This is a genomic window from uncultured Thalassolituus sp. (genome assembly GCF_950066645.1).
In the GTDB taxonomy this organism is placed as follows: domain Bacteria; phylum Pseudomonadota; class Gammaproteobacteria; order Pseudomonadales; family Oceanobacteraceae; genus Thalassolituus.
In genome coordinates this window covers 1-57671 of record NZ_CATMFB010000010.1, presented here as the reverse complement: position 1 = coordinate 57671, position 57671 = coordinate 1, and the positions used below count along the sequence as shown (strand labels likewise).

53 protein-coding genes, 1 tRNA gene and 1 other RNA gene (1 of these 55 running past the window's edge) are annotated in these 57671 nt (G+C 53.7%); 29 read left to right on the top strand and 26 right to left on the bottom strand.

What is annotated here, in order from left to right; translation table 11 throughout:
* Both Q1L85_RS10390 and Q1L85_RS10385 read right to left on the bottom strand, forming a co-directional pair.
* Positions 1–538 carry the 5' portion of a sigma-54 dependent transcriptional regulator gene (locus Q1L85_RS10390; protein WP_300427231.1) on the bottom strand. The gene continues 776 nt to the left of window position 1, outside the view, so 538 of the gene's 1314 nt are visible here — the first part of the coding sequence; it begins with the start codon at positions 536–538; its stop codon lies off the left edge, out of view.
* A gap of 94 nt (positions 539–632) precedes the next feature.
* On the bottom strand, positions 633–2150 hold the full coding sequence (locus tag Q1L85_RS10385) for a HAMP domain-containing sensor histidine kinase (RefSeq protein WP_300427232.1): 1518 nt from the start codon (positions 2148–2150) through the stop codon (positions 633–635).
* Positions 2151–2224: 74 nt separating this feature from the next.
* Here Q1L85_RS10385 and Q1L85_RS10380 point away from each other — a divergent pair, with 74 nt between their 5' ends.
* Positions 2225–3859 carry an NAD+ synthase gene (locus Q1L85_RS10380; protein WP_300427233.1) on the top strand — a complete coding sequence of 545 codons (1635 nt, stop codon included), beginning with the start codon at positions 2225–2227 and terminating at the stop codon, positions 3857–3859.
* A gap of 44 nt (positions 3860–3903) precedes the next feature.
* On the opposite strand, the gene Q1L85_RS10375 is transcribed toward Q1L85_RS10380, so the two are convergent.
* Positions 3904–5001, bottom strand: a complete 1098-nt coding sequence (locus Q1L85_RS10375; protein ID WP_300427234.1) for a fatty acid desaturase — start codon at positions 4999–5001, stop codon at positions 3904–3906.
* 122 nt (positions 5002–5123) lie between these two features.
* Between Q1L85_RS10375 and Q1L85_RS10370 the strand changes: the two genes are divergently transcribed.
* Entirely contained in the window at positions 5124–6137 is a 1014-nt protein-coding gene (locus tag Q1L85_RS10370; protein ID WP_300427235.1) for an AraC family transcriptional regulator, read from the top strand.
* Positions 6138–6161: 24 nt separating this feature from the next.
* On the opposite strand, the gene Q1L85_RS10365 is transcribed toward Q1L85_RS10370, so the two are convergent.
* From Q1L85_RS10365 to Q1L85_RS10340, 6 genes are read right to left on the bottom strand one after another with little or no spacing between them, the layout of a single operon-like run.
* Entirely contained in the window at positions 6162–7529 is a 1368-nt protein-coding gene (locus tag Q1L85_RS10365) for a tetratricopeptide repeat protein (RefSeq protein WP_300427237.1), read from the bottom strand.
* Between the two features lie 11 nt (positions 7530–7540).
* Positions 7541–8203: an energy transducer TonB gene (locus Q1L85_RS10360; RefSeq protein WP_300427239.1), complete on the bottom strand. Its 663-nt coding sequence runs from the start codon at positions 8201–8203 to the stop codon at positions 7541–7543.
* Positions 8204–8216: 13 nt separating this feature from the next.
* Positions 8217–8624 carry a biopolymer transporter ExbD gene (locus tag Q1L85_RS10355; protein ID WP_300427240.1) on the bottom strand — a complete coding sequence of 136 codons (408 nt, stop codon included), beginning with the start codon at positions 8622–8624 and terminating at the stop codon, positions 8217–8219.
* A gap of 5 nt (positions 8625–8629) precedes the next feature.
* Entirely contained in the window at positions 8630–8983 is a 354-nt protein-coding gene (locus tag Q1L85_RS10350) for a MotA/TolQ/ExbB proton channel family protein (protein WP_300427241.1), read from the bottom strand.
* Positions 8980–10311, bottom strand: coding sequence for a MotA/TolQ/ExbB proton channel family protein (locus Q1L85_RS10345; RefSeq protein WP_300427243.1), 1332 nt, complete (start codon positions 10309–10311; stop codon positions 8980–8982). The genes Q1L85_RS10350 and Q1L85_RS10345 overlap by 4 nt, the downstream gene beginning before the upstream one ends.
* Entirely contained in the window at positions 10308–11105 is a 798-nt protein-coding gene (locus Q1L85_RS10340; protein WP_300427244.1) for a DUF3450 family protein, read from the bottom strand. Before Q1L85_RS10340 ends, Q1L85_RS10345 begins: the two co-directional genes overlap by 4 nt.
* 201 nt (positions 11106–11306) lie before the next feature.
* Between Q1L85_RS10340 and Q1L85_RS10335 the strand changes: the two genes are divergently transcribed.
* On the top strand, positions 11307–13520 hold the full coding sequence (locus Q1L85_RS10335; protein ID WP_300427246.1) for a TonB-dependent siderophore receptor: 2214 nt from the start codon (positions 11307–11309) through the stop codon (positions 13518–13520).
* Between the two features lie 86 nt (positions 13521–13606).
* Positions 13607–14287: a Fe2+-dependent dioxygenase gene (locus Q1L85_RS10330; RefSeq protein WP_300427248.1), complete on the top strand. Its 681-nt coding sequence runs from the start codon at positions 13607–13609 to the stop codon at positions 14285–14287.
* A gap of 5 nt (positions 14288–14292) precedes the next feature.
* Here Q1L85_RS10330 and Q1L85_RS10325 read toward each other — a convergent pair whose 3' ends face one another.
* Positions 14293–15387 (bottom strand): alpha-hydroxy acid oxidase, encoded by a 1095-nt coding sequence (locus tag Q1L85_RS10325; RefSeq protein WP_300433083.1) that lies wholly within the window; start codon positions 15385–15387, stop codon positions 14293–14295.
* Positions 15388–15558: 171 nt separating this feature from the next.
* Between Q1L85_RS10325 and Q1L85_RS10320 the strand changes: the two genes are divergently transcribed.
* From Q1L85_RS10320 to Q1L85_RS10305, 4 genes are read left to right on the top strand one after another with little or no spacing between them, the layout of a single operon-like run.
* On the top strand, positions 15559–16155 hold the full coding sequence (locus Q1L85_RS10320) for a PepSY-associated TM helix domain-containing protein (RefSeq protein ID WP_300428391.1): 597 nt from the start codon (positions 15559–15561) through the stop codon (positions 16153–16155).
* Between the two features lie 10 nt (positions 16156–16165).
* Positions 16166–16684: a DUF2271 domain-containing protein gene (locus Q1L85_RS10315; protein ID WP_300428393.1), complete on the top strand. Its 519-nt coding sequence runs from the start codon at positions 16166–16168 to the stop codon at positions 16682–16684.
* 10 nt (positions 16685–16694) lie between these two features.
* A complete protein-coding gene (locus tag Q1L85_RS10310) occupies positions 16695–17519 on the top strand; it encodes a DUF4198 domain-containing protein (protein ID WP_300428395.1) in 825 nt (274 codons plus the stop codon).
* Positions 17520–17522: 3 nt separating this feature from the next.
* The gene (locus Q1L85_RS10305; protein WP_300428397.1) at positions 17523–18899 is read left to right on the top strand and encodes a sulfite reductase subunit alpha; all 1377 of its coding nucleotides are present in this window, start codon (positions 17523–17525) and stop codon (positions 18897–18899) included.
* 10 nt (positions 18900–18909) lie between these two features.
* Here the strand turns inward: Q1L85_RS10305 and Q1L85_RS10300 are convergent, their stop codons facing one another.
* From Q1L85_RS10300 to Q1L85_RS10275, 6 genes are all read right to left on the bottom strand, one after another.
* Positions 18910–20784: a diguanylate cyclase gene (locus Q1L85_RS10300; protein ID WP_300428399.1), complete on the bottom strand. Its 1875-nt coding sequence runs from the start codon at positions 20782–20784 to the stop codon at positions 18910–18912.
* Positions 20785–20852: 68 nt separating this feature from the next.
* A complete protein-coding gene (locus Q1L85_RS10295) occupies positions 20853–22697 on the bottom strand; it encodes a diguanylate cyclase (RefSeq protein WP_300433079.1) in 1845 nt (614 codons plus the stop codon).
* A 264-nt stretch (positions 22698–22961) separates the two neighbouring features.
* On the bottom strand, positions 22962–23786 hold the full coding sequence (locus tag Q1L85_RS10290) for a sulfite exporter TauE/SafE family protein (RefSeq protein ID WP_307726813.1): 825 nt from the start codon (positions 23784–23786) through the stop codon (positions 22962–22964).
* A 2-nt stretch (positions 23787–23788) separates the two neighbouring features.
* Positions 23789–24823 carry a methionine synthase gene (locus Q1L85_RS10285; protein ID WP_300426576.1) on the bottom strand — a complete coding sequence of 345 codons (1035 nt, stop codon included), beginning with the start codon at positions 24821–24823 and terminating at the stop codon, positions 23789–23791.
* A gap of 31 nt (positions 24824–24854) precedes the next feature.
* A complete protein-coding gene (locus tag Q1L85_RS10280; protein WP_300426577.1) occupies positions 24855–25829 on the bottom strand; it encodes a DUF1852 domain-containing protein in 975 nt (324 codons plus the stop codon).
* A gap of 158 nt (positions 25830–25987) precedes the next feature.
* A complete protein-coding gene (locus Q1L85_RS10275) occupies positions 25988–26881 on the bottom strand; it encodes a LysR family transcriptional regulator (RefSeq protein WP_300426578.1) in 894 nt (297 codons plus the stop codon).
* A 123-nt stretch (positions 26882–27004) separates the two neighbouring features.
* Between Q1L85_RS10275 and Q1L85_RS10270 the strand changes: the two genes are divergently transcribed.
* Positions 27005–27772, top strand: a complete 768-nt coding sequence (locus Q1L85_RS10270) for an NAD(P)H-flavin reductase (protein WP_300426580.1) — start codon at positions 27005–27007, stop codon at positions 27770–27772.
* 532 nt (positions 27773–28304) lie between these two features.
* Here Q1L85_RS10270 and ssrA read toward each other — a convergent pair.
* Together ssrA and smpB are read right to left on the bottom strand one after the other, a co-directional pair.
* Positions 28305–28662, bottom strand: a transfer-messenger RNA (tmRNA) gene (ssrA, locus tag Q1L85_RS10265).
* Positions 28663–28783: 121 nt separating this feature from the next.
* Entirely contained in the window at positions 28784–29266 is a 483-nt protein-coding gene (gene smpB, locus Q1L85_RS10260) for an SsrA-binding protein SmpB (protein ID WP_300426582.1), read from the bottom strand.
* 125 nt (positions 29267–29391) lie between these two features.
* On the opposite strand from smpB, the gene Q1L85_RS10255 reads away from it, so the two are divergent.
* From Q1L85_RS10255 to Q1L85_RS10245, 3 genes are read left to right on the top strand one after another with little or no spacing between them, the layout of a single operon-like run.
* Positions 29392–30867 carry a sodium-dependent transporter gene (locus Q1L85_RS10255; protein WP_300426583.1) on the top strand — a complete coding sequence of 492 codons (1476 nt, stop codon included), beginning with the start codon at positions 29392–29394 and terminating at the stop codon, positions 30865–30867.
* 21 nt (positions 30868–30888) lie between these two features.
* On the top strand, positions 30889–31320 hold the full coding sequence (locus Q1L85_RS10250) for a type II toxin-antitoxin system RatA family toxin (RefSeq protein ID WP_300426585.1): 432 nt from the start codon (positions 30889–30891) through the stop codon (positions 31318–31320).
* A complete protein-coding gene (locus tag Q1L85_RS10245; protein WP_300426586.1) occupies positions 31313–31618 on the top strand; it encodes an RnfH family protein in 306 nt (101 codons plus the stop codon). Before Q1L85_RS10250 ends, Q1L85_RS10245 begins: the two co-directional genes overlap by 8 nt.
* A 9-nt stretch (positions 31619–31627) precedes the next feature.
* Here the strand turns inward: Q1L85_RS10245 and Q1L85_RS10240 are convergent, their stop codons facing one another.
* Entirely contained in the window at positions 31628–32023 is a 396-nt protein-coding gene (locus tag Q1L85_RS10240) for an outer membrane protein assembly factor BamE (RefSeq protein ID WP_300426587.1), read from the bottom strand.
* Between the two features lie 89 nt (positions 32024–32112).
* On the opposite strand from Q1L85_RS10240, the gene fur reads away from it, so the two are divergent.
* Positions 32113–32520 carry a ferric iron uptake transcriptional regulator gene (gene fur, locus Q1L85_RS10235; protein ID WP_300426588.1) on the top strand — a complete coding sequence of 136 codons (408 nt, stop codon included), beginning with the start codon at positions 32113–32115 and terminating at the stop codon, positions 32518–32520.
* 41 nt (positions 32521–32561) lie between these two features.
* Here fur and recN read toward each other — a convergent pair whose 3' ends face one another.
* Positions 32562–34238, bottom strand: coding sequence for a DNA repair protein RecN (gene recN, locus Q1L85_RS10230; RefSeq protein WP_300426589.1), 1677 nt, complete (start codon positions 34236–34238; stop codon positions 32562–32564).
* A 148-nt stretch (positions 34239–34386) separates the two neighbouring features.
* On the opposite strand from recN, the gene grpE reads away from it, so the two are divergent.
* The 5 genes from grpE to Q1L85_RS10205 all read left to right on the top strand — a co-directional run bounded on the left by grpE (position 34387) and on the right by Q1L85_RS10205 (position 40325).
* Positions 34387–34941, top strand: coding sequence for a nucleotide exchange factor GrpE (grpE, locus tag Q1L85_RS10225; protein ID WP_300426591.1), 555 nt, complete (start codon positions 34387–34389; stop codon positions 34939–34941).
* Positions 34942–35084: 143 nt separating this feature from the next.
* The gene (gene dnaK, locus Q1L85_RS10220; protein ID WP_300426593.1) at positions 35085–37001 is read left to right on the top strand and encodes a molecular chaperone DnaK; all 1917 of its coding nucleotides are present in this window, start codon (positions 35085–35087) and stop codon (positions 36999–37001) included.
* Positions 37002–37250: 249 nt separating this feature from the next.
* Entirely contained in the window at positions 37251–38384 is a 1134-nt protein-coding gene (gene dnaJ, locus Q1L85_RS10215) for a molecular chaperone DnaJ (protein ID WP_300426594.1), read from the top strand.
* Between the two features lie 308 nt (positions 38385–38692).
* Complete coding sequence (gene dapB, locus Q1L85_RS10210) at positions 38693–39496, top strand: 4-hydroxy-tetrahydrodipicolinate reductase (RefSeq protein WP_300426595.1); 804 nt, start codon at positions 38693–38695, stop codon at positions 39494–39496.
* 187 nt (positions 39497–39683) lie between these two features.
* On the top strand, positions 39684–40325 hold the full coding sequence (locus Q1L85_RS10205) for a hypothetical protein (protein WP_300426597.1): 642 nt from the start codon (positions 39684–39686) through the stop codon (positions 40323–40325).
* Between the two features lie 57 nt (positions 40326–40382).
* Here Q1L85_RS10205 and Q1L85_RS10200 read toward each other — a convergent pair whose 3' ends face one another.
* Positions 40383–41153 (bottom strand): hypothetical protein, encoded by a 771-nt coding sequence (locus tag Q1L85_RS10200; protein ID WP_300426598.1) that lies wholly within the window; start codon positions 41151–41153, stop codon positions 40383–40385.
* 139 nt (positions 41154–41292) lie between these two features.
* Positions 41293–41907, bottom strand: a complete 615-nt coding sequence (locus Q1L85_RS10195; protein ID WP_300426599.1) for a TetR/AcrR family transcriptional regulator — start codon at positions 41905–41907, stop codon at positions 41293–41295.
* Positions 41908–42316: 409 nt separating this feature from the next.
* On the opposite strand from Q1L85_RS10195, the gene carA reads away from it, so the two are divergent.
* The 3 genes from carA (at position 42317) to greA (ending at position 47252) form a co-directional block, all read left to right on the top strand.
* The gene (gene carA / locus Q1L85_RS10190; protein ID WP_300426601.1) at positions 42317–43459 is read left to right on the top strand and encodes a glutamine-hydrolyzing carbamoyl-phosphate synthase small subunit; all 1143 of its coding nucleotides are present in this window, start codon (positions 42317–42319) and stop codon (positions 43457–43459) included.
* Positions 43460–43476: 17 nt separating this feature from the next.
* A complete protein-coding gene (carB, locus tag Q1L85_RS10185) occupies positions 43477–46692 on the top strand; it encodes a carbamoyl-phosphate synthase large subunit (protein WP_300433055.1) in 3216 nt (1071 codons plus the stop codon).
* A gap of 83 nt (positions 46693–46775) precedes the next feature.
* Positions 46776–47252: a transcription elongation factor GreA gene (gene greA / locus Q1L85_RS10180; RefSeq protein ID WP_300425978.1), complete on the top strand. Its 477-nt coding sequence runs from the start codon at positions 46776–46778 to the stop codon at positions 47250–47252.
* A 41-nt stretch (positions 47253–47293) separates the two neighbouring features.
* Here the strand turns inward: greA and Q1L85_RS10175 are convergent, their stop codons facing one another.
* The gene (locus tag Q1L85_RS10175) at positions 47294–48313 is read right to left on the bottom strand and encodes a fatty acid desaturase (RefSeq protein WP_300425977.1); all 1020 of its coding nucleotides are present in this window, start codon (positions 48311–48313) and stop codon (positions 47294–47296) included.
* 124 nt (positions 48314–48437) lie between these two features.
* Here Q1L85_RS10175 and Q1L85_RS10170 point away from each other — a divergent pair, with 124 nt between their 5' ends.
* A complete protein-coding gene (locus Q1L85_RS10170; RefSeq protein WP_300425976.1) occupies positions 48438–49235 on the top strand; it encodes a PaaX family transcriptional regulator C-terminal domain-containing protein in 798 nt (265 codons plus the stop codon).
* Here the strand turns inward: Q1L85_RS10170 and Q1L85_RS10165 are convergent.
* The 3 genes from Q1L85_RS10165 to yhbY all read right to left on the bottom strand — a co-directional run bounded on the left by Q1L85_RS10165 (position 49232) and on the right by yhbY (position 51426).
* Positions 49232–49729 carry an acyl-CoA thioesterase gene (locus Q1L85_RS10165; protein WP_300425982.1) on the bottom strand — a complete coding sequence of 166 codons (498 nt, stop codon included), beginning with the start codon at positions 49727–49729 and terminating at the stop codon, positions 49232–49234. The two genes, Q1L85_RS10170 and Q1L85_RS10165, sit on opposite strands and share 4 nt — an antisense overlap.
* A gap of 169 nt (positions 49730–49898) precedes the next feature.
* Entirely contained in the window at positions 49899–51023 is a 1125-nt protein-coding gene (locus Q1L85_RS10160) for a beta-ketoacyl-ACP synthase III (protein ID WP_300425974.1), read from the bottom strand.
* 100 nt (positions 51024–51123) lie between these two features.
* On the bottom strand, positions 51124–51426 hold the full coding sequence (yhbY, locus tag Q1L85_RS10155; protein ID WP_300425973.1) for a ribosome assembly RNA-binding protein YhbY: 303 nt from the start codon (positions 51424–51426) through the stop codon (positions 51124–51126).
* Between the two features lie 73 nt (positions 51427–51499).
* Here yhbY and rlmE point away from each other — a divergent pair, with 73 nt between their 5' ends.
* From rlmE to Q1L85_RS10120, 7 genes are all read left to right on the top strand, one after another.
* Positions 51500–52120: a 23S rRNA (uridine(2552)-2'-O)-methyltransferase RlmE gene (gene rlmE, locus Q1L85_RS10150; RefSeq protein WP_300425972.1), complete on the top strand. Its 621-nt coding sequence runs from the start codon at positions 51500–51502 to the stop codon at positions 52118–52120.
* Positions 52121–52191: 71 nt separating this feature from the next.
* Positions 52192–54108 (top strand): ATP-dependent zinc metalloprotease FtsH, encoded by a 1917-nt coding sequence (ftsH, locus tag Q1L85_RS10145; RefSeq protein WP_300425971.1) that lies wholly within the window; start codon positions 52192–52194, stop codon positions 54106–54108.
* Positions 54109–54168: 60 nt separating this feature from the next.
* Positions 54169–55011, top strand: coding sequence for a dihydropteroate synthase (folP, locus tag Q1L85_RS10140; RefSeq protein ID WP_300425970.1), 843 nt, complete (start codon positions 54169–54171; stop codon positions 55009–55011).
* Positions 55004–56338: a phosphoglucosamine mutase gene (glmM, locus tag Q1L85_RS10135; RefSeq protein WP_300425969.1), complete on the top strand. Its 1335-nt coding sequence runs from the start codon at positions 55004–55006 to the stop codon at positions 56336–56338. The genes folP and glmM overlap by 8 nt, the downstream gene beginning before the upstream one ends.
* A gap of 74 nt (positions 56339–56412) precedes the next feature.
* The gene (tpiA, locus tag Q1L85_RS10130; RefSeq protein WP_300425967.1) at positions 56413–57153 is read left to right on the top strand and encodes a triose-phosphate isomerase; all 741 of its coding nucleotides are present in this window, start codon (positions 56413–56415) and stop codon (positions 57151–57153) included.
* Positions 57154–57171: 18 nt separating this feature from the next.
* Positions 57172–57570 (top strand): preprotein translocase subunit SecG, encoded by a 399-nt coding sequence (gene secG, locus Q1L85_RS10125; RefSeq protein ID WP_370291724.1) that lies wholly within the window; start codon positions 57172–57174, stop codon positions 57568–57570.
* A gap of 14 nt (positions 57571–57584) precedes the next feature.
* Positions 57585–57670 (top strand) — tRNA-Leu (locus Q1L85_RS10120).
* Position 57671: the final 1 nt, after the last annotated feature.

Here is a 57671-nt window from a genome sequence, read left to right as displayed (position 1 = left end):
GATGAATGGCCTGTGCGAAGTCTTCTTTGCCAGAACCCGCCGGTCCTCTGATGACCACGGGTGCCTGTGTCCGTGCAATTTTGTGGAGGTCAGCGCGTAACCGGCTCATTGTGGCTGAACCTCCACTGAGGATATTCAGACACTGTGGCGGCAATACTCCCGGAACCCGGGATAGCCGCAGAGCTGCCGTTGCCAGGTCGCGCAGGCGGTTGGTGTCGATGGGCTTCGCGACCACATCGAAAGCGCCGGCTTTCAGTGCCGCGACACCGGTTTCCATATTCCCGAAGGCGGTAATCATCGCCAGGGGCATATCGGGATACTGCCGTGCACAATGATGTATCAGCTGTATTCCATCGCCGTCGGGCATTTTCATATCGGTGATGCAGAAATGGAAGGTGGTGTCTTCAAGTGCCTCCATGGCCTCCCGGACATTGGCAGCACCCGTACATTTAAGCCCCATGCGCTCCAGCGTCATTGTTACCAGCTCGCGGATGTCTGCTTCATCATCGACGATCAGGGCTGATAATTCCGGTGCCATATTTCCTGTTCCTTAAAATGTCATCACTGACTATAAGTCAGTATGTGTCTGCTGTCGGCTGTTTTGCCGTGCGGGTGTGAATCGTCGCACAGAATTATTCTGCATCTTTCATCCGTATACGAAAGAGAGCGCCTCCCGGATGTCCGGCGTAGCTGATGTCTGCTTCATTGGCCTGACACAGCTCCCGGCAGAGATACAGACCCAGACCAGTCCCTTCTGGTTCCGTTGTGTGGAATGGCTCGAACAGACGCTCCTGCTGTTCAGGGCAAACACCCCCGCCATTGTCGCTGACATCAAGGATAGTGTGGGAATGATCGCCACGCATCACCGTCAGGGTCAGTTGGGGTTTATCCGTATGAAGTCTGCGTGCGTATCGCAGGCCGTTGTTGCAAAGGTTGTTAAGTACCTGGACAAGATGGTCAGCATCAAACCTGACCTGGGGCGAATCCTCACTGTGGATGACAAGATCGAAATCGTTCTGCGGATGCAACTCCAGAAACTGACGCTTAAAACGATCAAGAAACGCCGCCAGCTCAAGCGGTTCACATCTCGCCTGTCGCCCCCGGGACAGTTGCAGAATATCGGCAATGGTACGGTTAATTCGCTGACTGTTGTCTTCAATCATTCGTGTGAGACGTTGGTTTTCCGGGCTCAGGCCGGGTGTTTCGCTCAGAAGTTGCGAAGCCTGTTGCAGTGCTGACAGCGGGTTACGGATCTCGTGAGCAATACTGGCGGTCAGGCGCCCGAGTGACGCCAGTTTGATCTGCTGGGCCTCAGCCGCTACCCGGGTGTCGTCTTCAATCACCAGAAGAAAATCGCCGTCGGTATCAGGAATGGAGATACGGGACACCGTCAGCGGCTGTGCGCCTGATAACTTTTCTGAACGGAAGATATGTTCAAGCGCAGGGGGAAGTTTTTCTCCCGCTCGCAGAGGAAACCAGTCTGCCGCCTGCTGGTTGAAAAACAGGATCTGCTGGTAGCGGGTACAGGCAATGATACCGTCGGGCAGTGTCATCAGCGCCTGTTGACTGAGTCGTTGCAGGCGACGCGCGTTATACGCCTGATCCTGCGCAAGGTCGATTGCGGTGCGGATACGACGTGACAATAGCTGGGTAATGGTCGCGATAGCGAAGGTGATCGCTCCATACACCCCGGTATTGGCGGTATCAGACAACCCGAATTCCCCATGCAGAATATGCTGCGTATAAAACACCGCCAGACTGAGCCAGGCGGCTACGCCGTAGCCCAATACTCCGGGCGCGAGCAGGTTCGCCATAATCACCGGGATCAGCAACAGGCTGGAGAAGCCTGCTGCCAGCCCTCCCGATGCGTACATCATGCCGGTCAGAAGCGCAGTTTCGATGAACATATAGCTGGTGGTGGCCTGAGAATCCGGCCGCCGGTTAGCGATAGCGACAAAGGTCGCAGCGCTGATAACGTACACAGACGACAGTATCAGGAAGAGCTGAGGTGCGCGTTCACCGAGTAGTCTGTCCTGCTTATCAATGCTGTCGACGACGATGATCAGCAGGGCGAGAAACAGAGAGTAGTATCCGTAGAGACGCAGAAGGCGGTTGCCACTGCCGGCTTTGGAAGTTGGAGAGAGTTGCATCCTGTGTTTCCGGTTTGCGTCCAGGAGCGTATTTCCAGACAATACGCGTGATTTTTAAAGAGTACCCGCAGTCCATGTCCAAGTCACTGATTCAGCCACTCAAGATTGCTCTTGCACAATGTAACTTTCATGTTGGAGATATCCCCGGAAATACCGAACGGATCGCCACGGCAGCACAGCGGGCGGCGGAGTCCGGCGCTTGGCTGATTGTCTTCAGTGAGCTGGCTATCACCGGTTACCCACCCGAAGATCTGTTGCTGCGTCCAAGTCTGGCGTTACGCGTGCAGGAAGCTCTGGAACAGGTTGCGCGTATCAGTGAGACGATTGCCGTCGCTGTTGGCTATCCGATGTGGATCGACGACCGTCTGTATAACTGCGCCGGTGTCTGGAACAGGGGAGAATGCATTGCCCAGTACTGCAAGCAGGAATTACCGAATTATCAGGTCTTTGATGAAAAGCGGTATTTCAGTGCGGGTGATCAGGCCTGCGTCTTTGAACTGGCGGGCGTTCGGATCGGCCTGACTGTCTGCGAGGACGTATGGTTTGATGCTCCGGTTGCTCAGGCCGCGGACACAGGGGCTGAGCTGATGCTTAATCTGAATGCCTCGCCGTTTCATATGGGCAAACAGGAAGAGCGTCTGCAGCTCATCAGTCGTCATGCCCGTCAGCATGCGATGTCATTCCTCTATGTGAATCAGGTCGGGGGGCAGGACGAACTGGTATTTGATGGCAGCTCATTTGCCACAGACCGCAAAGGTGACTGCGTTTTGCAGCTGCCGTCGTGGAACGAAGCCGTGGCGATGGTGGAGTATCACGCAGGGCGTCTGAGCGCGGTCTCAGCATCAGTGCCTGCGCGGGAAGACGATCTTGCGGCTCTCTATCAGGCGTTAGTTCTGGGAGTCCGGGATTATGTTAATAAAAACCGGTTTCCAGGTGTCGTGCTGGGGCTGTCTGGGGGGATTGACTCAGCACTGACCCTTGCTATTGCCGTTGATGCTCTTGGCCCGGAGCGGGTCAGGGCTGTGATGATGCCTTTCACATATACCTCAGGTATGAGTAAAGAGGATGCCGCCCTGCAGGCGGATGCCATGGGTGTTCGTTATCAGTCGATATCGATTGAACCAATGTACTCTGAATTTATGTCAGCCCTCGCCGCAGATTTTGATGGGCTCAGAGTCGATACCACAGAAGAAAACCTGCAGTCGCGTTGTCGTGGCGTTTTACTTATGGCGCTGTCTAACAAAACCGGATACATGGTGCTGACCACCGGAAACAAAAGCGAAATGGCGGTGGGATACGCCACCTTGTATGGCGATATGGCTGGTGGTTATGGCGCGTTGAAGGACGTGTATAAAACCCGGGTATTTGCACTGGCAGAGTATCGCAACACGTTATCGCCGGTGATTCCACAACGCGTTATCGACCGTCCGCCCTCTGCCGAACTGGCTCCGGATCAGGTCGATGAAGACAGTCTGCCACCTTACCCTGTGCTGGACGATATTCTCGAGCGCTACATTGAGCATGATGAAAGCGCCGAACAGATTATAGCCGCGGGGCATGTGCGGGAAGATGTGATGCGTGTTGTTCGCCTCGTTGACATCAACGAATACAAACGTCGTCAGGCACCGGTGGGAGTGAGAGTTACCCGCCGTGGCTTTGGACGTGACCGACGCTACCCGATAACCAACGGCTGGAAGGCCGGAATCTGAGCAATAAAAAACCCGGCGATGCCGGGTTTTTTATTGCCTGTTTATCAGGCAGCGGCTTTTTCTGCCCGCTCATTCATACGGTTTGCACGGCGGAAGGTGCCCATATCGTTAAAGCGGATACCGTGGCGACGCAGTACTTCATGGCTCTCTTTTTCACCGAGATGACGGATATAGAATGGGTCGCGGACGACAAAGTGATGAATGGCATGCGTGCTGCCGAACTTGAAGCAGAACAGGTGTAATGGCAGCAGATACCATTTATCCATGACCTGGCATTGCTCGTGAATAATGCCGGGAGTGTTATCGCCATAGTAGTGCATATTTGACGAAATAAAATGCAGGCAGAAGGTGCGTAACACATTGGGCGCAATCAGAATCACAACGGTCGCTGTTACCCAGGCTTCCTGAGCCAGAAGCCACTCAGGCCACGCAATGTGAGTACCCAACATCCATGCGACTCCATTTGCCAGGTGGAACAACACAAAACCGTGCCACAGGGTGTAGGCAATATAGCCGATGGGATTAAAGCTGAGGGCACCGATAATGCGCAGATTTTTCAGATCGTTGCGGTTAATTTTTCCCTGTTTCATCAGCTTTTTAGGAACGACGAAGTACTTTCCTGCGCGCAGGTAAAACGCAAGCATGTTATCGCCGACCATCAGAAACCGTTTCCAGTCCCATTTTTCGCCATTCGTGATTCCACGCTCTTCCAGATCTGTTTCGGTGCCGGACACTTTGTGGTGGTGCAGGTGAACATGGCGCCGCACCCATGGATTCTGCGTCAGAGGCCGGGCCAGGTAAACGCCCGCCATCATCAGGTGGTGCCAGAACGGCTGCTTGCGGAAATACATGTAGTGAATCAGGTCATGCTCAAGTTCATGCAGCAGAGACGTCCAGAAGGCACTCAGTACGATCACTACCCATGCAGGCATCAGGCCTTCCAGCCAGAGCCAGCCGTTAAGAGCCATACCGGCAAGGCTGACGAGGAAGATGGCCATGCCGATGCCATCCTGATGTTTCATCAGCCATGGATGTCGGGCACGCACCTGATCACTCACCGCCATCAGATCGCGCTGAATTTCACGGTCTTTTGCGCGCAGCGCCTGAAAGCGCTCATTGTTTTTATCGGTTGTCGCTGTCATACAATATACTCCAGTTAACATGGTCAGCACCGGAACACAGGCGCGACCAGACAATAATAAAGTACATAAAACAGTTGGAAGATGCCTTGCCGTCGCTGCCAACCTGTTGACCGGAGATGCCAATGACCCATGAAGCCCGTGCTGTGGCGATGTTCCTGCGCCCCCTGGCGACACTGCTGCGCCAGCACGGTATCGCACCTGAGCCTCTGTTCGCGCAGCATGGAATCTCCGTTGAGGATACCCGCCAGCCTGAAGCCAGGGTCAGTGTTGCTCACACTTCCGAGCTGCTGACAGAGGCAGAACACCTGCTGGATGATCCATCGCTTGGCATCAACATGGCCCGGCATAGCGAGTATTCGGCGTTTGGTGGGCTGGGGCTGGCATTGTCTGCAGGCGGGAGCTTACTCAGCGTACTGCAACGGATGGTGCGTTTTCATCGCCTGATTTCTAATGCAGTGCGCACAGAGCTGATCAGTGAAGAAGACAGAGTCATTGTCCGGTTTTACGCCGACGCCGGCCACACGCCACATCATCAGGGGATGCTGTATGTCATGGCCAGTCTGGTCAGACTGGTCCGAATCCGGATAGATCCGGCACTGAATCCGGCGGAGGTCTGGGTCGCGTATGGCGCGCCAGATTACCTGCAATGTATCGGTCGTTATTTCCGGGTGCCACCCCAGCAAGGCGATTTATATCAGATTGTCTTTTCCCGCAACGATGCGGAAGCCGAGCTGCACTCCAGTGAACCGCAACTGGCCGCGATGATGGAAGCCTCGCTGAATGAGCGTCTGGCTGAGCAGGAACGGGGGTCATTACTGATTCAGCTGTCGCTCTGGCTGGAAGGACGTTTACCTGAGGGAGAACCCTCACTGGGAGATGCGGCAGAGCGTTTTCATATGAGTGTGCGAAGCCTGCAGCGTCGTCTGAGCGATGAAGGCATGACATGGAAGCAATTACTGGAAAATACCCGGCGTACGCTGGTCGAAAGGCACCTTCATCAACCCGGAATGACAGTCACACAACTTGCGTTTCTGTTAGGGTTTTCAGACGTCAGCGCATTCAGCCGGGCCTTTAAAAAATGGTATGGAGTGGCACCCAGTCAGTTCCGTAGCGGGGTGCCGCGCGCGACGGAATAATCAGCCCCGGTCGGGGAAACCACCTCAGGGGCGGTTTCTGACCAGGTTACGAAGTGAATGCATACTCGCCCGCAGATCGGTGCGGTCCGGGTTGTTACGTACGACTTCGCCCAGAATTTTCAGAGCGCTGTCGTAGTTACTCTGTTCTATTTCAGCCTGAGCCTGACCAAGCAGGGCACGCTCTTCGAGCCCGGGCAGGGGTTCTGCGCGCTGATAGTACATAATGGCCTGCTGATATCGTTTCTGGCCGCGCAGTAAGTCGGCTAACGTCATGATCGCCTCGCCCTGGGTCGGGTCCTGGCCGATGGCATGTTTCAGCGACTTTTCCGCCCCTGCGAAATCATTTCTGAACATCGCCATTCTTGCCCGGCTGACGGCCAGCTGGGCCTTCGCAGGTGCCGAAAGTTTTGCTTTTTCGGTGCGGCTCAACAGCGTCTGCAGAGTCTTCCACTGCTGTTGTTGTGCGAGCCATGCCGCTGCCTGAACCAGGGTGTTTTCGTGGGCGTCTGTCACGCCTTTGCCGATGTTCTGGTCTGAAGTCATCAGCTCGACCGCGCGCTCTGGGCTGCCCGACGTCAGATGCAGTTGCGCTGCCGTAATCATATTTGCTGGCTTGTTGTTACCCAGTGACAACGCGCTTTCCAGGCTGCTCAGTGCGACCAGCGGATTGTCCTGCTGCAGGGCAATCTGACTGCGGAGCAACCAGAGTTCAGGGTCATCACTGCGCTTTTCGAGCATCTGCTCGACCATGGCCTGTGCCTGTGGCAACGCCTGGGCACGGGTCAGGGCGTAAAGCAGGCCCTTTGACCATTCTTCATTATCCGCATCAAGAAACAGGGCTTGCTGGTAACCCGCAACCGCACTTGCGGCATAGCCAGACTGCAGATTCAGATAGGCGAGCTGACCGTAGAGTTGAGCGCTCTGGTCGCCAAGCTCAATGGCACGTTGCAGATGCGGCCGGGCTTGATCGCCCTGGTCGCTACGCAGATATGCCAGGCCCAGGCTGCGTTGCGAGGGTGCAAAATCCGGACGCGATTTAACGGCCTTCGCCAGATACTCGATCGCTTTTTTATCTTTATTGTTGGCCAGATAGATCTGGCCGCGCATCAGCGCCATAGAAGCACTGATGGTCTCTTTTTCTGACTGTTCTGACTCCCAGTTGTCGAAGGCGCGTTCTGCTGCTTCGTAATCGGCGGCTTTCAGCAAGGGTTGAATTTCCCGAAGAAATGTCCGCTCTTCAGAGGTCAGTTCGATGGTTTGCAGTACCTGGTTATCTATCAGAAACGACCAGGAAGGTTCGGCCAGAGAAAGTTCCAGATTCGCCGCCTGAGTTGACAGGCTGACTATCAGGAGACAAGGCGCCGCGAGATATTTTTTTAAAGAATTAAACATAACAGTGAATCTCAGGATTTAATTTCTATTGGCCAGATAAACCGTGCCCGGACTGGCCGCCCCTCTTTCTCAGGGGGAGTGAACCGGCTGAGTTTAATCAGTCGATGAATTTCTTTATTTAATTCAGGGTAGGGGTTTTCAATGATGCGATTCAGGGTAAGTCTGCCTGTCTCATCGATGGTGACCTCCAGCCGCAGTGATACCTCTTTAATTCCACGTCTGAGCAGACTGTTGGGCATAGTAATGCTTGCCTGAGTCAGAAGTTTCGGCAACCCATCAAGCTGATCAAGATTGAACACATCCAGATCGGGTGCGAGGTTATCAAACACCGGTTGAATGGTAGTGATCTTAGGTGCCTCGGGCTGATTCAGAACGATTTCTTTGGGCACATCTATTTCAGGAACGATGGCTCCCTGACCCGGTGCCGAGACATCAATAGGCACGTCTACCTGAGGTTGTGTTACAGGCTGCGGTGGTGGTGGCGGAGGCGGAGGCAGTGCAACACTGATGGTCCGTACTTCCAGTACTGGCTCGGCCATTTCCGGAAGCCTCTGACCTACCAACAGTATAGCGAGGGTAAGCAGCAGCACACCTGCGGCCGCCGCCGAGGCAATACTCTGCTTACGCCAGTTTACTTTGCGCACAAGGTCATTGGCATTCGCTCGCAGACTCATAAACAGATCACCCTCATGGCTTGAGCGCAGCAATACTGACGTGTTCTGCGCCTGCCAGTTTGGCTTCGTCAATCACCGCCAGAAGGCGCTCGGCTTCAACAAGCCGGTCTGCCTGAATAACTACCGGGCGTCCGCCCTTATCCTGCCCCTGCGAGACAACACCGCGGACACCGGCGACACCGATATTACTGCCGTCATAGACGACATCACCGGTATCCGTGACAGCGATAAGAATAACGTTCTGATCCAGTGTGGTTGCAGACACCGCCTGAGGCTTATCTACTTCAACACCGGTTTCGCGAACGAACACTGTGGTTACGATAAAAAAGATCAGCAGAATAAATACCACGTCGATCAGGGGCGACATGTCGATCCCCTGAGTTTCCTGCTGCTCCAGACGTTGCTGAAGACGACTTTGCACGGTGCTCAGGCCTCCCGACGCTGGCGGCTTTGCAGCGCGCTGTATACCAGCCAGGCAGGCACAGCACAGAGCAGGCCGAGCTGGGTGGTCAGGAGAGCATCGCCGATACCGGAACTGAACAGTTCCATGCCCGATAATCCGTATTGCATTGCCGTGAAGCTGTCGAGTAATCCAATGATGGTCCCGAGCAGACCGAGCAGCGGCAGAATACTGATCAGTACCGGGCTGACAGAGTCTTCGCAATCTTTCTCGGGGGAAAGCCAGTGCGTCGCCAGGCGCTGATAGCACACGAGTGCAACCAGCAGAATAATCCAGCTCACTGAGCTACTGGTAATGTCCGAAATAAATTCTGTAATCATGCTGGTACAGCCTCCTGAGTATTCTGAGAATGCTCTTTCTGTGGTTCGGAATCCTGGCTGAGGAGAACCGCAAAGTTCTCCAGGGACAGATAGTAAGCACGGGCGCGACGTGACAGTAACGAGTGCACAACGAGCGCCGGAATCGCGACGACAAGCCCCAGCTCTGTGGTGATCAGGGCCTGAGAAATACCGCCGGAAACGACTTCAGGGTTCCCGGAGCCGAACAGTGTCATCATCCGGAATGTTTCAATCATGCCGCTGACCGTACCGAGGAGACCCAGCAGAGGCGCCACTGAGGCTGTGATAGCGATAGCGGTCAGACGCTGTTCCAGTTTCACACGGTACTCCTGAAGCTGCAGGAACAACTGGTCATCGCGTTCGCGCGGCTGACGGATTTCACGGGCGATATCAAACAGTCCCTGTTGCATGCTGCCCGCAGAGAACACACTTTTGCCGGTTTCAACCGCGTTGCGCAGAGCAGCAGGGGTGAAGCTTACGACCTGAGGCAGACGCAGTAACTGGAAGGCCTTGAGTACGCCGATTACCAGTGCAATGAGTGCAAACAACAGAATTGGCAGTGCCCAGACGCCCCCTTTCTCGAGGTGATCAAGGATGCTTTCGTCAGGAATCTGATCAAACTGGCTCAGGCTCGGATCGAAATACAGGACCGCTTCCTGTCCCTCTTGCAGAGCTGTTAATGCGGATGCGGCGTCTGATGGCAGGTGTTTTATCGACTGCCATTCACCCTCTTTACTCGTGACTGAGTAGGCCTGACCATCGGCGATTGCCCAGTGAACTGGTCCGAGACTGAGCAGCTCAGAGCTCACGATATCACCATTGTCGAGGGCAAGTTCTACTGGTCTGAAGGTTGGCTCTAACCAACCCTCACTTGCTGACGCAATGTCAGCAATCTGTCGTAAACGCTGCTCGGTCGAAACGGTTTCACCGGCAATGGCGGTCGCAGAACCGCTTTGCTGGCGCAGGAACTGCTGAATCAGATTGTTCTGATAATTCCGTTGGCTGATCCAGCCGTTGAGACGCTCCTGTAATTTCGTCAGACTGAGATTTTTCTCGTCTTCAAGCCGACGTGCTGCCGCAGTCTGCTTCTCCAGGCCACGCACATCACGTTCCAGGGCGTTAATCTCACGCGCGAAGCTGGCACGTTCGCGACTGATCTTCTGCTCGGTCGTGTTGAGCGAACTCTGCGCACTTGAGATGCGCTTCTGTAAGTCGGCGTCTACCTGAGCGAACGCTGGGGCGGCTACTGAAAGTATCAGCGTGCTGAACGCTGCTCCCCGAAGGAAGCCAGATGGAGAAAAGCGTTTCATGGTTGTACCGCTCCTTTAGCACTGACGGAGGTAAAAGGTAATGGAACGATGGTGGCGGGAACCTGCTTCTCCGCGACGGCAATGGCGCGCAGGACAGCATCACTGTCGATATCATCGCGGAATCTCCATACCCACTGGCCATCTTCAACAGAACCCGTACCCGTGTAAGTACCATCAGCACTACTGAACCAGGCTTGTGACGCGCCCAGATACACCTGCCGGACCAGGACACTGTCAGTGGCTTCGTCGGGAGTCAGGCGCATGCTGTGAAGCGTTACCCGTTCATTAAATTCCTTCAGGCTGCTTAGACGCGCCAGTTGAAGGCGAAGTTGATTGCTGCTGTCTTCGCCGGCTGCGCTGTCCCAGGTGGATTGTAGCGGCGGTGGCAGCATGGGTTTGAATGCATCGAGGCGGGCAGCTAATGCTGAAATTAACGCTTCAGTTCCAGCCTGTTCGGCTTCCAGTTCAGACTGCTGTTGCAGCAACTCTTCGCGTTTCTGATCAACTTCATCGCCTTTCTGATCCCGTCTTTCGAGCATGTTTGTCAGCTGCTCTTTTTCAGCTCTGAGCAATTCAAGGCGTTGCTCGGCCAGGGGTTTTTCTTCCTGCCAACGAGTGATCAGGCGTGTCGTCTGTTGCTCGGTCTGTAACCACTGTCGCGTCAGATCGTCTATCTGATGCGCGGTGGTATCCGCTGCCAGAGACACTGACGGCGTGAGGCAGATGGCAGATGCTAACAAGACCCGGCAAGGGAAGGAGAACTGCTTTAGAGCGTGAAGAACAGGTCGGTTCACAAAAGCTCCTCAAGTGAGAATGTTTATCAGCTACGAATGTAGATGCGGCGTATTCTGCACCAAAACAAAAACTAATGACAGAGAAAATACAAATGAGAAAGATTTGCAATTACGAATATTTACACTTAGGATGCCGCCCCACTGTCCATGAGACAGCACAGGTTTACACCACTTGACTCAACGTTTTGGGGAAACGAGATCATGAAAAACAACACATTCAAACGAAGTGCACTGGCACTGGCTGTCACTGCAGCCCTGCCAATGGTAGCGAATGCTGCAGAAGAGCCACGCGAACTGCCTGTTACTGAAGCCGCCGCCGCAGAAGAGCAAGGCTATAAGGTCGACAAGGCCTCTTCTCCAAAACTGACTCAGTCAGTGGCTGATACACCTAAAACAATTAACATTATCTCCGGCGACGTGCTGGAAGATCAGGGTGTCACCAGCCTGAACGATGCTTTGCGCAACGTTGCTGGTGTATCTACGTTCGGTGGTGGTGAAGGCGGTGGCGGTGTTATTTCCGCTAACGATAAAGTCACCATCCGCGGTTTCGATGCGCGCTCAAGCATTTATGTTGACGGCATCCGCGATGTCGCTGGCTACAGCCGCGATATGTTCAACTATGAACAGGTTGAAGTGGTAAAAGGTGCGAGTGGCAGCCTTGATGGCCGCTCTACTGGTGGCGGTAGCGTTAACCTCTCAACCAAGCGTGCTCAGCAGGATTCATTTGGTTCTGTGTCTGCGGGTTACAACACATTCGATACCAAGCGTATTTCAGCTGACGTGAACGAACAGTTCTCTGACACCGTTTCCGGCCGCGCTAACCTGCTTTATACCGATGGTGGTGACATCTTCGATAATGGCGAAGAAAACTACCAGACCAAGGCTGCTGCAGGTTCCATTCTGTTCAAGCCAACGGACGCGACAGGTATTACCTTCGACGTGCTGATGATGGAACAGGACAACGTTCCTGTTCTGGGTCTGCCTTTTGTGACCGAAGCCGCTGCTGAAGCAACTGGCCTGGCAGAAGGCCCGATTGATTCTGATGGTTGGGACAAAGTGTATACCGTTAAAGGGCGTGATTACGAAGAAATCAGCACCCGTATGTACACGCTGGTTGTAGACCACCAGGTGGCTGACGGTTTTGCACTGCGCAGCCAGACGCGCATCGGCTCCAATGAAAAAGAATCGGTACTGGGGCGCCCATGGTGGGGTTCTGATGGCGACAACAGCCTGCTGAATGCTACCCGCACCCAGAATATCGATGAGAAAAACGAGCTGTTTGTTACTCAGCTGGACGCGATTTTCAATATCGGTGGTGATGATCTGTCCCAGGACATCGTTGTGGGTGTTGAATACGCCAAAGAGAAAAAAACCTCATACGGCGTTTCAGCAGACTTCACCTACTACGATGCGGCTGGAAACGAACTGGAAAACCCAGCAATTGACCCTGTGAATTACAGTAATGACCTTACCTCCACCGGTGGTCTGACCCGTACAGGTGATGATGCAACAGGTGAAGGCAAAACTCTCGCATTCTATGTTCTGGATACCATCAAAATTGCAGATACTTTCCAGATCGACCTTAACGCGCGTTACGACGATTACGAGCTGACTGGTGATGCATGTAGCCGTCGTAGTGGTTGTACTGAAGGCCTGGATGCTCAGGAAAGCTACTTCAGCTACGGTGCTGCTGTGAGCTACTTCGTTACTCAGAACGGTAACGTTTATCTGGGTTACAGCAATGCGCAGCAGCCTCCGGGTACCGACCTGGCACTGAGCACCAGCGAAGATGCAAACGGAATGGAGCCAGAGTCAGCCAAAACTATCGAACTGGGTACAAAATGGGAACTGTTTGATCAGAACCTGTTGCTGAGCGCAGCGATTTTCCAGACGACAAAAGATGTCGTTGATTCCGAACGTGTCACTGACAGCGAAGGTAATAATGTTACCAACTATTACCTGACCGGTGAGCAGAAAGCGAAAGGCTTTGAACTGGGCGCGGTAGGTCAGATCACTGACAACCTGTCACTGTCCGCCAACTTCGTTAAGCTGGATACTGAAGTTACTCAGGACATCGATGAAGAGTCAGAAGGTAACGGCCTGCAGGGCTCTCCTGATAAAACAGCTAACCTGTGGGTGAGCTACGCCGCACTGGAAGACAAACTGAATGTCGGTGGTGGCCTTAACTACAACTCTGGTGAAACCTTCTGGCGCCGTAACATGGCGTACTACGAAGTTGACGCCTACACCACTGCGTACCTGATGGCGTCTTATCAGGCAACGGAAGATCTGAAGGTGCAGCTGAACGTTGATAATGTCACTGACAAAGAATATGTCACTGACTACAGCGCTAAAGGTCACTTCCTGCCGGGTGCTCCTCGCAGCTTCGCACTGAACGTAAAATACGACTTCTGATTCCGAAAATGTCGTGACAAAAACCGGGCCTTTGTGCCCGGTTTTTTTTATACTTCCGTCCGAATTGTTAATCAGAGTAGCTTGTCATGCTGATCCGGGTTCCTGAATTTATCAGTAAAGAACAGGTCGCCGAGTGTCGTACACTGCTGGAAAATGCAGATTGGGTAAATGGCAGTGTGACTGCCGGTCCTCTGGCGGCCATGGCAAAGAATAACTTGCAGCTTCCGGAAGCCTCACCTGTCGCGCGAAAGCTCGGCGATTTTATTCTCTCTGTCATCGGGCAGTCTCAGGAAGTACTGGCCGCAGGCCTGCCGAACAAAATATACCCGCCCATGTTTAATTGCTATCAGGGTGGCGGCGAGTTTAATTATCACGTTGATAACACGATCCGTCGTGTCGCCGGAACGGCCGTTAAAATCCGCACCGATATCTCGATGACATTGTTCCTCTCGGAGCCTGAAGAATATGAAGGCGGTGAACTGATTATTCAGGATACTTACGGTGAGCAGCGGGTGAAATTTGCCGCCGGTGACATGGTTCTCTACCCCTCAACGAGCCTGCACAGGGTGACTCCTGTCACGGAAGGGCGGCGACTGGCCTCATTCTTCTGGATGCAGAGTCTCGTTCGCAGCGCTGAACAGCGCCGAATGTTATACGACCTTGATAAAAGTATTCAGGCCCTCACCCGGGAAAACCCGAACAATCCTGAGTTGGTTCGTCTCGCCGGGGTTTACCATAATCTGCTCAGGCAGTGGTCTGACACCTGAGCCCTTCATACCTGCCTCGCTGGCTGCCATAAGCAGGCGGGGCTGATATCTCCCAGTGTTTCACACCCACAGAGCGCCATCGTCAGCTCAAGCTCGTCGCGTAACAGGCGAAGGGTGTGGGCAACGCCCATTGCTCCAGCGGTGGCCAGCCCGTACATCACGGGTCGCCCGATCATCACGGCATCAGCACCCAGTGCGATGGCTTTGAATATATCGGTTCCGCGGCGGATACCGCTGTCCACAATCAGTGGGATTTTTTTATCGACCAGCGCAGCGATCGTGGGCAGAACTTCGACAGGAGAGGGCAGCGTATCTAATGTTCTGCCGCCGTGGTTAGAAATAATCAGACCATCAACGCCTTCATCTAATGCGATGCCGACATCAGCAGGATTTATCACGCCCTTAATAATCACCGGCAGGCGTGTCTGTGCCTTCAGCCAACGGACATCTTTCCAGGTCGGAGCCCGACTCATCAGACCCTGAAAAATCATGCTTTCCCCCGCCTGTACCTTACCATTCTGTTCAGGTTGACAGTTCACGGCTCTGACGTTGTCCGGTAACCGGAAGCCGCTGCGCTGTTCACGATTTCTCAGGCCGTTTACCGGAGCATCGACGGTCACGACGATGGCACTATAACCGTGAGCTTCGGCGCGTCTGATTAATGCCAGAGTCTGCTCGTGATCCGCCTGAAAATACAGTTGGAACCATTTGGGGCCTTTCGATATCGAGGCCACGTCTTCGATAGTGCTACTTGCGAGAGTGCTCAACACAAACAGCGCATCCTGAGCCGCCGCTGCGGCAGCACTGGCTAATTCACCATCCGGATGAGCCAGTTTCTGATACGCGACTGGTGCTAACAGAATCGGGTGAGCCAGTGTTTCATTCAGAAGGGTCAGTGACGTTGTGCCGCGGCTGACATCAACCAATGTCCGGTTGAGCAGACAAATGTCCCCGTAAGTCCTCTCATTTCTACGTGCGCTGTATTCGTCCGCGGACGCCCCGGAGATATATGCCCAGGCCTGATCGTTCAGCGCCTCCTGGGCATAGCGTTCGTAGTCACTCAGGCTGGCGATGTCGCCGGGAATAGTCGTTGCCTGCATCTGTCTGCTCTGGTTGTGGTCTTCAGCAGGGATTGTACGTTCGTATCCGGTTAATGCATAGAATTGTAATAGTGCAAATAATAATTAGTCGCATTAATGTTAGTCTGTTAGTATCTGGACCGCATTTTCAGGCGCACGGGGCGCCATAAGTTATTCAGTGACAGGGCTCTCATGAAGTTGACTTCCATGCTGGGAACGGTGCGTCAGTGGCACTGGATCAGCTCGGCGGTGTGCCTCGTAGGCATGATCTTATTTGCGTTTACCGGCATTACATTGAACCACGCGGCGGACATACCGGCAGAGCCAGTACGTAACACGATCGAAGACGATGTCTCTCCCGGAATACTCAGCGTGTTAGAAGGGCGAAGCGAGGGGGCGCTGCCACTTGCGGTCAGGCGTTGGCTGGCAGATCAGCACGGTATTCTGGCCCCCGACAGCGAGGCCGAGTGGGACGGCGCAGAAATCTATCTGGGAATGCCAAAACCCGGAGGCGATGCCTGGCTCAGCATCGATCTTGAAAGTGGCAGCTTTATTTATGAAAACACCGATCGCGGGATAATTTCTTATCTGAACGACCTGCATAAGGGGCGCAATACAAACGCTGCATGGTCGTGGTTTATCGATATTTTTTCGGTGTTGTGTCTGGTTTTTTCGTTGAGTGGTCTCTGGCTGCTTGCACGTTATGCGAAGCAGCGTCCGGGTACCTGGCCTCTGGTCACCCTGGGCGTTGTCGCTCCTCTCATCTTACTTGTTCTGGCTGCGCATTAAGGAGACGCCAATGAAATTTTATAAAACCGGACTCATGATGGCTGTACTTGCCACATGTGCGCAGGTTAACGCTGCAGATCTGAAAGTATCTGTTGAAATTCCTGAGCTGGAGGTTGCCGAGTATCACAAGCCTTATGTTGCTGTCTGGATCGAAGACAGCAGCAATAAAGTCGTGAGTAACCTGGCCGTCTGGTACGACGTAGACATGCGTAATGGTGGCGGTGAAAAGTGGCTTAAAGACATGCGTCAGTGGTGGCGTCGAGCAGGGCGCGCCATGGAAATGCCAGTCGATGGTGTCAGTGGTGCTACTTACGGACCCGGTTCCTACGACATGGAATTTACTGCAGGTAAAGCGCCGCTCTCTGAACTTCAGCCCGGAAAATACCGCCTACGTGTAGAAGCCGCCCGCGAGGTAGGCGGACGTGAGTTGATTAATGTGCCTTTTAACTGGCCACAGAATAATCCAGTGACCTTTAAAAAGCAGGGTAGCTCTGAACTGGGCACCATTGAACTGACCATCAAACCATAAGGAAAACCAGATGAAAAAGAATCTATTCAAGCCCCTGGTAATGGGTGCATTACTCGTCGGAACTCTGTCGGTTGAAGCGCACCGTGCCTGGGTGGTTCCTCAGGAGACTCAGCTGGCCGGTGAAGGACGCTGGGTGGCTTTCGATGCGGCAGTATCAAACGATATTTTTGTCGCTAATCACGCTGCCGGTCGTTTTGATGATCTGGTTGTCCTTAAGCCTGACGGTAACACTGGAAAAATCGACAATCTGCATAAAGGTAAAAACCGGACTGTGTTTGACGTAGAGCTGGATAAAGAGGGGACATATAAGATTTTTGTCGCCAGCACCGGCCTGCGCGCAATGTGGGAAGAAGATGGTAAGCGTCGTATGTATCCAGGGCGTGGCGAACAGTACACGGCTGAGGGATTCGCTGAGAACGTTCCGGCAAAGGCAGACAAACTGAGTGTTATTCAGGCGTCCCGTCGTATGGAAACCTTCGTTACGCTGGGAGCAACAACTGACGGTACGCTCAAACCTACCGGCGAAGGTCTGGAAATGGTGCCGGTGACACACCCGAATGACTTGTATGCAGGCGAGAAAGCGACCTTCAGGTTCCTGATCGACGGTAAGCCCGCTAAGGGCGCCGAGTTGACCGCTATCCGTGAAGGTACCCGTTACCGTAACAGCCAGGATGAGATCACGGCCGTCGCCGATAAAAAAGGTGACGTCAGTATCAGCTGGAACGGTGCCGGTCGCTACTTCGTTGAAGTGGAATATCAGGACGATAAAGCCAGGAAACCGGCAACTGAGCGTCGTGGCACTTACATCACAGTGCTCGAGGTTCTTCCGGACTGAGTTATGCTGAGTGCTGTTCCATATTTCCAGACCGGGTTACTGATACTGGTCTGGATTCTCTTTTCGCTGTGGAGTTACCGCGGTGTCATAGCGCGCTTCAGCGAGGCCCGGAAGCACTCAGATTCTGATCTAATTGTGGCCTACGCCAGCGAGAGCGGTTCTGCAGAAGCGCTCTCGACCCAACTTGCTGATTGTCTGCGAGCCCAGGGCGCCAGCGTTCAGCACCTTTCTCTGAATCAGGTGACGCCTGACCGGCTCCGGAGCCTGAAAACACTACTGATTATTGCCAGTACCTATGGTGAAGGGGATGCTCCTGACAACGGGCGCTTTTTTATTCCCGCACTGAAAAAAGCCGCAGGCCAGTTTCCGAGACTGAAGTTTTCTGTACTGGGGCTCGGCGATACGAATTATGAGCATTTCTGCGGATTTGCTGATGCCATTAATTCCAGCCTGCTGGATGCTGCTGCCAGCACTCTGGCGCCGTTAGTGGCTGTAGACCGGAACGACCCGGAGGCCATCGCCTCATGGTTCTGGCAGTTGGATGAGCTGGGCATGATTGATTATGGCGGTCTTCATCAAACGGACAAGGTGTCGCCTGACGGGCAGAATCATCTGTACGAGCTGACCCTCAGTGAGCGTCGGTATTTAAATCGCGGCAGTCCGGGAGCACCGTTATACGAGATACAGTTTGCCGTGCAGGAGCCCCTCGACTGGAACGCCGGTGATATTGTCCAGCTGCACCTGAACGGACAGGTACGTGAATACAGTATTGCGAGTGTTCCGCAGGAAGGCGCGCTCAGATTACTGGTTCGTGAACAGAAGCATCCAGACGGCCGTCTGGGACTGGGGTCGGGCTGGTTATGCCGGCTGGCAGAGCTGGGCTCGGTGTCTTCATTATCGTTGCGCAGTAATCCTTCGTTTCATTGTCCTGCTTCGACCGGGAAGTTAATTCTGATTGGCAATGGCTCTGGTCTGGCGGGCCTGCGCGCGCATCTTAAAGCCCGTGAACTGACTGGTAAACACGACAACTGGCTGATTTTTGGAGAACGTTCTCCGGAGACCGACCGGCACTGGGACGACGAGCTGTTACGTTGGTACGAATCAGGTCATCTGGCTTATCTCGACAGAAGCTTCTCGCGCGCGGGCGACGACGACCTGAATGACCTCGGAGGCTCGGCCAGCTGCGGGTATGTTCAGGATGTTGTGATGGTCAGAAATGAGCGTCTTATGCGTTGGATCCGCGAAGGGGCAACAATTATGGTGTGCGGTAGCCGCAACGGCATGGCTCAGGATGTAGATCACCTGCTTTGCAGACTCTTCGGTGAAGAAGCGGTGACAGAACTGACGGCAGCAGGTCGCTACCGTCGGGATGTGTATTGAGTGAAGTCTGTTAAGCGGCGGGGCCCAGCGTTTCAGAACGCGTGACCTGGTTTCTGCCGTTTTCTTTCGATTGATAAAGGCAGGCATCCGCGACACCCAGCAGTTTTTCCTGCTGTCCGGGGTAAGTTGGAATCTCGGCGGCAACACCGATACTTACCGTCATGATCTTTTCGTGCTCCCCCTGAGTCACTTTTGACTGAGCAAAGGCCTTGCGCAGCACTTCGCCCACCTGAGCTGCACGCTCTTCTGTGGTCTTTGGTAAGACAACCACAAATTCTTCACCGCCGTACCGTGCGGCAAACGCGCCCGGCATGGTCACCACCTTGCGGATCAGCTGCGCTGCGCGGACGAGACAGAGGTCACCAAAGGCATGGCCATGCTCATCGTTGAGCTTCTTGAAGAAGTCGATATCGACCATCATGACACTGATCGGGTGCTGATCTTTGTAGGACTGCTCGTAATGGTCGCGGAAAACCTGATCAAAATAGCGCCGGTTAAACAGCTTGGTCAGACCATCGGTGACGCTCAGTTCTTCCAGGCGACGGTTAGCTTTTTCGAGGGCGGCGGTGCGCTCTTTAACTTTGTTATCCAGTTCTTTATTCATGGCCATCTGCATGTCCAGCAGCTTGGTCTGCGAATTCACCCGCAGCTCGCGCTCCTGGTTCATTTTGTCGGCAAAGGCGATCGACAGCAGAGACAGTTCAGCAATAAAGCCGATCGCGAATGCCTGATTCCCGAGTTCAGTACTCGGAATCCGTCCGGTCGTATCCAGCAGGTACCAGGCAATGAATACCAGATGCACGAACCACGCGATGGTAAAGAGGCGCGCTGATTTCATGCCCAGCACCCAACCTTTGATACCGACATAGAGACCGCAGGCGACACCGATCAGCGCGATACTGTACGCCATCGAAATAATGAGGCTGTACGGCACGGTAAAGCTGGCAATACTCATCACCGTGAGGACAAACAGCATCAGATAGGCGACACCCCGGTCCATGGCTGATCCGAATTTCTGCAGATCAACGAAGTTGAGTACGAAGGCAATGGCGGTGACCTGCACAAAGGGAGACAGGAAGGCGATCACCTGATTGTTCACTCCCGGATAATCGCTCCAGAAATACTGTTCCCCAAATCCGAACATGGCCATCTGCATAAACCCAGCGGTGGCCAGATAGATGACGTAAAGCAGGTACGAAGTCTCACGCAGTGACAGGTACAGGAAGCTGTTGTAGATCATCATAATCATGATGATGCCGAGAAACGCACCCGCCCACAGGTAGAGAAGTTTCTCTTCTTCTGCGGCATCCGTGTACGTCAGCAGATCCAGCGGTATGACCAGCGGCCCTTCGGTGGCGATACGCAGATAGATTTCCTGCTCTTCCGCAGTGGCAGCATCGAGGGGGAACCAAGGCGTACGTTGAGGAATCGGACGCACATTGAACGGGCGCAGGTCGCCGGCTTCGAAGTGGCGCAGCAGACGACCGTGCTCAAAGAGGTAGAGATCCACGTAATCATGATGTGGATAATTCAGGCGGATCAGCGGCTGTGTGAACGCAGAACTGACGCCGCTGATACGCACCCGTGCCCAGATAGGGCGATCAATCTGACCGAAGTTACTGTTTATGGTGTCGCGGCGTTGCCAGTCGGATTCCGGCCGGACGAGGATCTGCTCCAGAGTTTCTCCCGGGCGTTCGTGAACGAACTCCAGCAGGGGCAGCAGGCTGACTTTTTCACTACTGAAGTGAGCCGTCTCAATGGCTTTGGCGTGCTGGGCCAGCAATGCCATCAGCAGCAGGCAGCAGGACAGAAAGGCCTGACGGATATGCACAGAGAGTGCGGGGGTGGGAAAACTATCCCCGTGAATTCGTTTTGGAACCGTCATCCTGGGACCTGAAACTCCAGTGAAATGAGTACTTTAAACCTAGTTCAGAATGGTCATCTGTCAAAGCGTCAGGCACTGCTTTCCATCAGAAATGCGACCTGGTTCCGACCATTGCGCTTCGCGCGATAAAGCAGTGAATCTGCGGCCTGAAGCAGCTTCTCCCAGGCGTCGCTGTCGACGGGTGAGTTGACTGTCAGACCGATGCTCACAGTCATTCTGCGCGACATACCGTAAGCACTCACTTCGTGGGCAGCAAAGGCCTGTCTCAGAGACTCCGCCAGAGCCTGGGCTTCACGAGCATCCGCCCCGGGTAGAATCACCACGAACTCTTCGCCGCCATAGCGGGCGCAGATGGCATTGTGATTTTCGGTCACTTCGTGAATAAGGCGCCCTGCGTCTACCAGACAGGCGTCACCGAAGCGGTGGCCATATTCGTCGTTAAGCAGCTTAAAGTGATCGATGTCGATCATAAGGACCGCCAGGGGGCTGCCGGTGCGGCAGGCGTCGAAGTAGGCCTCTGCATAGCACTCGTCGAAGCGGCGGCGGTTCAGTAATCCGGTCAGTCCATCTGTGGTGCTCAGAATCTCCAGGCGCTGGTTGGCTTCTTCCAGCTCGCGGGTACGTTTACGGACCTGCTCTTCCAGTTCAGCATTCATGGCGATCTGCACGTCCATCAGCTGCGACTGACTGCTCAGGCGCAATTCTTTCTCCTGGTTCACCTTATCTGCAAAAGCGATAGAGAGCAGCGCAAGCTCCAGCACCGAGCCTATGGCCAGTGCATATCCACCCAGATCGGATGCGGGAATGAGACTTGCCAGCTCGGCCAGGAACCAGGAGATAAAGAACAGATATACAAACCAGGCCAGCACAAACAGCCGCGCGGCCTTTTCGCCCAGCCACCAACCTTTGATCCCGATATAGATTCCGGCCAGCACACTCAGAAAACCGGTCACGTTAACGACCGCGAGAAAGCTGGCGTAATCCATGACAGGGGCGCCAGCCACCAGAAGCCAGGAGTACAGCAGCAGCACTGTTCCTGTGACCCGCTCAAAGCGGGGGAAGCGCTCATAGAGTCCAATGAAACTGATGACAAATCCGACGGCCGAGGCCTGCATCAGAGCGGTGGAGAGGGCAACCGCCAGATTGTTATTGATTGGTTCACCGTCGGGCCACAGATACTGAAAACCAATGCCCTGCAAGGTGACCTGCTGAAGAAATACCGTAGCGATATAGAACAGATAATAGGCGTACGTGGTGTCGCGCAGCGACAGAAAAATGAACAGGTTGTAGGCCAGCATGATACCGAGAATGCCGAAATAGACCCCCAGCCACATCACCACAGAACGTTCCTGGGCGACAGCGGTTTTGCCGGTCACCAGTGAAAACGGGATCAGCAGAGGGCCTTCTGTGCGGATACGCAGATAAATGGTGGCGTCAGCGGAATGCTGGATCGACTCAAGTGGGAACAGGAAAATCCGCTCGGGCAGGGGGCGTGTAGTGAAAGGCGTCTGATCGCCGGTGTGAAAACTTTCGATTAATTCACCGTCCGAGACGAGGTAAAGATCGACGTAATCATAATGTGGGTAGTCCAGCTTCAGCAGAAAATCATCGCTGAGCAGGTCACTGCCTCTGACCGACTGCCGGAACCAGACCAGGTTATGATCGCGCCCCAGGCTCCGGCTTTCTTCCGGGGTCGGCTGCCACAGGCTGTCTGGGGTATGCATGATGCTGTGCAGATCAACCGCTTCAAGGCTCTTCAGATATTCAGCTTTACCCCCGAGGGATACAGCTCCGTCAATCTCTGAAAGTTTGAGTGGTGCGGCCTGTAGGGTAAAAGACAACAGCAGGGCGGCAACCACAAACAAGGTAGTGAAAAGATGCTGGCGGGTGGCTGCGGTTGTTATTTTTATCACTCAGTGATCTGCCTGCCTTAAATTAGATGACCCACGCCTTTGTGGGAGTGTCCAACATACGATAATGCCGACAGAAATAATCTAGCTGAAACGATCAGATATCGTGGTTAAACAGATCACACTGCTGTAACACAATGTGAAGCTTTACGTGATATTGACGGGATGAAAAAGAAAAGCCCGGCACAGGCCGGGCGTTTCAGAGAGGCGTCAGAAAAGCGCTTAAGCAAAGAACGAAAGAAAAGGGCGATCAGATTCCTGCACGAGTTACATCATCACCTGGCCGAGCATTCTCACACCGGTAACCAGTAACACAACGGCAAACACCTTCTTCAGTCTGGCCGCATCGAGTGTCGCGGCAAGCCTGGCTCCTACGGGGGCGAACAGCACGGTCAATGGCACAATACAGATAAAACCAGCGAGATTGATCAGTCCGAGGGTTGAGATGGGCGCGTCCGCAGGCGTGGTGCCGACCGTGAGCATCACCAACGCGCCGGGCAGAGCGATCATCAGGCCGATCGCCGCAGCGGTGCCGACGGCTTTGTGGGCAGGATAATTACAGAGCGTCAGTAACGGCACAGAAAGCGTGCCGCCTCCAATTCCCACCATCGCACTGAAAAAACCTACAGAGGTTGCCATTGTGGCCTGACCGGCGGGCCCGGGTAAGTGCGGAAACAGACCGGGCTTTCCTGCTCTGAACAGCATATTCAGAGCGGCCAGCGTAGCAATAACCCCAAACAGTACCGTCAGCCAGTGACCATCGATCCGGGTCACGAGCCAGCTGGCGACCAGAACACCGGCGAGAATAAAAAGCCCCCAGCGCTTTAACAGCCCGATATCCACATTACCCAGCCGATGGTGCGTGCGTATAGAACTCAGCGAGGTTGGGACTATGGTGGCCAGAGACGTCGCTGTGGCGATCACCATGGCAGACTCAGGAGATACCCCGAACCCCTGAAACAGAAAGTACAGGACAGGCACAATCACAATGCCACCGCCCACACCCAATAACCCGGCAAGGATGCCCGCGACGACCCCTGTGATGGCTAATGCCAGAATGGTCAGGAGGTGATCGGAAAATAACTCAGTCATGCTCATTTCTTACGGGCCCATTCGTTGCGGACTATCTCTGCGCCTGCCGCCAGGGCTTTCAGTTTCTGCCGCGCGACGTCCCGGGAAAGAGGGGCCATGCCGCAGTTGGTGCAGGGATAAATTTTATCGGCATCGGCGTACTTGAGTGCCTCGCGTAGGGTGGCCGCAACTTCTTCGGGCGTTTCTATCACATCCGTTGCCACATCAATGGCACCGACCATGATTTTCTTTCCTTTCAGCAGTGCCAGGACCTCCATCGGAACTCGACCGTTATGGCATTCGAGCGAGATGATGTCGATGCTCGATTTCTGGATGGCCGGAAAGGTTTTTTCGTAATGACGCCACTCTTCGCCAAGAGACAGTTTCCAGTCTGTGTTCGCCTTAATGCCATAGCCATAGCAGATGTGCACTGCGGTTTCACACTGCAGTCCCTGTGTCGCCCTTTCCAGAGCTTCAATCCCCCAGTCATTCACGTCATCCAGAAAAACGTTAAATGCGGGCTCGTCAAACTGAATAATGTTCACACCGGCTGCTTCGAGTTCTTTTGCTTCTTCATTCAGTGCTTTTGCGAACTCAAAGGCTAGGGTTTTTCTGTCCCGGTAATAATCGTCATACAGGGTATCGACCATGGTCATCGGGCCCGGCAATGCCCATTTAATGGGCTGATCAGTCTGGGAACGGAGAAACTTTGCATCCTCAACAAAGACAGGTTTCTGGCGACTTACCGGACCAATAATTCCAGGCACACTGGCGTCATAGCGATTGCGGATCCGCACCGTTTTTTTATTTTCAAAATCAACTCCACTGAGATTCTCAATAAAAGTTGTCACAAAATGTTGGCGGGTCTGCTCGCCGTCGCTGAGAATATCCACGCCCGCTGACTGTTGCTCCTGGAGTGAGATACGCAGCGCATCCTGTTTACCCGATGTGAGTCCATCACCTTCCAGTTTCCAGGGTGACCAGAGTGTCTCAGGTTCCGCCAGCCACACAGGTTTTGGCAGGCTGCCTGCGGTTGAGGTAGGAAATAATGTTTTCATGTTCAGCTCTACTTCAATAATGTCACGGGGATCAGGCAAAATCTGCTGACCACTTTGCGAGAATTTCCTGGTACGGTTTGATGAAATGTTCTTCTGCAAATTTGCCTTGCCGGATGGCCAGCTGGCTACGCTCAACCCGATCGTAGACAACCTGAGTCAGTGAGTGATCGGTGTGCTTGAGATCCGGCTGGTACTCGTACCCGGCCACGGAATTGGCGTTGTAAATTTCAGGTCGGTAGATTTTCTGAAACGTTTCCATCGTGCTGATGGTGCTGATCAATTCCAGATTGGTGTAATCCGTCAGCAAGTCTCCGAAGAAATAAAACGCCAGCGGAGCGACGCTGTTCTGCGGCATAAAATAACGTACGTCGAAGCCCATCTTGCGGAAGTACTGCTCGGTCAGTGACGTCTCATTCGGAGTGTATTCAACGCCAAGGACAGGATGTTGATTCTCAGTACGGTGATAGATTTTATTGTCAGAAACGCTCAGGCAGATGACCGGTGGTTTACTGAAGTTCTCTTTGTAGGTACGGGAGTTAAGAAAATCTTTGAACAGTTTCCCGTGCAGCTCACCAAACCCTTCCGGAATACTGAATTGTGCCTGGCCGGCATTGTATTCGCGCAGTAACACACTGAAGTCATAGTCGCGCACGTACGATGAAAAATTGTTACCTACGATTCCTTCGATGCGTTTGTCTGTTTTCCGGTCAAGGATATTCGTCTTGAGAATTTCGATGGAAGGAAAGCTCTGGCCCTTACCCTCGATATCCATATCGACTGAGATAATTTCCAGCTCCAGCGCATAGCGATCCCCACGAGAGTTGTCCCAGTGCGCGAGTGCGTTGAAGCGACGGTCAATCATACGCAGAGCATTGCGCAGATTCTCCTGGCGGTGGTCACCACGTGCCAGGTTAGCGAAATTTGTGGTGATGCGGGTACTGTCTGACGGTTGATAATCTTCGTCAAAAATTACGCGTTTAATGGCGTATGAAAATACGTTACTCATCTGCCTGGCCTCCCATAGAAAACGTAGGTTGCGACTCCGCCAGTGGTCGTTGGTATGGGCGACCACTCAGCAGCTGTCATGTCTGGGAGCTATTTGTACCGTCAGTCAGGTATGAATAAAATTGATATTATCTAATTGATGTATGAGAAAAGTTAATCTTATGCCGGCGGCTGGTAGCTGCGGGCAAGCTCAATAAAGGCGTTCAGATAGCCCATATGCTCCTCACCCTCACGGGTGCCGAGATAGATCTGCTTGGCGATGCCTTGCTCACCAAGACGCACCACGTCGAGTGGCAGTTTCTGGCAATACTCCTCCGCCAGCCAGCGGGGAAGGGCAGCCACGCCTCGCTGACAAGCCACCATCTGCAGCATGATCTCAGTGGTTTCACTGGTTTTATGCTGTTTCGGCACCACCGCGGCAGGCGTCAGAAACTGGGAGTAGATATCCAGACGGTCCGGTGCCACCGGGTAGGTCAGCAGCACCTGATCGCGCAGATCTTCAGGCAGTGCATACGGTTGAGTAGTCAGTGCATGACCACGAGGGACGACCAGCACCTGCTCATAGTCAAACACCGGCGTAAAGCTCAGGTTGCTTTTGTAGAATGGGTCGGGCGTCACCAGCAGATCGATTTCATAATCCAGCAGGGCTCCGACGCCGCCGAACTGAAACTTCTGTTTTACATCCACATCGACGTCAGGCCAGCTGTCCAGAAACGGTGCCACCACCTTCAGTAGCCATTGATAGCAGGGGTGGCACTCCATCCCAATGCGCAGTGTACCCCGCTCGCCCTGCGCCATCTGCTTGAGCTTGTCTTCGGCATGAAACAGGAGTGGCAACACGCGGTTGGCGATATTCAGCAGATATCTTCCGGCCTGAGTCAGGCGAAGGCTCCTGCCTTCACGCAGCCAGACCGGGGTGCCCAGATTATCTTCAAGCTTACGTATCGTATGACTCAGGGCAGACTGAGTCACACAAAGCTCCTTCGCCGCTGCGGTCAGAGATCCGTGTTGTTCAACGGCCTGAATAATCTTCAGGTGAGTTCGTTCGATCATGGTTTACCCAAGGGTAGGATGAGAAAAATTAATTGATTGGTGAAAATATACCATTTTTGTTCATTTCAGAAGTTGCTTAGGCTTATCCCGTTCCTGAAACAGAAATAAGAGAAGGGTCTGCCTATGTGTCAGTTGGTACCGCCGATAGAAAATCCATGTCGTGTTGTGGCCGTCAGCCCGTTGACCCGAAGTACGTTCCTGATTGAACTGGAAGCTCGCGATGCACCAGAGTACCGGCCTGGTCAGTACCTGCAGATGAGAGTCGAAGTACATGGGCAAACACATACTCTGTTTTATTCGATTGCCAATCGTCCTGACACGCGGAACCCCAACCGACTGGAGCTGATTATCCAGTGCGCCAGTAACTTCAGTCGGGCACTGCTGGAGCGTCTGAATGAGCTTTGTCTGAATGGTCGCCCTCTGTCAGTGACCTTACCACTGGGGCAGGCATTTCTGCAGACTGATCTCAAGCAGCCACATTTGCTGGTGGCCTCAGGGTCGGGCATCTCTAAAATCCGCTGCATCGCCGCAGAAATACTGAGCAGGCATCCGAAGGCTGACGTCCGGGTGTATTGGTCGAACAGGGACTCTGAAGATTTTTACCTGCTCGAAGAATTCAGCCGCTGGCAACAGGACCACAGAAATTTCAGATTCACCCCAGTTCTTGAATCTCCCGCAACGCACTGGTCGGGGCGCACGGGGTATTTGTCCGACGTCATAAAAGCAGATCATGTGTCACTGCATCAGACCTACGGCTATCTGTGTGGATCGCCGCAGATGGTATATGGGACGCTGGATCAGTTAGCAGTCATTGGATTGCAGGAAAGTCAGTGCTACTCGGATGTATTCGAATTTTCGCCCAGGGTGGAGGAAGAGAGCGTGGCGGTTTGATGGTGAATGGTTGAGGGGGCTGGTGGGGATTCCCACTATAGATACTGGTTTGTTGTATCAGCGGCTTCGTGGTCGTTGGTTCTAGCCGGATCTGTTTGGTGTAAAGGGATGGCGGAGCGGGGTGCAGAGTAAGATCATTGTGGCGGGATTGTACTCGGCACATCCATGTGCCTCGCCCTTCGGGCAGCGGAGCTGTGCAAAATGGCTATCCTGCCGTTTTGTGACAAAAATATCGGGAATATTTTTGCACGAGCGAAGCGAGCCTTTGGTGAAAGCCAGGGATGGCTGTCATAGCTCCGGAACTATGATCGGTTCAGAATCATGATCGTCAGACAAATAAAAAGGCCCGGCTGGAGACAGAGGCGGGATTGTACTCTGGGCCATCCATGGCCCAGCCCCTTCGGGCGCCTGCGGCGGTACTGACTGCTCCCGGCAATCAGAAGAACCCGGGACTGTGATGAGTTCAGAATCGTGATCTTCAGACAAATAAAAAGGCCCCACCTGAAAAACAGGTGAGGCCTTTTTATTTGTTTGGTGGAGATGGCGGGATTTGAACCCGCGTCCGCCAATCCTCCACTAGAGGATCTACATGCTTAGTCTTCTCTATTAATTTAGTTCGTCACGGGCCGAGAGACAGGCCGTTCGGAACGAGCTGGTTTAAGTTTAGTCGTTTGGCTCCCAGCTAAGCCTCCGGACGATCCTGTAGGGCTGCGCCCTCGTCCCCCGGTTACAGGAACCCGGGTTCAGAGGTAGGCGGGGCTATTAAGCCGCCAGTGCGTATGATTCGTCGTTTGCGAATATAAATTGTATGGCGGGGATTTACGAGATCGTCATACCCTCTCGGCATGCACCTGTAGCTTTGTAATCAACGTCGAATCCAGATCATCCCCGAATTCTGGTTGCTCTCAGCCAGGAGCCAGGTCATTTCTGACCCATGTTCCTTAAATGGGGTCGGCTAGTGGAAGTTCAACCCCGGAACACGTTTCAATCTAACACAACGCGGCCTTTCTGTCAGCGTACGTTGTGCTTCATGATTCTTTCTTTCTGCTTGGCCCAGTCGCGATCTTTGGCGCTGTTGCGCTTATCGTGAGACTGTTTACCTTTCGCCAGGGCGATTTCGGCTTTGACGTACGGGCCTTTCCAATACAGTGCGGTACATACGCAGGTGTAACCCTTTGCCTGTACTTTCTGCATGTAGCGTTCGATCTCGCGCTTGTGCAGCAGCAGCTTGCGCTCACGGCGCGGTGCGGCAACTACATGAGTCGAAGCCTGATGCAGTGGGGTAATCAGTGCGCCGTGCAGCCACGCTTCGCCGCGGTGGAATTCAATAAAGGAATCCAGCAGCTGTACTTTGCCTTGTCTCAGGGATTTTACTTCCCAGCCCAGCAGCTCTAGTCCTGCCTCGGTTTTGTCCTCGAGGAAGTAGTCGTGCCTGGCCTTTTTATTGAGGGCGATCGTGGAGGAGCTTTGTTTAGCTTTTTTCTTTGCATTCATGCCGGTGAGTATAACTGACACTTTGTCGAAAAGGCACTAGCCAGGGCAGCCCTTGGCCGGTGCTGTGCTTGAGGCCGGAGTGGAAATCTCCGACAATACCCGCAGATTTGAGAAGGAATAAGCCAATGAGCTCTGAAAAGCGCGGGATGCACGGCATCTGGGCAAGCCGCTGGACGTTTGTTCTGGCGGCGGTTGGGTCCGCTGTCGGTTTAGGAAACATCTGGAAGTTCCCCTACATTACAGGTGAATACGGCGGTGGTGCGTTTGTGCTTGTGTACCTGCTGTGTATTTTCAGTGTGGGTATTCCGGTCATGATGGCTGAGGTTCTGCTGGGGCGAAAAGCCCGGATGAGCCCCATCAATACCATGCATCAGCTGACCCGAACCTATAAGGCCCCTAAGTTCTTTGCTGGTATCGGCTGGATCGGTGCGGTCGCCGGCTTCTTTATACTTTCCTTTTATAGCGTCATCGCGGGCTGGACAGTCTATTACTCTCTCGAAATGATGACGGGATATTTTGTTGGTATCGAGGCGGAACAGGCGGGAGAGACGTTCGGTGCACTGCTTTCTGACCCTTGGGTGCTGATGGTTTTCCATTCGATCTTTATGATTCTGGTGGGGGCTGTGATTGCCCGTGGTGTCCATCGGGGCCTTGAAAGCTCGCTGAGAATGCTGATGCCAGCGCTCTTTGTCATGCTCCTTATATTGCTTGGTTACAGCCTGACGCTTCCCGGGTTTGCTCAGGGGTTCGACTTCCTTTTCCATTTCGAGCCGGAGAAGCTCGGCACCGAAGCCATTCTTGTTGCTCTGGGGCATTCGTTCTTCACACTCTCGCTGGGTATGGGCGCGATCATGGCGTATGGCGCTTATATGCCTGCCGACTCGCCTCTGGGTAAGACGATTGTCACCGTTGGCGTGATGGACACTCTCGTTGCGCTGGCGGCGGGGCTGGTGATATTTCCGATTGTGTTCTCGAATGGTCTGGAGCCAGGTGCCGGACCAGGTCTTATGTTCCAGACCTTGCCGATTGCTTTTGGCAGCCTTCCGGGCGGTGTGTTTATTGGCACCATCTTTTTTGTTCTGGTGTTGATTGCCGCCTGGAGTTCAGCCATTTCCCTCGCTGAACCCGCTGTCGCCTGGGCGGTTGAGAAGGGCTTCAGCCGTGTCCGGGCAACCGTATTTGTCTGTCTGCTGGCCTGGGTGCTGGGGCTGGGTACGGTGCTTTCGTTCAATCACTGGTCGGATAAGCAGTTTTTCGTCTCGGTGACTGGGTCAAGTGAAACCTCTGAGCAGGTATACGAAGACTTCCTGCTGTATGCCGATGTAGCTGAGCTGAAAACCGATCTCGGAGAAACGGGTGGTTTGCAGTACAATGTCGCAGGCAAGACCTTCTTTGATGTACTCGACTTTCTGACGACCAACATCATGCTGCCACTAGGGGGCGTTTTGATTTCCCTGTTTGTCGGTTGGTTTATGACCCGCAGAGCCGTGGCTGACGAAGCCCGTTTCCGTAATCCGCAATTGTTCCGGACATGGCGGTTTATGATCAGGGTGGTGTCGCCACTGGCGGTATTATTCGTGTTTTATCAGGGGCTGTCCTGAGCCTCTGAATCAGGTACAAGAATGACCCAGATAACCCGCAGTGCATTGGTAATGTACTCCGCAGAACAGATGTTTGATCTGGTAAACGATGTACGTCGTTATCCGGAGTTTCTGCAAGGCTGTCAGGCCACCCGTGTTGTGGATGAAAGCGACACCTTTATAGAGGCTGAGCTGACACTCGCAAAAGCAGGCTTTCAGCAGAGTTTCACAACCCGCAATGCTCTGGAGCGTCCGCAGCGGATGGAAATCCGTCTGGTCGAAGGTCCTTTCAGCAGATTCAGTGGCGTCTGGCTATTTCAGCCATTGTCCGATTCGGCCTGCAAGGTAACGCTCGAATTAGAATTTGATATGGCTAACCGGATAGCAGGGGCCGCGATGGGCGCTCTCTTTAAACAGGTGGCCGGCATGATGGTAGACGCATTCGTTAAACGCGCGAAAGAGATATATGGCTGAGAAAATTGCAGTAGAGGTGGCGTATGCGTTGCCTCAGAAACAGAAGATTTTCAAACTTCAGGTCGAGCAGGGCACAACCATGCTTGAAGCGGTAAAGCTGTCCGGAGTCACAGGTGAGTTTCCTGAACTCAATCTGGAAGAAGCCAAATACGGCATTTTCGGTAAAGCGGTGCGCACACCGGATACCGAAGTACTGCGCGAAGGAGATCGGGTAGAGATTTATCGCCCGCTGATCATCGATCCTAAGCAGGCCCGGGCGAACCGCGCTGCGAAAGCGGCCGCCAAAGAAGGTAACTAACCTTCTGGTTTACTCGCTGGGGAGCAGACTGACGGGTTTTTCTTCTTCCGGGATGTCTTTGCTCTGATCATCTTCAGAGAACTCGTCATCCGGCACCGAACCTGTGTAGTGGCTGTACAGGCCCTGAGCATCAAAGTGCAGGGTGACGTGATAGCGTTTAACGATCTCGTCGCGTTTCTCCAGCGTGTAGAGATATTCCCACTCCTGTTCTGAGAACGGGTTGCGGGCGACGGGGTTACCCATCAGATAGATGACCTGGCGGTCGGTCATTCCGGGTTTGAGCTCGGCCAGCATGTCCTGAGTGACGATATTGCCCTGCTGGACATTGAGTTTATAGACACCAGGGAAAGTACATCCAGAAAGGGTTGCAAAACCCAGTAAACCGGTCAGAATTAGAGCTCGCATAGTCAGGGTCAAATCCGGGCAATAGTTACATCGATGGGGCAGGATCATACCTGATCTACCTGTCCGCTGTGAAATGATAGAGGAAAACCATGTCCGATCAGAACGTGGAACTGCGTAAAGCGGGTCTCAAAGTTACGCTGCCACGCGTGAAAATTCTCAGCATCCTGGAAGCTGATCCGGATGCACACCTCAGTGCTGAAGACGTTTATAAAGCACTGATTGAAGCCGGTGAAGATGTTGGTCTGGCGACCGTATACCGTGTACTGACTCAGTTTGAGACTGCGGGTCTGGTCTGTCGTCATAACTTTGATGGTGGTCACTCAGTATTTGAACTTGCCCGTGGCGAGCATCATGATCACATGGTGAACGTAGACACAGGCGAGGTGATTGAGTTCACCAATGAAGAGATTGAACGCCTGCAGCATGAAATTGCTGAAAGCCACGGTTTTGATCTGGTCGAGCACAACCTGGTGCTTTACGTACGCAAGAAGAAGTAACGACTTTGCGTGTCTGATGAATAAGGCAGCCAGTGGCTGCCTTATTTGTTTCCGGCGAGCGCTAACATTTCTTCGGCATGGGCCAGTGTCTGAGACGTGATTTCTACACCACCAAGCATGCGCGCCAGCTCTTCCTGGCGCTGTTTATCCTGCAGTTCGCGAATCCGAGTATGCGTTGCGGTATCGCCACTGACTTTGCTGACCTGATAGTGCTGGTGTGCCTGGGCTGCAACCTGCGGCTGGTGAGTCACACACATGATCTGCGTATGTTCTCCCAGACTTCTCATCAGGCGCCCGACGCGCTCTGCCGTTCCGCCACCGATCCCGACATCAACTTCGTCGAATATCAGGGATGGCACGCCACAGGTTGCTGCGGTGACGACCTGAATCGCCAGACTGATGCGCGACAATTCTCCGCCTGAGGCAACTTTCGCCAGGGTTCCCCAGGGCATTCCCGGGTTTGTCTGAACTTCGAACACAATTTCATCCAGGCCGTGCGCTGCGGCATCTTCGTCAGGCAGGCGCGTGACCCGGGTAGCAAAGCGCGCTTTACCCAGTGCAAGCGAAGCAAAATGCGATTCGATGGCGCTGTCCATTGTCTGCGCCGCGATGCTGCGTTGCTGTGAGAGAACCCCAGCCTGCTTAAGATAGGCTTGTTTCAGGCGTTCAGTTTCAGCGGCCATGGCTTCGATATCTTCATCCGACAGGGCCATGCCGGCCAGAGCCTCTTCCTGAGACTGCCAGTAGTTATGAAGCTCCGCCGGTGAGATCTGATGCTTGCGGGCCGTGCTGTAGATATCGCTCAGGCGGCTCTCAACCTGCTGTAACCGATGCGGGTTGATATCAATATGATCGAGATAATGCTGCAGTGAACGCGACGCTTCGTCGAGCTGAATCTGTGCCTGGGTCAGCAGATCGCGGGTCTCTGCCAGCAACGGATGCGCATCGTCGATGTTCTCTAGTTCCTGCAACGCCCGATAGACCAGCTGGCTGGCTGCGCCGTCAGAGTTGTCATCGCCACTGCAGGCGACCAGTGCATGCTGCCCGCTGAGCAGCGTGTGTTCAGCGTTTGCCAGACGTTTGTGTTCAGTTTCAAGTTCTTCAAGCTCGTTTTCTGACGGAGCCAGCTGCCGCAGTTCTTCCACCTGATATTCGAGTAACTGCCGTTGGGCCAGCAGCTCACTGCTGTTTTCGCGGAGCGTCTTCAGCTGTCGCGCATGTTTCTGCCAGGCGCGGTACAGGCCTGAGGTCTCTTCAGCAAGCGGGCGAAGACCGGCATATGCGTCCAGGATCTCCCGAGGTGTCTCTTTACTCAGCAGGTGTTGATGAGCGTGCTGTGAGTGGACATCAATCAGGCGGGTCGCCAGTTCGCGAAGGTCTGCAGCAGACACAGGCCGGTTATTGATGTAACCGCGTGAGCGCCCTTCTGACGAGACAACCCTGCGCAGTATTACTTCAGATTCTGCAGGGATATCCCGCGATTCAAGCCAGGCCGCTGCGGCCGCGTTGCTCATAAATGAAGCTGAGATATCTGCTTTATCTTCGCCGTGGCGTACACATCCTGCGTCAGCCCGGTTCCCGAGTGCCAGTCCCAGCGCGTCGAGCAGGATGGACTTACCCGCTCCGGTCTCGCCAGTAATCACTGTCATACCCCGGTCAAACTCAAGTTCCATGTGATCGACCAGTGCAAACTGGTGAACGGACAGCGACGTCAACATATGACACCTCAAAGCATGAATGTATATACAGTGTTTTTATATACAGTATCGCGTTCTGTCAAGCGGCTTTTTGATAAAGGGTTGAAAGCCCGGTCGATGGCCCCATATATGCGGAAGTTCAGGAACAACCGATTTTGAGGTAGCACAGATGTCAGAAGAGCAGAAAGTACAGGACGAAACCCTGGAGCAGGCCACCGGACAGGACACCGCCGAAGAGCAGGGTGCAGATGATGCTCTGGAACAGGCTCAGGCAGAGGTCGCAGAACTGAAAGATCAGATGCTGCGCATTCAGGCTGAGATGCAGAATGTACGTCGCCGGGCGGAGCTGGATGTCGAGAAAGCACATAAGTTCGCACTTGAGAAATTTGCCAATGAGATGCTCACCACCGTCGACAACCTCGAGCGCGGTCTGGCGGCGGCGCCCGAAGAAGAAGCCACGCAGGCAATTCGTGAAGGTATGGAAATGACTTTGACGGCGCTGCTTGCGTCGCTTCAGCGGTTTAATGTTGAAGCAGTAGATCCGGCGGGTCAGACCTTTAATCCTGAGCTGCATCAGGCCATTACTATGATTGAAAACCCGTCACTGGCCCCCAATACAGTGATGGACGTCATGCAGAAGGGCTACACCCTTAATGGACGTCTGTTGCGTCCGGCGATGGTAGTAGTCAGCAAAGGCGGCGCGCAGATCGACGAGCAGGCCTGAGAAATAAAGCCCCGGAATTAAATACGGGATTGAGGCTTGAAACGCGGATCACAGGCCTCATATAGAAAGCAACAACGCAGAAACGCGGTTTGATTTACAAGTTACATAGCCCGGCACGGCCGGCATGAGCGGAGATTACAGTTATGGGTAAAATCATCGGTATCGACCTCGGCACCACCAACTCTTGTGTGGCGATCCTCGACGGCGAAAAAACCAAGGTTATTGAGAACTCTGAAGGCGATCGCACTACGCCTTCCATTATTGCGTACACCGATGACGAAACGCTGGTTGGTCAGTCTGCAAAACGTCAGGCAGTGACTAACCCACAGAACACCCTGTTCGCAGTGAAGCGTCTGATTGGTCGTCGTTTTACTGACGATGTCGTGCAGAAAGACATCAGCATGGTGCCGTACAAAATTGTCCAGGCTGACAACGGTGATGCCTGGGTTCAGGTAAAAGACAATAAGTTCGCGCCTCCACAGGTGTCTGCAGAAGTTCTGAAGAAGATGAAGAAAACTGCAGAAGATTACCTGGGCGAAAAAGTAACCGAAGCTGTGATCACTGTGCCTGCCTACTTTAACGACGCTCAGCGTCAGGCAACCAAAGACGCAGGTAAGATCGCGGGTCTGGACGTTAAGCGTATCATCAACGAACCAACCGCAGCGGCTCTGGCCTACGGCATGGATAAAGAAGGTGGTGATCGTACTATCGCGGTATACGACCTGGGTGGTGGTACGTTTGATATTTCCATCATTGAAGTGGCTGACGTTGACGGTGAGAAGCAGTTCGAAGTACTCGCAACCAACGGTGACACCTTCCTCGGTGGTGAAGACTTTGACCTGCGTCTGATTGAATACCTGGCGTCAGAATTCAAGAAAGAAAGTGGCATTGATCTGCACAATGATCCGCTGGCACTGCAGCGCCTGAAAGAAGCCGCAGAAAAAGCGAAAGTTGAGCTGTCTTCCAGCCAGCAGACTGATGTCAATCTGCCATACATCACAGCGGATGCCACCGGTCCTAAGCACCTTAACGTGAAAGTGACCCGCGCTAAGCTGGAATCTCTGGTAGAAGAGCTGGTTAAGCGTTCTCTTGAGCCATGCCGCCTTGCACTGCAGGACGCAGGCCTGAGCGCTTCTGAGATCGACGAAGTTATCCTGGTAGGCGGTCAGACCCGTATGCCAATGGTTCAGAAGAGCGTTGCAGAGTTCTTCGGTAAAGAGCCTCGTAAAGATGTGAACCCGGACGAAGCCGTAGCCGTCGGTGCTGCGATTCAGGGGGCCGTACTGTCAGGTGACGTAAAAGACGTTCTCCTGCTGGACGTTACGCCTCTGACTCTGGGTATCGAAACTATGGGTGGCGTTGCTACTCCGGTGATCGACAAGAACACCACCATCCCGACGAAGAAGTCCCAGACGTTCTCGACGGCAGAAGATAACCAGACAGCAGTGACCATTCACGTTGTTCAGGGTGAGCGTAAGCAGGCATCACAGAATAAATCTCTGGGTCGTTTTGACCTGGCAGATATTCCGCCAGCGCCACGCGGCATGCCACAGATCGAAGTGACCTTCGACATCGACGCGAACGGTATTCTGAACGTCAGTGCGAAAGACAAGGCGACCGGTAAAGAACAGTCCATCGTGATTAAAGCGAACTCAGGTCTGAGTGACGACGAAATCGAGAAGATGGTAAATGATGCAGCAGCCAACGCTGATGCAGACAAGAAGTTCGAAGAGCTGGTGCAGGCGCGTAATACGGCGGATGGCCTGATTCACGCGACTCGTAAGACTCTGGAAGAAGCCGGTGACAAGGCAACTGACGAAGAGAAAACAGCTATTGAAGCAGCGGTCACTGATCTGGAAGGCGTTCTTAAGAGCGACAACAAAGACGAGATCGAAGCTAAGACCAACGCTCTGACTGAAGCGTCCGCGTCACTGGCTCAGAAGCTCTACGCAGAGCAGGCTGCTCAGGCAGAAGCTGCGGGCGGTGCTGAAAAAGCGGATAACGCTTCCCAGGACGATGATGTGGTGGACGCCGAGTTCGAAGAAGTCAAAGACAAATAAGGTTATAGACCTGGCTGCGTTGCTATCGCGGTGTTGGAAAAGAGTTCGGAATGCTCATGTACTATTTGTACACTGCGCTTCCTCACTCTTTTCCGCCTTGCGCCAGCGGCCTCGCCGACGGTCCTGAAGCACCGTAGTTTGAAGGCGGTGCTTCGGAAGCCTTAAGAGAATAAATGGACGCGGCAACCAGTTTGCCGCGTTTTACTTCGTAGCGGAGGCTACGGAGCGGTAACAAATAACAGGTGAATCATGTCCAAGCGGGATTATTACGAAGTTCTCGGTGTCAGCCGGGATGTCGACGCGAAGGAGCTGAAGAAAGCTTATCGTAAGCTGGCAATGAAATATCATCCGGACCGTAATCCAGACGATAAAGAAGCAGAAGCCAAGTTTAAGGAAGCCACCGAAGCTTACGAGATCCTGGGTGATGAACAGAAACGTGGCGCCTACGATCGTTACGGTCATGCCGGCGTTGACCCCAATGCCGCAGGCGGCGGATTCGGTGGAGGTGGCGGCGGCGCCAACTTCAGCGATATCTTCGGCGATGTATTCGGTGACATTTTCGGCGGAGGTGGCGGCGGTCGTGGAGGCCGTGGTGGTCCGCAGCGTGGATCGGATCTGCGCTACACCATGGATCTGACGCTTGAAGAAGCAGTTCGCGGCGTAGAAAAGAAAATCCGTGTTCCGACTCTGACGTCCTGTACCACCTGTGATGGCAGCGGTGCCAAGCCAGGAACATCTCCGAAAACCTGTGGCACCTGTCAGGGACAGGGACAGATCCGGATGCAACAAGGGTTCTTCTCGGTACAACAGACCTGTCCAAGCTGTCGCGGGCAGGGAACCACCATTGATGACCCCTGCACCAGCTGTCATGGCCGTGGTGTAAAAGAAGAGACCAAAACCCTGTCAGTGAAGATTCCTGCAGGTGTGGATACCGGAGACAGAATCCGCCTCTCTGGCGAAGGCGAAGCCGGCGCTATGGGTGGTCCAGCCGGTGATCTCTATGTTCAGGTCAGTGTGCGTGAGCATGAGCTGTTCCACCGCGATGGTCGTAACCTTTACTGTGATGTGCCGATCAGCATTGTTGATGCAGCTCTCGGTGGTGAACTCGAAGTACCGACCCTTGATGGTCGCGTGAAGCTGAAGATTCCAGCCGAGACTCAGTCTGGCAAACTCTTCCGCTTGCGCGGTAAAGGTGTCACACCAGTGCGCGGTGGTGCTGCCGGTGATCTGTTGTGTCGCGTACAGGTAGAGACTCCAGTGAACCTGACCTCAGAGCAGAAAGACCTGCTGATGAAGTTTCAGGAGTCGCTGACCGGTGAAAAACATTCGCCGCAAAAGAAGTCCTGGTTTGAAGGTGTGAAACGCTTTTTTGAGGATATATAAGGCCTAGCTGCGTTGCGATTACTGCTTTAAAACATTCCCTGAATGCTCATGTACTCCTTGTACACTGCGCTTCAGGGAATTTTTTTGCCTTGTACTCGCGGCCTCGCTAACGGCCTTGGCACCGTATTTATCGTTTCGTCCACGGTCTGGAGCTTCGATGACTTCGCTGTTAACCGACAAAGTGATCCCGTACTGAAGTACGCTCCGCCTGCCTCGGCGACGGTCTGGCCTTTCCCGCGCTTTCCCTGATCTGAAGCCTTCGGTATCCTTAAGCCATCTATTCATCCAATGTTGAAAGCAGAAGAATAATGACCCGAATTGCGATTACCGGTGCGGCCGGTCGAATGGGACGTGTGCTGATCGAAGCCGTCCACAATGATGAAGCGGCTGAAGTAGCCGGTGCGATTGTCCTGGCGAACGATCCTATGGTCGGTGTTGATGCTGGTGCGATTGCCGGTCTGGCGAAGACTCTGGACGTTAAAGCGGTGACCTCTGTGGAAGATGCCATCAAAGATTTTGATGTGCTGATCGACTTCACTTCCCCCGAAGCGACCATGGCAAACGTTGCTTTGTGTCAGAAGCATGGCAAAGGCATTGTCATCGGTACCACGGGCCTGACCGAAGAGCAGAAGTCGAAACTGCGTGCTGCTGCTGCGGATACCCGTATCGTGTTCGCGCCTAACTATTCAGTTGGCGTCAACCTGTGTCTGAACCTGCTGCGTATGGCAGCGAAGGTCATGGGTGACGAGAGTGACATCGAAGTGATCGAGATGCACCACCGTCATAAAGTCGATGCACCATCCGGTACCGCTCTGCGTATGGGTGAAGTCGTTGCAGAAACTATGGGTTGGGATCTGAACGAAGTTGCCTGTTACGGTCGCGAAGGGCAGACTGGCGCTCGTCCTCACAAGCAGATTGGTTTCGAAACTATCCGTGGCGGTGATGTAGTTGGTGATCACACGGTAATGTTTGCTACCGATGGCGAGCGCGTTGAAGTGACTCACAAAGCACAGAGCCGTATGACGTTTGCCAAAGGTGCAGTGCGTGCCGCGAAGTGGCTGACTGAGCAGCCGGCAGGTCTGTATGACATGCAGGACGTTCTGGGCTTCTGAACTCCTTTGTGAGCCGACCCTGTGTTCGCTCTGTTGAAAATACCCGCGTGGTTTCATGCGGGTATTTTTTTGCCCAGACAATCAGCGAGTCGTTGCATCAGGTGGTGCTGACATCTGTCACTATTGAGAGCCTGTTGCGTTAAATACTCTTGCGTTACCCCAATGGATTGATCAGAGGTAACGTCAGATGTTGGCAGAGCTGCGTCATAAAAAGAGTAAAGTGCCAGTGTTGTTTCTGGCGTTCATTTTCGGTGTTTCCTTTGTTGTCGCCACAGCGAGCGCCGATGTGAGCGATGAAGGAAACGTCGCGCCGAAAACAGGGTATGCATTTATTAAGCATCTGCCCGAGAACATCCCTGCCAGTTCAGGTCTTGTTCGCCAGCGAGATCGCAGTGGCCTCAGCATACTGATCTCCCGCCTGATGGATATCCGCTTCAATGAAGAGTATCCGGTCTCTTATCTCGAAGATGTCTTTCGCTCCGGTGGCGGAAACCACAGAATCTCGACCACAGCGTCTTATTCCTTACTTGATGTAAAGCGTTCAGTAGAGTCGCTGGGTTACCGCACCATCGCGCTTCGTAGCGAGTCAGATAATATTGTGGCTGAGCTGCGCGAGCAGCAGGAAAAAATGAACGATGGGCCTTACCTTCTGGTGCCGGAAGATCCGTACGCGCGTTTCTTTTTATTTATGGGAGCGGATGCGCACTATGCGTATATTGAAGACCCCGCACTCGGAGCTGTGGCTCTGTCTCATACTGAGTTTAAAGAAACGTTTAAACCACTGATATTAGTCGTGCAGGGGAAGGCGGGTAACTATCTGACGTTGTAACCGGAGGAGATTTCTTTGCCCCCGCATGGTTATGCGAGGGCAGAATAAGTCTTAAAATCAGTCGTCGTCAGGATCAAGCGGGTCGCTGTCATCCGCTGCTTTTTCGGCCACTTTATCGAGCAGTTTCTGTAACCCGGCTTTGTCTTTGGCGACGCTGGAGAGATCGCCGACAGTGGCAGTGCTGTAATCCCACTCGCCTTTATCGAGAAGATCGCGCAGGCCGGACAGAGTTACATCAGGCGCGCGGCTCGAAACTGCATTGGCCAGCCAGGAAGGCAGGCGCCCGGCGAGGTCAACAAAGGTGGTGAAACGGATTTTAGTCAGCTCAGGCCCCAGTGGGGTGATTTCAAACAGGTTATTAAACTCCTGAATCTTCACCATGTTACGTGGCTCAGGGCCGATGTTATCGATATTGCGGCTGTTGATGTAAATCACATCGTCATCGATCCAGCTTTTACTTTTCAGAGTGACGTAGCGGGAGGCGACTGGCCATACACCTTTGTATTCCATGTAGCTGTATTCCGGGGGAACCCCTTTACTGGAGCGACAGAAGTACACCCACTTTTCGAGATCGTCCGGGTTATCAATTGTCAGGAGTACATGCAGCGCCGGGTGACGGATAATGACTTCTCCGCGGAATTGCTTGACGTCAGCATCGGGGATGGCACGGCGCCAGGTAGAAATCTCACCGATCTCTTTGCCGGTCTTCACTTCTTCCCAGGGGATAGAGTCGTCGATTTCTGTGGTCTGGACGTCTTCTGCAAATGCTGAAGCTGCTGTCACTAACGCGAACACAGCGAGTGCTCGCAGGAAAAGGAAATTAGGCACTGTTGGCTCTCTCTTATTATCTTTACTGTAAAAGCGGATGACGCGCGGGCAGGGTGTTATGCCCGATGCGTCATCCTAGCCAAGAGAGCCTGAGGGGTAAAGCTGCGAATCCGCCAAGAAGTTGGCCCGTTGGGACCGCCTATGGCGTCTGAATACCGATGATGTGACGAAAGCCACGGCGCACCATATCGCGAAGATCGGCCGGATCACTGTCACCGGGATTGAAGGCCATGGATACCAGCATATGCGCATTACCCAACACCCAGCGGGCGCGTTCTTCTGCCGATAGTCCGGTGGCCAGTTGTCCGGACTGAATACCGCGTTCAATCTGGCTGGCCAGCAGCTCAAGAAAGTGCTGCTGGAACTCAAGGTAGCGCGGCCAGGTATCTTCGCGGATCGAAGAACTCCATTCCAGCCAGATCTTAATATGATCGGGGCGTTCCTCACATGCGCTCAGGAAAGCATCAATATAGTACTCAAGCATTGTTTCGGGGTCGTTAGAGCCCCCGGCGGCTTTCACCGCAAGAGAGCCGAGTACATCCTCGACTTCACACAGGACTTCGTTGACGAGGGTTTCGCGGGTATTGAAGTAATTGAATACGGTGGCAACAGATACGCCCGCAAGTTGGGCGATTTCTGTATGGCCGGCGCGCCCCAGACCTCTGAGTGCGAAAACATTAAGGGCGTAATCAAGTAACTGGCGCTTTCTGTCTTCCGGTGCGAGGCGCCTGCGGGTTTCATGAGCTACGGTCATTGTGCATCCTCTCATCTGTATTCCTGACATCCATTTCGCGACTGCTGATCATCTTCCGGAGGTGGAATTATTGGTTTTCCTTCTGGGACATAGAGTCTCCATAATTGTTCCTGATTGGAAGAGGGATGTTACAAAACTTATACATAAGCATGAGATTTGTCTCATAAAGTACCTTCCGTTTCAGGCGGCTTTCGCGCGTGGACATAGGGGGGTGAATTCTGTATCATCCCGGCCAATTAACGTGTGTAAAGCGGGCGCCTGCCGCACATCAGCAAATTCAGCGAAAGCGGGATGGAGTCCTAGAGTCACCATCCCGCTTTTTTACGGCTGAAACCTACAGGGTGGTTGTTATCCGGCCGGCCCGCATCACACGCACGCCAGATTTTTCTTATTGTTCGGGGAACGAGTCTTGTCTACGCCAGCGATTCTAGCTCTTGAGGACGGCAGCATCTTCAAAGGCACCAGCATCGGTGCTGAAGGTCTGTCAGTGGGAGAGGTCGTGTTCAACACCTCTATGACCGGTTACCAGGAGATCCTGACGGATCCGTCTTACTCCAACCAGATGGTTACTCTGACGTATCCGCACATTGGGAACTACGGTACCAATGACGAAGATGCTGAGTCTTCAGCAGTTCATGCCAAAGGTCTGATCATCCGGGATCTGCCTCTGATTGCATCCAGCTTCCGTAATGAGAAGGCTCTGGATGTGTATCTTAAAGACAACAAGGTACTCGGTATTGCCGATATCGACACCCGTCGCCTGACGCGTATCCTGCGTGAGAAGGGCTCTCTGAACGGTTGTATGATCGCCCGTGCGGATGCTCACTCTGAAGCGTCAGTGGCTGAGGCTATCGAAGCGGCCAAGGGCTTTCCGGGTCTGAAAGGTATGGATCTGGCCAAAGAAGTGACCGTGACTGAGTCATACAAGTGGACTCAGTCTGACTGGGTTCTGGGTCAGGGTTATGGCGAAGTTTCTGCACCCAAATATAAAGTCGTTGCATACGACTTCGGCGTGAAGCGCAATATTCTGCGCCTGTTAGCCGAGCGCGGTTGTGATCTGACGGTGGTACCGGCGCAGACTCCGGCCTCTGAGGTTCTCGCGATGAATCCAGACGGTATCTTCCTGTCCAACGGCCCGGGTGACCCTGAGCCTTGTGACTACGCCATCAGCGCGATTAAAGAAATTCTGACTACCGACATTCCTGTGTTTGGTATCTGTCTGGGTCACCAGCTGCTGGCTCTGGCGTCTGGTGCACAGACGGTGAAAATGCCACACGGCCATCACGGTGGTAACCACCCGGTACAGGACCTTGAGTCCGGTAAGGTGATGATCACTGCTCAGAACCACGGCTTTGCGGTAGACGAAGCGTCTCTTCCTGCGAACCTGAAAGCTACACATAAGTCTCTGTTCGACGGCACGCTGCAGGGCATTGCCCGTACTGATAAGCCAGCGTTCAGCTTCCAGGGCCACCCTGAAGCCAGCCCGGGTCCACGCGACGTACAGCCGCTGTTTGACCACTTCATCGAACTCATTGAAAAAGCCAAGGCGTAAGAGAACAGGACTAAGTCATGCCAAAACGTACTGACCTGAAAAGCATTCTGATCATCGGCGCCGGCCCAATTGTTATTGGCCAGGCGTGTGAATTTGACTACTCCGGTGCACAGGCCTGTAAGGCCCTGCGTGAAGAGGGTTTCCGGGTCATCCTGGTGAACTCTAACCCAGCCACCATCATGACCGACCCTTCCATGGCCGATGCCACTTACATCGAGCCGATCACGGTTGAAGCGGTGGCTAAGATCATTGAAAAAGAACGCCCTGATGCGCTGCTGCCTACCATGGGCGGTCAGACGGCGCTGAACTGTGCACTGGGCCTTGAGGCTGCTGGTGTACTGGAAAAGTTCGGCGTTGAGATGATCGGCGCAAACGCAGATACCATCGACAAAGCAGAAGACCGTGACCGCTTCGATAAGGCGATGAAGGCGATTGGCCTCGAGTGCCCACGTGCTGGCATTGCACACAGCATGGAAGAAGCCCGCGAAGTTCAGAAAGGTCTGGGTTTCCCATGTATTATCCGTCCTTCTTTCACTATGGGTGGTACCGGTGGTGGTATTGCTTACAACAAAGAAGAATTTGAAGAAATCTGTAGCCGTGGTCTGGACCTGTCCCCGACCAATGAACTTCTTATCGACGAATCTCTGATTGGTTGGAAAGAGTATGAGATGGAAGTGGTTCGGGATAAGAACGACAACTGTATCATTATCTGTTCTATCGAAAACTTCGACGCAATGGGTGTTCACACGGGTGACTCTATTACCGTTGCACCTGCTCAGACGTTGACCGATAAAGAATATCAGATCATGCGTGACGCCTCTCTGGCGGTTCTGCGCGAGATTGGTGTTGAAACGGGTGGTTCCAACGTTCAGTTCGGTATTAACCCGAAAGACGGCCGCATGGTCGTGATTGAAATGAACCCACGTGTATCCCGTTCATCGGCACTGGCATCGAAAGCCACTGGTTTCCCGATTGCCAAAGTAGCTGCCAAGCTTGCTGTGGGTTACACCCTGGATGAGCTGCAGAACGACATTACTGGTGGTGCAACCCCAGCCTCGTTCGAGCCATCTATCGACTACGTCGTGACCAAAATCCCTCGCTTCACCTTCGAAAAATTCCCGCAGGCGGATGGTCGCCTGACCACTCAGATGAAATCTGTGGGCGAAGTGATGGCGATTGGCCGTACTCAGCAGGAGTCTTTCCAGAAGGCTCTGCGTGGCCTGGAAGTAGGTTCAGTCGGTTTCGATCCGAAAGTCGACGCGAAAGATCCTATGTCCCGCGACAAAGTGATTTCTGAGCTGCGTACACCTGGCGCTGAGCGCGTCTGGTACGTGGGTGATGCTTTCCGCCTGGGCATGTCGGTTGAAGAAGTGTACGAGCACTCAGCCATTGACCCGTGGTTCCTGGTTCAGATCGAAGATCTGATTAAGGAAGAGAGTGCTGTTGCTCAAAGCGGTCTGCAGGCACTGGACGCAGGCCGCATGTTCCGCCTGAAGCGTAAGGGCTTCTCCGATGCACGTCTGGCGCAACTGCTGGGTGTGACTGAGAAGACCGTACGTAAGCACCGTCACAAGCTGAACATTCACCCGGTATACAAGCGTGTTGATACCTGTGCGGCAGAATTTGCGACAGACACGGCGTACATGTATTCCACGTACGAAGAAGAGTGTGAAGCGAACCCGTCCGATCGTGAAAAGATCATCGTTCTGGGCGGTGGCCCGAACCGTATCGGTCAGGGCATTGAGTTCGATTACTGCTGTGTACACGCGGCACTGGCAGCGAAAGAAGAAGGTTACGAAGCCATCATGGTTAACTGTAACCCTGAGACAGTATCAACCGACTATGACACGTCCGATCGTCTGTACTTCGAACCAGTGACTCTCGAAGACGTACTGGAAATCGTAGAGAAAGAGAAGCCGAAAGGCGTCATCGTTCAGTACGGTGGCCAGACGCCTCTGAAGCTGGCTGACGAGCTGGAAGCGGCAGGTGTGCCAATCATTGGTACTTCGCCTGAAGCCATCGACCGCGCTGAAGACCGCGAGCGTTTCCAGCAGATGATCCAGCGTCTGGGTCTGAAGCAGCCAGTGAATGCGACGGTAACCTCTGCGGAAGAAGCCGTGGCGAAGGCGAATGACATCGGTTATCCGCTGGTGGTACGTCCATCTTACGTTCTGGGTGGCCGTGCGATGGAGATCGTGAACAACGAGAAAGCACTGCGTCGCTACATGACTGAAGCCGTGAAAGTATCTAACGACTCTCCGGTACTTCTGGATCACTTCCTTGATCGTGCTATCGAAGTTGATATCGATGCAGTCTGTGACGGCGAGCAGGTCGTGATTGGTGGAATTATGCAGCACATTGAGCAGGCCGGTATTCACTCCGGTGACTCGGCATGTTCGCTGCCGCCTTACAGTCTGTCTAAAGACATCCAGGACAAAATGCGTGAGCAAGTGGCTGCGATGGCCATGGAACTGGGCGTTGTTGGCCTGATGAATACTCAGCTGGCGTATCAGGACGGCGAGATCTATGTCATCGAGGTGAACCCTCGTGCATCACGTACCGTGCCGTTCGTATCCAAGTGCATCGGAACGTCTCTGGCCGCCATCGCTGCAAAAGTAATGACAGGTAAAACGCTGGCGGAACTCGGTTTTACCAGTGAAGTCGTACCTTCTTACTTCTCGGTCAAAGAAGCGGTATTCCCGTTCAACAAATTCCAGGGTGTTGATCCGATTCTCGGCCCTGAGATGAAGTCGACCGGTGAAGTCATGGGTGCTGGCCGTACCTTCGGTGAAGCCTTCTTCAAGGCGCAGTTGGGTGCTGGTGCGTTCCTGCCGAGCGAAGGACTGGCGTTCCTGTCTGTGCGTGATGCCGATAAGGCTGGTGTGGTTGAAGTGGCCAAAGGCCTCATAGACCGTGGTTTCAAGCTGATTTCAACCGACGGTACCTGTCGCGTGCTGCGTGAAGCTGGTGTAGACAGTGCCCGTGTCAACAAGGTGAACGAAGGTCGTCCGCACATCGTAGATATGATTAAGAACGATGAAATCGCTCTGATCGTGAACACGACGGATGGTCCTCAGGCGATTTCTGACTCTGCAGATATCCGTCGCAGTGCTCTGCAGCACAAGGTGTACTACACGACGACCCTCGCTGGCGCTGAAGCTGTTGTAGAAGCGCTGCGTTCAGAGGGCCTGAAAGAAGTGCGTCGCCTGCAGGAACTGCACGCCTCGATCTGAAGCCAGGGTTACGCCCGCTGAAAAACATGGATGCCCGGAAGCTCTGCTCCGGGCTTCTTTTATAACAAAGGGAGTCATAGCAAATGCAGAAGTTTCCCATGACTGTGGAAGGTGAAAAGGCTCTGCGCGATGAGCTGCAGCACCTGAAAACAGTTGAGCGTCCTCAGGTGATCCAGGCGATTGCTGAAGCACGCGAACACGGTGATCTGAAAGAAAACGCTGAATACCACGCTGCACGCGAACAGCAGGGCTTTATCGAAGGCCGTATTCAGGAGATTGAAGGCAAGCTTTCAAACGCTCAGGTGATTGATATCAAAACCATTCCGCATTCCGGTAAGGTTCTGTTTGGCACCACGGTGACGATCATTAATCTGGATACCGATGCGACCGTGGTTTACCGCATTGTTGGTGAAGATGAAGCGGATATCAAAAACAACCGTATCTCTATTTCTTCCCCGATTGCCCGTGCGCTGATCGGCAAAGAAGAAGGTGATGTCGTTGTCGTTCAGGTACCAAGCGGTACTGTGGAATATGAGATTGATGAAGTAAAACACGTCTGATCTGCCCACGACGAAAAAGGCCGCTGATTCAGCGGCCTTTTTTATTTCTGTGCGGAAGCCAGTTTCAGGACATCGAGATACCCCGGCGGCGGTGGCAGAACCCGGTGCTGCTGGAGCAGTGCATGGAGAGCTGGTAGTTGCCAGAACGGTACCGAAACCAGAGCGTGATGTTCGATATGATAGTTGACGTTGAATGGTGCGAATAACGCCCGGCTGATCAGTCCGGCACGTGTTGTGCGGGTATTTTTCAGCATATCACCAGTTCTTTCTGTCACGGCGTGTTCCGCGATGGCCCGCACTCTCAGGCAGAAGGGGTAAGCGAACAGGTAGCCCGCCCACCAGATAGCATAAAGTTCGGGATGGCCAGCAAGGCTGACCAGCGCGGCAAACAGACCGTGAAACAGCAAGGTCCGGCGACTGTTTATCAGCCATAACCGCAATTTTTCTGGTGCTTTATTCTTGGCTGATGGCAGCCACTCAACAACCCCTGTCACATTCCATTTGATCATTTCGGCATTCATCATCGCGAAGCCGATCAGGGATTTGATCCCGGTTTGTCCTGAGATATCTCGCAGAAACTTCCGCAACATAGAACTACGGCTTGTAGGAAATCCTTCAATAAGTGGCAGATCAACGTCTCTTTCCGTTCCGGTGTGAACGTGATGTTGCGCGTGATGGCGGCGGTACTTTTCAAGGTCAAGGTAGACGGGGGCAGCACACAGCCAGTCTCCCACGAGATCGTTCAGGTTTGCATTGCGGAAGAGCGTCCGGTGAGAGGCCTCGTGGGCGAGGATTGCCAGGCCCAGAAGCCTGCCGCCAAGCAGGAAGAGCGCTGGAACAGCAATCAGCAGCCCCGCCCAGCCAAGGAGGGACAGACTGCCGCTGATAATCGTCAGCAGCAGCGCAATTGCGCACCAGCATGATGCCACGGCGAAGGCGCCGCGCCAGTCTGAGCGTTCATGCAGATCGGCAACGGTTTTCTCGCCGAGTATGGCGGTCAGCCTTTCACGTGCGGAACGTCTTTCCAGTCCTTCTTCAAACAGGATGCGCATATCACTCATGGGTCTGCTCCAGTAATTTTCAGCGATAATTACACTTTGTGTATCAATGAGTCAAATTTAGTAATAAGTTGGGTGCGGTGCGACTGTGCTAATATCGGAGTAATACGGTCAACTACTCGTTTCTATGTCCTCAGCGCCCGTCACTTACCCAGCCAAAAAGCTGCTTCTCAATCTGGTAAAAGAAGCCGAAGGACCTATGCCTTCAGCGACGCTGGTGCGTCTGGCCGAAATCTTCGGCATTGAAGCGAATAATGTGCGGGTCTCTCTGAACCGCCTGGTCTCGGAAGAGTTACTCGTGGTCAGTGAGCGAGGGGTGTACGACCTGGGTCCCGCGGCCAGAAAGCTGGCGGATCTGCAGGACAGGTGGCGTCTGCTCGAAGATGAACTCACTGTCTGGGATGGACGCTGGCTCGCGCTGTATGTCGCACATCTTGGTCGCCGCGACCGGAAACAGCTGCGTCAACGTGAGCGGGCGACAGAACTGTGGGGCTTCCGGAGCTTCGAGCAGGGGCTTCTTGTCAGGCCGGCCAATCTGGCGATTTCTCCTGATGATCTGCTTGAGAATCTGTGCCAGCTCGGCCTCGAAGATAACGCGGTACTGATTTACCCGGCCGGGTTTGTCGGTGAGCGTGTGCCGGACGCATCTCTGTGGCCGGTGGATGAACTGACGCAGGCTTATCGTACCCTGACCGAGCAGATGTCGGTCTGGTTAGAAGATTACCCTGAAAACAGCCTGGAGGATGCCGCCCGTGAGTGCTTCCTGATTGGTGACAGGGTGCTCAGGGCGATAGCCTTCGATCCGAGATTGCCCGACTCTATGGTAGACACTGAAGCGCGCCGCACCATGGTCGAAACCATGATGCTGTTTGATGACGTCGGTAATGCTATCTGGTCTGAGCTTATCGGCCAGCTTGAGGCTTAAGGGCAGCTCACCTGAGGGATGTCGTTCAGCTCATCTGAGCCATCGTCCAGCTCAATTGCTTTCATCATTTTCTGCAGTCGCTGACGGGCCTCGCGACGTTTCAGCGCCTTGTTCCAGCGACGTTCCTGAATTTCATCTTTCAGTTCAAGCTGTGGCAGTGGGGTTGGCTTGTTCGTCTCATCCATGGCTACCATGGTGAAGTAACAGGTGTGGGTATGTCGGACGGTCTTCTGCTTAATATCTTCTGCAATAACCTTGATGCCGATTTCCATGGAAGTGCGACCCACGTAGTTTACGGTTGCCAGGCAGGTCACCAGTTCGCCGATGTGGATGGGCTGCTTGAACAGTACGTTATCCACCGAGAGAGTCACGGCATAATTGCCGCTGTAGCGCATGGCGCAGGTGTAAGCAACTTTATCGAGGAGTTTGAGTAGCTCACCACCGTGCATATTACCGGAGAAGTTTGCCATGCCAGGAGTGACCAGCTCGGTCATCTCGGTCTGAATAATCTGTGCCACGCGGAAAACCTGTAATTCTTAAACAGGTGTGCATTTTGTCACTTTTTTCTGTGTAAATCAGCGGCTTAACTGGTCTGTCATAATTGTCAGATACGAAAAAGGCCGCATGCTGTCGGGCAATGCGGCCTTTTCGTGTAGCGTCAGATCAGAGTTTTTCGACCAGCAGGCTGCCGACCGAGTAACCGGCACCAAACGAGCAGATCAGGCCCTTGTCGCCAGGTGCGAAACCATCTTTGTGCCGATGGAACGCAATCAGCGAACCAGCAGATGCTGTGTTTGCGAATTCATCCAGAACGATGGGCGTATCATCTGCAGCGGGCTCGCGTCCGAGCAGCTTTTTCGCAGCAAACATATTCATCGTCAGGTTAGCCTGATGCAGCCACATGCGCTTCAGGTCAGTAGGCTGAAGCTGGTTTTCTGTCAGCTGCTCCGTAATAAAGCCTGTTACCAGAGGCAGAAGCTCTTTAAATACCTTGCGACCGTTCTGACGGAAGTACGGGCGATCGTCTGGCAGCTGTCCGGCTGAGAAGTTGTGATCAGTGTAATTGCCATCGCAACGGATATTGTCAGAGAAGGTTGTCATCTGCTTGGTATTCAGGATGCGGAACGCATACTCAGAGGTGCAGTTTTCTTCTTTTTCCATCACCACCGCCGTTGCGACATCGCCAAAGATGAAGTGGCTGTCGCGGGACTTCAGGTTCAGCTGAGGCGAGGCGAATTCAGGATTAACCACCAATGCGCATTTAGCCGTGCCGGCTTTCAGTGCGGTGTAAGCGTTAATCATGGCAAACGTCATCGTCGAGCAGGCGATGCCCATGTCGTAGGCAAAGCCTGAAATACCCAGCTTCTTCTGAACTTCAACAGCGGCGGATGGATATGGACGCTGGTGATTGGTGGTGCCCATGATGACAAGGTCGATGTCATCGGCAGTTTTTCCGGCCTGGGCCATTGCTTCTTTCGCGGCGGCAACGGCCATAGTGACTGTCTCTGGTTCGTCACCTTCCAGCGCAGGCTTGAAAACAGGCGCCATGCGCTCAGGGTCCAGCATGCCGTCTTTGTACATCACATAGCGTGACTTAATGCCGGACGCTTTTTCTACGAATTCGCTGCTTGAGCTGGGGAGTGCTTCAGTTTCACCCGCTTCGATCGCGGCGGCGTGTTCGGCATTGAACTTCTCAACATACGCATTGTAAGCGGCGATCAGTTCGTCGTTGGAGATGCTGTGCGGTGGAATAAACAGACCGGAGCCTGAAATAACAATGTTAGACATACTGCTTAACCTTTTTTTATTTTGCATTATCCCCGCTCCGGGCCGGGGTTCCAACCCCGGGATGTCTGCCGGGGTAACTTGACCTGATATGTACGACGCTTCAGCGTTGCAGATTCGACAGGTTAGCTTTGGCTTTCGGATTGCGGCGCAGAAGCAGGGCGGTGTTGCCGATCTGCTGAACAAGCTCTGCCCCGGTCTGTTCTACCAGAGCTTTGATGACAACTTTCTTAACTTCGCGGTCACCGACAGCGACTTTTATCTTGATCAGTTCATGGTCATCGAGTGCCCGGCCTATTTCTTCAAGGACGGCCTCGGTCAGGCCCTTGGAGGCGATTGTCACGATTGGGTTCAGGGTGTGGCCAATGGCGCGGTAGGCCTTTTTCTGTTCGTTGCTCAGTGCCATAGGGTGGGGTCGCTCGGAAGTAAGGTGTAAAATGGTGGATCATTATACCCTACCAGTGGAGTAAAGACTGCATATGGCACGTTCAAAATCGAGTGCTGACTGGCTGAAAGAACATGTCGATGATGTCTGGGTTCAGAAAGCCCAGCAGGATGGTTATCGCACCCGTGCCAGCTATAAGTTGATTGAACTGGATGAAAAAGACGCTCTGATGCGCCCAGGCATGACCGTTCTGGACCTGGGGTCGGCGCCGGGCGGCTGGTCTCAGGTGGTCGCACGTCGGGTGGGAAGTAAGGGCAATATCATTGCTTCAGACATTCTGGCGATGGATCCGATCGAAGATGTCACCTTCATTCAGGGTGACTTTACCACCGATGAAGTCTTCGATGAGCTGATGGGAGTTGTGAATGGTGCGCCCGTGGACCTTGTAATTTCGGATATGGCCCCCAATATGTCTGGAGTAGCCTCCATTGACCAGCCAGGTGCGATGTATCTGGTTGAACTTGCTCTGGATATGGCCCGCCAGGTTCTGAAACCAAACGGCGCGTTTGTTGCCAAAGTGTTTCAGGGAGAGGGCTTTGACGCCTATGTGGCGGACTTGCGGACGTCTTTCTCGAAAGTCGTGGTCCGTAAGCCCAAGGCATCGCGCCCGCGCTCCCGCGAAGTCTACGTGGTCGGTAAAGGTTTCCGTCCCTGAGGAATGGCTGCTAAGCTAAGCAGAGTGTAATCGGTCAGAGAACTGGCCAGCTGAAGAAGGTGGTGCCTCACATGGCAAAGAATTTCGTGTTATGGGCTGTTATCGCTGCCGTCCTGATGATGGTGTTTAACAGTTTCAATCCGTCTACCCGTGGTAATGAAATGTCGTATTCCGACTTCATGAGTGCGGTGCAGAACGGACAGGTGAAATCTGTGACGATCGCAGGGCAGAGCATTACAGGTGAGCAGCTCAATGGTGAGCGCTTCGAAACTGTGCTGCCAGCGTTTGATGACAAGCTGATGGACACGCTGCTGGAACGTAAGGTCCAGGTGGTTGGTGAGAAACCTGAGAAGCAGAGCTTCCTGTCGCAGCTACTGCTGGCATCTCTGCCGATTCTGATCATTATCGCTGTCTTTATGATCTTCATGCGACAGATGCAGGGCGGTGGCTCTGGGCGCGGCGGCCCGATGGCGTTTGGCAAGAGTAAGGCCAAACTTCTGAGCGAAGATCAGATCAAAACCACATTCGAAGACGTAGCGGGCTGTGATGAAGCCAAAGAAGACGTAAAAGAACTGGTGGAGTTTCTGCGCGAGCCAGGTAAGTACCAGCGTCTCGGCGGTAAGATTCCTCGTGGTGTGCTGATGGTGGGTCAGCCAGGGACAGGTAAAACACTGCTGGCCAAAGCCATCGCGGGTGAAGCCCGTGTGCCTTTCTTCTCAATCTCTGGCTCAGATTTCGTTGAAATGTTCGTCGGTGTGGGTGCATCCCGTGTCCGTGACATGTTCGAACAGGCGAAAAAGCAGGCCCCATGTATCATCTTTATTGATGAAATTGACGCCGTTGGCCGCTCACGTGGTGTGGGTATCGGTGGCGGTAATGACGAGCGCGAACAGACCCTGAACCAGCTGCTGGTTGAAATGGACGGCTTTGAAGTCAACGACGGCATCATCGTGATTGCTGCGACTAACCGACCTGATGTACTCGACCCTGCACTGTTGCGCCCTGGCCGTTTTGACCGCCAGGTTGTGGTCGGGCTGCCAGATATCCGTGGTCGTGAACAGATTCTTCATGTTCATATGAAAAAGGCACCGGTCGCGGAAGACGTGAACGCGTCTCTGATTGCGCGGGGGACACCAGGCTTCTCCGGTGCAGACCTTGCCAACCTGGTGAATGAAGCTGCCTTATTCGCAGCCCGGGCGAACCGCTCAGAAGTAACCATGGAAGAGTTTGAAAAAGCGAAAGACAAGATTCTGATGGGTGCTGAACGCAAAACCATGGTCATGTCTGAGAAAGAGAAAGAGAACACAGCGTACCATGAGGCTGGCCACGCAATCGTTGGTCGTCTGGTGCCTGAGCATGATCCTGTGTACAAGGTCTCTATCATTCCTCGTGGTCGCGCCCTCGGTGTGACCATGTTCCTCCCGGAGGAAGATCGCCATTCGATCAGCAAACGCGGCATTGAAAGCAATATCTGCTCTCTGTACGGCGGTCGTATCGCCGAAGAGCTGACTCTGGGCAAAGACGGTGTGACCACCGGTGCCTCCAATGACATCGAGCGGGCAACTAAGTATGCGCGCAACTATGTCACCAAGTGGGGTCTGTCTGAAAAACTCGGCGCTCAGCTGTATTCAGAAGATGAACAGAACAGCTACCTGGGCAGTTCCGGTGGCGGCCAGATGGCGCACCTGTCGGACGATACGGCTAAGACCATTGATGCCGAAGTGAAGAGCCTGCTGGATAATTGTTATCAGCGCGCGACCCAGATTCTGGTTGAACACCGTGACAAGCTGGAAATGATGAAAGACGCTCTGATGGAGTACGAAACTATCGACGCTGATCAGATCGATGACATTATGTCAGGCCGTAAGCCACGTCCGCCTAAGGGCTGGTCGGATGGTTCCGGCCCGTCTGCGCCAGCGCAGACGACCCGCGATATGGCGGGTGACGATGACGATGTCGTTGGTGAACCCGCTGGTGGCCAGAACTAAGTTCTGTCTGCAGGTCAAAGGCGGCTCAGGCCGCCTTTTTTGTTTGTCTGAGGAATACCCGTGAACCTCCGTTTACGTAACCGTACGTTAGATCTGTCCCAGCCCAATATCATGGGCATTCTCAATGTGACTCCCGATTCATTTTCTGATGGTGGTCTCTTTGACCGGCCAGAGAGAGCCTTGCGTCATTGTGAGCAGATGATCCGTGATGGGGCTGTGATTATTGATGTCGGTGGCGAATCAACCCGGCCTGGCGCCAGCCCTGTCAGCACGGAAGAAGAGCTGGAGCGCGTGGTGCCTGTGGTCGAGCGGATTTCAGCCTGTCTCGATGTGGCTGTGTCGGTAGATACCAGTAATCCGCAGGTCATCCGCGAGGCCGCTGCCGCAGGCGCACACCTGATAAATGATGTCAGGGCGTTACGCCGTAACGGGGCGGTCGAGGCAGTGGTTGAAACAGGTTTGCCGGTCTGCCTGATGCATATGCGTGGCGAGCCAGGCCATATGCAGGATAAGCCTTACTACGATGACCTGATGCAGGATGTCCGTCATTTTCTGCAGGAGCGTATCGACGTTGTTACGGCAGCAGGCGTATCCGCAGATCAGATCATTCTCGATCCAGGATTCGGGTTCGGAAAAAATCTGGTTCATAACTACACCCTGCTTAACCGTCTTCGCCAGATTCTCGATCTCGGCTACCCGGTGCTGACCGGCCTCTCCCGGAAGCGTATGATTGCAGGCGTATTAGAAGAAGGTACAGATGCAGTGGACCGCGATGGAGGCAGTGCTGCCGCGGCTGTGATCTGTGCAATGAATGGCGCCCGTATCATCAGGGCGCACAATGTCAGAGCAACCTGGGAAGCGATGCAGGTTGTCAGGGCGACTCTCGAGGAAGGACATGTCTAGAAAGTATTTTGGAACCGATGGTATCCGTGGTCGGGTCGGTGAAGCACCTATTACCCCTCAGTTTATTATGCATCTTGGTTGGGCGGCCGGTAAGGTCTTCGCTCAGCGCGGCAAAAGCCGCATTCTGATTGGTAAAGACACCCGGATTTCCGGCTATATGTTTGAATCGGCACTGGAAGCCGGTCTGTCGGCTGCAGGTGTGGATATCGGCCTGCTGGGCCCTATTCCTACACCAGGCATTGCTTATCTGACCCGCACCTTCCGGGCTCAGGCAGGCATCGTGATCAGCGCCTCTCACAATCCGTATTACGACAATGGAATTAAATTCTTCTCTGGAGATGGGACAAAACTGCCAGACGAAGTTGAGCTGGAAATTGAGTCTTATCTTGATCAGCCGATGACCTGTGTCGAATCTGACAAGCTTGGGAAAGCGGTACGTATTAACGATGCTGCGGGCCGGTATATTGAATTCTGTAAGGGCACCGTGAATTCGCTGAATCTGCGTGGCCTGAAAGTGGTTCTGGACTGCAGTCACGGTGCTACCTATCAGATCGCGCCGTCTGTATTCAGTGAGTTAGGTGCGACGGTCGTCACGATTGGTAATCAGCCTGATGGTCTGAACATTAACCACGAGTGTGGTTCGACCTCACCAGCCGCGTTGAAGGCGAGAGTGCTTGAAGAGAAGGCCGACCTGGGCATTGCTTTTGATGGCGATGGTGACCGGGTAATGATGGTTGATCATAACGGCGAACTGGTCGACGGCGATCAGCTGTTATTTATTATCGCCAGTCATGCCTTCGATCAGGGGCGGCTACAGGGAGGGGTTGTTGGTACCCAGATGAGTAATCTGGGACTGGAGCTGGCCCTGAAAGACAAAGGGATTGATTTCCGCCGAGCTAAAGTCGGTGACCGTCACGTCATGCAGATGCTGGCAGAGCATGGTTGGCGTTTTGGTGGTGAATCGTCGGGGCACCTTCTTTGTCTGGATGCGAACTCAACCGGCGACGGCATTGTGTCGGCCCTTCAGGTGCTGCTTGCGTTGCGTGACACCGGTGTGGGTTTGCACGAGTGGCAGAAGCGGATGAGCAAAATGCCGCAGACCATGATTAATGTGCGTCGTCAGAAGAACGTTGATGTTATGGCCCAGCCGGAAGTGATTGCCGCGGTGAAAGCGACAGAGAATAAACTGGCAGATCGCGGCCGTGTTCTGCTGCGGCCGTCCGGTACGGAACCCCTTGTGCGTGTGATGGTCGAGGCTGAAGATCCGGCGGTCACTCAATTGCTGGCACAGGAGCTGGCAGAAGTTGTAGAAAAGGCGCTGGCCTGATCCGGGAAGCCTCCTGCTTGTCTCCGGGGGGTATCTCGGCTAGTATCTGCGCTCTTTGAATTTCGGGGTAACACATGCGACGTACACTGGTAGCCGGTAACTGGAAAATGAATGCTTCGGTGGAAGACACCCGGGCGTTGTTGGCCGGGATCCGGGATGCAGGTGAACAGTCTTGCGAGATCGCTGTGTTTCCCCCATTTCCTTACCTGACCCTGGCGGTTGAACTGACTGCCGGGTCTGCCATCCAGGTCGGTGCACAGAATTGTGCAGATCAGGACAGCGGTGCGTTTACTGGTGAAGTGTCTGCAGCGATGCTGAGCGACATCGGTGCTTCAATGGTGATTCTTGGACATTCTGAGCGCCGTAGTCTGTATGGCGAGACCGATGCGGTAGTACTGGAAAAAACTAAAAAAGCGCTGACTTCTGGTCTGATTGCTGTGGTATGTGTCGGAGAAACTCTGAACGAACGGCAGAAAGGGGAAGAGGAAGTCGTCGTCGGTCGTCAGCTTAATCTTCTGCTGCAGGAGTTGAGTGACGCAGACTGGAAAAATATTGTTATTGCCTATGAGCCCGTCTGGGCCATTGGTACTGGCGAAACTGCTACGCCTGAACAGGCTCAGGCAATGCATGCATATATCCGTCGTCTGCTGGCCGGACGATCTGCAGAGATAGCGCAGGACACCCGCGTACTTTACGGGGGCAGCGTAAAGGCTGCGAACGCTGTGGAATTGTTTTCACAGCCAGACATTGATGGCGGACTGGTCGGGGGCGCGTCTCTCGATGTCGCTGAATTTCTTGGAATCTGTAGGGCGTAAGGGCTCGGGTTGTAAATTATGGAACAAATTATTCTGATCGTTCATATCATCCTTGCGGTAGGCATCGTGGCATTCGTCCTGATGCAGCAGGGGAAAGGCGCTGATGCGGGTGCTTCTTTTGGCGCTGGTGCCTCTCAGACTGTGTTCGGTTCAGGTGGCTCTGCAAATTTTATGAGCCGTACCACCGCCATTCTGGCAACTGCTTTTTTCGTAACCTCTCTGGGGCTGGCGGTTTTTGCTAAGCGTCAGGCGTCTGTGATCGAAAATTTCGGAATTCCTGTTGAAGAAGTGACAGAAACACTTGAGCAGGACACCCCAGTTGTGGAAGAATACGCGCCGTCCTCAGATGCACCCGAACTGGATGCATCAGTCTCTGGTGAAGAACCAGTGCTGGAGACTTCTGAAGAGTCTGAATAAGACTCGCCCTGTGTGCGGATGTGGTGGAATTGGTAGACACGCCATCTTGAGGGGGTGGTGAGCAACGCTCGTGCGAGTTCGAGTCTCGCCATCCGCACCAA

Bases quoted from the DNA above. Each gene is read 5' to 3' on its own strand.
- rlmE (WP_300425972.1), top strand. From the start codon at position 51,500: ATGGCACGTTCAAAATCGAGTGCTGACTGGCTGAAAGAACATGTCGAT.
- fur (WP_300426588.1), top strand. From the start codon at position 32,113: ATGTCCGATCAGAACGTGGAACTGCGTAAAGCGGGTCTCAAAGTTACG.
- Q1L85_RS10330 (WP_300427248.1), top strand. From the start codon at position 13,607: ATGCTGATCCGGGTTCCTGAATTTATCAGTAAAGAACAGGTCGCCGAG.
- Q1L85_RS10385 (WP_300427232.1), bottom strand. From the start codon at position 2,150: ATGCAACTCTCTCCAACTTCCAAAGCCGGCAGTGGCAACCGCCTTCTG.
- ftsH (WP_300425971.1), top strand. From the start codon at position 52,192: ATGGCAAAGAATTTCGTGTTATGGGCTGTTATCGCTGCCGTCCTGATG.
- smpB (WP_300426582.1), bottom strand. From the start codon at position 29,266: ATGAATGCAAAGAAAAAAGCTAAACAAAGCTCCTCCACGATCGCCCTC.
- Q1L85_RS10290 (WP_307726813.1), bottom strand. From the start codon at position 23,786: ATGACTGAGTTATTTTCCGATCACCTCCTGACCATTCTGGCATTAGCC.
- glmM (WP_300425969.1), top strand. From the start codon at position 55,004: ATGTCTAGAAAGTATTTTGGAACCGATGGTATCCGTGGTCGGGTCGGT.
- grpE (WP_300426591.1), top strand. From the start codon at position 34,387: ATGTCAGAAGAGCAGAAAGTACAGGACGAAACCCTGGAGCAGGCCACC.
- Q1L85_RS10170 (WP_300425976.1), top strand. From the start codon at position 48,438: ATGTCCTCAGCGCCCGTCACTTACCCAGCCAAAAAGCTGCTTCTCAAT.
- Q1L85_RS10205 (WP_300426597.1), top strand. From the start codon at position 39,684: ATGTTGGCAGAGCTGCGTCATAAAAAGAGTAAAGTGCCAGTGTTGTTT.
- Q1L85_RS10365 (WP_300427237.1), bottom strand. From the start codon at position 7,529: ATGTTTAATTCTTTAAAAAAATATCTCGCGGCGCCTTGTCTCCTGATA.
- Q1L85_RS10345 (WP_300427243.1), bottom strand. From the start codon at position 10,311: ATGAAACGCTTTTCTCCATCTGGCTTCCTTCGGGGAGCAGCGTTCAGC.
- dnaJ (WP_300426594.1), top strand. From the start codon at position 37,251: ATGTCCAAGCGGGATTATTACGAAGTTCTCGGTGTCAGCCGGGATGTC.
- Q1L85_RS10255 (WP_300426583.1), top strand. From the start codon at position 29,392: ATGAGCTCTGAAAAGCGCGGGATGCACGGCATCTGGGCAAGCCGCTGG.
- Q1L85_RS10375 (WP_300427234.1), bottom strand. From the start codon at position 5,001: ATGACAGCGACAACCGATAAAAACAATGAGCGCTTTCAGGCGCTGCGC.
- yhbY (WP_300425973.1), bottom strand. From the start codon at position 51,426: ATGGCACTGAGCAACGAACAGAAAAAGGCCTACCGCGCCATTGGCCAC.
- Q1L85_RS10370 (WP_300427235.1), top strand. From the start codon at position 5,124: ATGACCCATGAAGCCCGTGCTGTGGCGATGTTCCTGCGCCCCCTGGCG.
- Q1L85_RS10325 (WP_300433083.1), bottom strand. From the start codon at position 15,387: ATGCAGGCAACGACTATTCCCGGCGACATCGCCAGCCTGAGTGACTAC.
- greA (WP_300425978.1), top strand. From the start codon at position 46,776: ATGCAGAAGTTTCCCATGACTGTGGAAGGTGAAAAGGCTCTGCGCGAT.
- Q1L85_RS10165 (WP_300425982.1), bottom strand. From the start codon at position 49,729: ATGACCGAGCTGGTCACTCCTGGCATGGCAAACTTCTCCGGTAATATG.
- Q1L85_RS10315 (WP_300428393.1), top strand. From the start codon at position 16,166: ATGAAATTTTATAAAACCGGACTCATGATGGCTGTACTTGCCACATGT.
- Q1L85_RS10240 (WP_300426587.1), bottom strand. From the start codon at position 32,023: ATGCGAGCTCTAATTCTGACCGGTTTACTGGGTTTTGCAACCCTTTCT.
- dnaK (WP_300426593.1), top strand. From the start codon at position 35,085: ATGGGTAAAATCATCGGTATCGACCTCGGCACCACCAACTCTTGTGTG.
- dapB (WP_300426595.1), top strand. From the start codon at position 38,693: ATGACCCGAATTGCGATTACCGGTGCGGCCGGTCGAATGGGACGTGTG.
- Q1L85_RS10160 (WP_300425974.1), bottom strand. From the start codon at position 51,023: ATGTCTAACATTGTTATTTCAGGCTCCGGTCTGTTTATTCCACCGCAC.
- secG (WP_370291724.1), top strand. From the start codon at position 57,172: ATGGAACAAATTATTCTGATCGTTCATATCATCCTTGCGGTAGGCATC.
- Q1L85_RS10245 (WP_300426586.1), top strand. From the start codon at position 31,313: ATGGCTGAGAAAATTGCAGTAGAGGTGGCGTATGCGTTGCCTCAGAAA.
- Q1L85_RS10380 (WP_300427233.1), top strand. From the start codon at position 2,225: ATGTCCAAGTCACTGATTCAGCCACTCAAGATTGCTCTTGCACAATGT.
- Q1L85_RS10310 (WP_300428395.1), top strand. From the start codon at position 16,695: ATGAAAAAGAATCTATTCAAGCCCCTGGTAATGGGTGCATTACTCGTC.
- Q1L85_RS10360 (WP_300427239.1), bottom strand. From the start codon at position 8,203: ATGAGTCTGCGAGCGAATGCCAATGACCTTGTGCGCAAAGTAAACTGG.
- Q1L85_RS10250 (WP_300426585.1), top strand. From the start codon at position 30,889: ATGACCCAGATAACCCGCAGTGCATTGGTAATGTACTCCGCAGAACAG.
- Q1L85_RS10335 (WP_300427246.1), top strand. From the start codon at position 11,307: ATGAAAAACAACACATTCAAACGAAGTGCACTGGCACTGGCTGTCACT.
- carB (WP_300433055.1), top strand. From the start codon at position 43,477: ATGCCAAAACGTACTGACCTGAAAAGCATTCTGATCATCGGCGCCGGC.
- Q1L85_RS10195 (WP_300426599.1), bottom strand. From the start codon at position 41,907: ATGACCGTAGCTCATGAAACCCGCAGGCGCCTCGCACCGGAAGACAGA.
- Q1L85_RS10320 (WP_300428391.1), top strand. From the start codon at position 15,559: ATGAAGTTGACTTCCATGCTGGGAACGGTGCGTCAGTGGCACTGGATC.
- Q1L85_RS10300 (WP_300428399.1), bottom strand. From the start codon at position 20,784: ATGACGGTTCCAAAACGAATTCACGGGGATAGTTTTCCCACCCCCGCA.
- Q1L85_RS10305 (WP_300428397.1), top strand. From the start codon at position 17,523: ATGCTGAGTGCTGTTCCATATTTCCAGACCGGGTTACTGATACTGGTC.
- recN (WP_300426589.1), bottom strand. From the start codon at position 34,238: ATGTTGACGTCGCTGTCCGTTCACCAGTTTGCACTGGTCGATCACATG.
- Q1L85_RS10175 (WP_300425977.1), bottom strand. From the start codon at position 48,313: ATGAGTGATATGCGCATCCTGTTTGAAGAAGGACTGGAAAGACGTTCC.
- Q1L85_RS10280 (WP_300426577.1), bottom strand. From the start codon at position 25,829: ATGAGTAACGTATTTTCATACGCCATTAAACGCGTAATTTTTGACGAA.
- Q1L85_RS10285 (WP_300426576.1), bottom strand. From the start codon at position 24,823: ATGAAAACATTATTTCCTACCTCAACCGCAGGCAGCCTGCCAAAACCT.
- Q1L85_RS10270 (WP_300426580.1), top strand. From the start codon at position 27,005: ATGTGTCAGTTGGTACCGCCGATAGAAAATCCATGTCGTGTTGTGGCC.
- tpiA (WP_300425967.1), top strand. From the start codon at position 56,413: ATGCGACGTACACTGGTAGCCGGTAACTGGAAAATGAATGCTTCGGTG.
- Q1L85_RS10275 (WP_300426578.1), bottom strand. From the start codon at position 26,881: ATGATCGAACGAACTCACCTGAAGATTATTCAGGCCGTTGAACAACAC.
- Q1L85_RS10350 (WP_300427241.1), bottom strand. From the start codon at position 8,983: ATGATTACAGAATTTATTTCGGACATTACCAGTAGCTCAGTGAGCTGG.